This window comes from Aquirufa lenticrescens (genome assembly GCF_019916085.1).
Classification (GTDB): Bacteria; Bacteroidota; Bacteroidia; order Cytophagales; family Spirosomataceae; genus Aquirufa; species Aquirufa lenticrescens.
Window position 1 is genome coordinate 967,151 of the sequence record NZ_CP049834.1, and the last position, 55,882, is coordinate 1,023,032.

64 protein-coding genes (2 of these 64 cut by a window edge) are annotated in these 55,882 nt (G+C 42.6%); 18 read left to right on the forward strand and 46 right to left on the reverse strand.

The genetic code is table 11. From position 1 onward, the window contains the following. Positions 1-425, forward strand: partial view of an N-acetylglucosamine kinase gene (locus tag G9X62_RS04445; RefSeq protein ID WP_223131585.1) — the 3' portion only. 427 nt of this gene lie to the left of the window's left edge; only the last 425 of its 852 coding nucleotides appear in the window; its start codon lies off the left edge, out of view; the stop codon is at positions 423-425. A gap of 57 nt (positions 426-482) precedes the next feature. Next, the gene (locus G9X62_RS04450; RefSeq protein ID WP_223131586.1) at positions 483-1,892 is read left to right on the forward strand and encodes a TonB-dependent receptor; all 1,410 of its coding nucleotides are present in this window, start codon (positions 483-485) and stop codon (positions 1,890-1,892) included. A 31-nt stretch (positions 1,893-1,923) separates the two neighbouring features. On the opposite strand, the gene carA is transcribed toward G9X62_RS04450, so the two are convergent. The 30 genes from carA to rplC form a co-directional block, all read right to left on the reverse strand. Then, complete coding sequence (carA, locus tag G9X62_RS04455; RefSeq protein ID WP_223131587.1) at positions 1,924-3,024, reverse strand: glutamine-hydrolyzing carbamoyl-phosphate synthase small subunit; 1,101 nt, start codon at positions 3,022-3,024, stop codon at positions 1,924-1,926. A 96-nt stretch (positions 3,025-3,120) separates the two neighbouring features. Beyond that, entirely contained in the window at positions 3,121-3,702 is a 582-nt protein-coding gene (gene rplQ, locus G9X62_RS04460; protein ID WP_223131588.1) for a 50S ribosomal protein L17, read from the reverse strand. Positions 3,703-3,789: 87 nt separating this feature from the next. Next, complete coding sequence (locus G9X62_RS04465; RefSeq protein ID WP_223131589.1) at positions 3,790-4,779, reverse strand: DNA-directed RNA polymerase subunit alpha; 990 nt, start codon at positions 4,777-4,779, stop codon at positions 3,790-3,792. A gap of 74 nt (positions 4,780-4,853) precedes the next feature. After that, positions 4,854-5,459 (reverse strand): 30S ribosomal protein S4, encoded by a 606-nt coding sequence (gene rpsD / locus G9X62_RS04470; RefSeq protein WP_223131590.1) that lies wholly within the window; start codon positions 5,457-5,459, stop codon positions 4,854-4,856. Positions 5,460-5,560: 101 nt separating this feature from the next. Beyond that, the gene (rpsK, locus tag G9X62_RS04475) at positions 5,561-5,956 is read right to left on the reverse strand and encodes a 30S ribosomal protein S11 (RefSeq protein ID WP_130895422.1); all 396 of its coding nucleotides are present in this window, start codon (positions 5,954-5,956) and stop codon (positions 5,561-5,563) included. Between the two features lie 40 nt (positions 5,957-5,996). Then, the gene (rpsM, locus tag G9X62_RS04480; RefSeq protein WP_130895423.1) at positions 5,997-6,374 is read right to left on the reverse strand and encodes a 30S ribosomal protein S13; all 378 of its coding nucleotides are present in this window, start codon (positions 6,372-6,374) and stop codon (positions 5,997-5,999) included. A gap of 46 nt (positions 6,375-6,420) precedes the next feature. Next, on the reverse strand, positions 6,421-6,537 hold the full coding sequence (gene ykgO, locus G9X62_RS04485; protein WP_130895424.1) for a type B 50S ribosomal protein L36: 117 nt from the start codon (positions 6,535-6,537) through the stop codon (positions 6,421-6,423). Between the two features lie 31 nt (positions 6,538-6,568). After that, entirely contained in the window at positions 6,569-6,787 is a 219-nt protein-coding gene (infA, locus tag G9X62_RS04490) for a translation initiation factor IF-1 (protein ID WP_127803117.1), read from the reverse strand. Positions 6,788-6,797: 10 nt separating this feature from the next. Further along, on the reverse strand, positions 6,798-7,604 hold the full coding sequence (gene map / locus G9X62_RS04495; RefSeq protein WP_223131591.1) for a type I methionyl aminopeptidase: 807 nt from the start codon (positions 7,602-7,604) through the stop codon (positions 6,798-6,800). A gap of 1 nt (position 7,605) precedes the next feature. Next, complete coding sequence (gene secY, locus G9X62_RS04500) at positions 7,606-8,928, reverse strand: preprotein translocase subunit SecY (protein ID WP_223131592.1); 1,323 nt, start codon at positions 8,926-8,928, stop codon at positions 7,606-7,608. Positions 8,929-8,945: 17 nt separating this feature from the next. Continuing rightward, the gene (gene rplO / locus G9X62_RS04505) at positions 8,946-9,392 is read right to left on the reverse strand and encodes a 50S ribosomal protein L15 (RefSeq protein WP_223131593.1); all 447 of its coding nucleotides are present in this window, start codon (positions 9,390-9,392) and stop codon (positions 8,946-8,948) included. A gap of 46 nt (positions 9,393-9,438) precedes the next feature. Further along, a complete protein-coding gene (rpmD, locus tag G9X62_RS04510) occupies positions 9,439-9,618 on the reverse strand; it encodes a 50S ribosomal protein L30 (protein ID WP_223131594.1) in 180 nt (59 codons plus the stop codon). Positions 9,619-9,652: 34 nt separating this feature from the next. Then, a complete protein-coding gene (gene rpsE, locus G9X62_RS04515; protein ID WP_130895429.1) occupies positions 9,653-10,171 on the reverse strand; it encodes a 30S ribosomal protein S5 in 519 nt (172 codons plus the stop codon). A gap of 9 nt (positions 10,172-10,180) precedes the next feature. Then, positions 10,181-10,528 carry a 50S ribosomal protein L18 gene (gene rplR / locus G9X62_RS04520; RefSeq protein WP_130895430.1) on the reverse strand — a complete coding sequence of 116 codons (348 nt, stop codon included), beginning with the start codon at positions 10,526-10,528 and terminating at the stop codon, positions 10,181-10,183. A 42-nt stretch (positions 10,529-10,570) separates the two neighbouring features. Then, the gene (gene rplF / locus G9X62_RS04525; RefSeq protein ID WP_223131595.1) at positions 10,571-11,128 is read right to left on the reverse strand and encodes a 50S ribosomal protein L6; all 558 of its coding nucleotides are present in this window, start codon (positions 11,126-11,128) and stop codon (positions 10,571-10,573) included. 58 nt (positions 11,129-11,186) lie between these two features. Next, positions 11,187-11,582 carry a 30S ribosomal protein S8 gene (gene rpsH, locus G9X62_RS04530; RefSeq protein WP_130895432.1) on the reverse strand — a complete coding sequence of 132 codons (396 nt, stop codon included), beginning with the start codon at positions 11,580-11,582 and terminating at the stop codon, positions 11,187-11,189. Between the two features lie 76 nt (positions 11,583-11,658). Then, a complete protein-coding gene (rpsN, locus tag G9X62_RS04535) occupies positions 11,659-11,928 on the reverse strand; it encodes a 30S ribosomal protein S14 (RefSeq protein WP_130895433.1) in 270 nt (89 codons plus the stop codon). A gap of 43 nt (positions 11,929-11,971) precedes the next feature. Continuing rightward, positions 11,972-12,526 (reverse strand): 50S ribosomal protein L5, encoded by a 555-nt coding sequence (rplE, locus tag G9X62_RS04540; RefSeq protein ID WP_130895434.1) that lies wholly within the window; start codon positions 12,524-12,526, stop codon positions 11,972-11,974. A 43-nt stretch (positions 12,527-12,569) separates the two neighbouring features. After that, the gene (rplX, locus tag G9X62_RS04545) at positions 12,570-12,905 is read right to left on the reverse strand and encodes a 50S ribosomal protein L24 (protein WP_130895435.1); all 336 of its coding nucleotides are present in this window, start codon (positions 12,903-12,905) and stop codon (positions 12,570-12,572) included. A 41-nt stretch (positions 12,906-12,946) separates the two neighbouring features. Then, positions 12,947-13,315, reverse strand: a complete 369-nt coding sequence (gene rplN / locus G9X62_RS04550) for a 50S ribosomal protein L14 (RefSeq protein WP_223131596.1) — start codon at positions 13,313-13,315, stop codon at positions 12,947-12,949. Positions 13,316-13,359: 44 nt separating this feature from the next. Continuing rightward, complete coding sequence (gene rpsQ / locus G9X62_RS04555) at positions 13,360-13,617, reverse strand: 30S ribosomal protein S17 (RefSeq protein ID WP_223131597.1); 258 nt, start codon at positions 13,615-13,617, stop codon at positions 13,360-13,362. A gap of 68 nt (positions 13,618-13,685) precedes the next feature. Next, complete coding sequence (rpmC, locus tag G9X62_RS04560; RefSeq protein ID WP_130895438.1) at positions 13,686-13,877, reverse strand: 50S ribosomal protein L29; 192 nt, start codon at positions 13,875-13,877, stop codon at positions 13,686-13,688. Positions 13,878-13,918: 41 nt separating this feature from the next. Next, positions 13,919-14,338: a 50S ribosomal protein L16 gene (rplP, locus tag G9X62_RS04565; protein WP_130895439.1), complete on the reverse strand. Its 420-nt coding sequence runs from the start codon at positions 14,336-14,338 to the stop codon at positions 13,919-13,921. A 35-nt stretch (positions 14,339-14,373) separates the two neighbouring features. After that, entirely contained in the window at positions 14,374-15,192 is an 819-nt protein-coding gene (gene rpsC / locus G9X62_RS04570; RefSeq protein WP_130895440.1) for a 30S ribosomal protein S3, read from the reverse strand. A 23-nt stretch (positions 15,193-15,215) separates the two neighbouring features. Continuing rightward, positions 15,216-15,590 carry a 50S ribosomal protein L22 gene (gene rplV / locus G9X62_RS04575; RefSeq protein ID WP_130895441.1) on the reverse strand — a complete coding sequence of 125 codons (375 nt, stop codon included), beginning with the start codon at positions 15,588-15,590 and terminating at the stop codon, positions 15,216-15,218. Positions 15,591-15,625: 35 nt separating this feature from the next. Continuing rightward, positions 15,626-15,904, reverse strand: a complete 279-nt coding sequence (rpsS, locus tag G9X62_RS04580; RefSeq protein WP_130895442.1) for a 30S ribosomal protein S19 — start codon at positions 15,902-15,904, stop codon at positions 15,626-15,628. A 4-nt stretch (positions 15,905-15,908) separates the two neighbouring features. Beyond that, a complete protein-coding gene (rplB, locus tag G9X62_RS04585) occupies positions 15,909-16,736 on the reverse strand; it encodes a 50S ribosomal protein L2 (protein ID WP_223131598.1) in 828 nt (275 codons plus the stop codon). 45 nt (positions 16,737-16,781) lie between these two features. Then, the gene (gene rplW, locus G9X62_RS04590) at positions 16,782-17,069 is read right to left on the reverse strand and encodes a 50S ribosomal protein L23 (RefSeq protein ID WP_223131599.1); all 288 of its coding nucleotides are present in this window, start codon (positions 17,067-17,069) and stop codon (positions 16,782-16,784) included. 36 nt (positions 17,070-17,105) lie between these two features. After that, positions 17,106-17,735 carry a 50S ribosomal protein L4 gene (gene rplD / locus G9X62_RS04595; protein ID WP_130895445.1) on the reverse strand — a complete coding sequence of 210 codons (630 nt, stop codon included), beginning with the start codon at positions 17,733-17,735 and terminating at the stop codon, positions 17,106-17,108. Between the two features lie 37 nt (positions 17,736-17,772). Continuing rightward, a complete protein-coding gene (rplC, locus tag G9X62_RS04600; protein WP_223131600.1) occupies positions 17,773-18,390 on the reverse strand; it encodes a 50S ribosomal protein L3 in 618 nt (205 codons plus the stop codon). Positions 18,391-19,251: 861 nt separating this feature from the next. Here rplC and fbaA point away from each other — a divergent pair. The 4 genes from fbaA to G9X62_RS04620 all read left to right on the forward strand — a co-directional run bounded on the left by fbaA (position 19,252) and on the right by G9X62_RS04620 (position 23,270). After that, positions 19,252-20,334, forward strand: a complete 1,083-nt coding sequence (gene fbaA, locus G9X62_RS04605) for a class II fructose-bisphosphate aldolase (protein ID WP_130895450.1) — start codon at positions 19,252-19,254, stop codon at positions 20,332-20,334. A 167-nt stretch (positions 20,335-20,501) separates the two neighbouring features. Then, on the forward strand, positions 20,502-21,221 hold the full coding sequence (locus G9X62_RS04610) for a pirin family protein (RefSeq protein WP_223131601.1): 720 nt from the start codon (positions 20,502-20,504) through the stop codon (positions 21,219-21,221). 77 nt (positions 21,222-21,298) lie between these two features. After that, complete coding sequence (locus G9X62_RS04615; protein WP_223131602.1) at positions 21,299-22,099, forward strand: UDP-2,3-diacylglucosamine diphosphatase; 801 nt, start codon at positions 21,299-21,301, stop codon at positions 22,097-22,099. A gap of 1 nt (position 22,100) precedes the next feature. Further along, entirely contained in the window at positions 22,101-23,270 is a 1,170-nt protein-coding gene (locus G9X62_RS04620) for a glycosyltransferase family protein (protein WP_223131603.1), read from the forward strand. Positions 23,271-23,306: 36 nt separating this feature from the next. On the opposite strand, the gene G9X62_RS04625 is transcribed toward G9X62_RS04620, so the two are convergent. Next, positions 23,307-24,500, reverse strand: coding sequence for a porin (locus G9X62_RS04625; RefSeq protein WP_223131604.1), 1,194 nt, complete (start codon positions 24,498-24,500; stop codon positions 23,307-23,309). A gap of 59 nt (positions 24,501-24,559) precedes the next feature. Beyond that, positions 24,560-26,017, reverse strand: coding sequence for an inorganic phosphate transporter (locus G9X62_RS04630; RefSeq protein ID WP_223131605.1), 1,458 nt, complete (start codon positions 26,015-26,017; stop codon positions 24,560-24,562). Between the two features lie 213 nt (positions 26,018-26,230). Here G9X62_RS04630 and G9X62_RS04635 point away from each other — a divergent pair, with 213 nt between their 5' ends. Next, on the forward strand, positions 26,231-26,605 hold the full coding sequence (locus G9X62_RS04635; RefSeq protein WP_223131606.1) for a hypothetical protein: 375 nt from the start codon (positions 26,231-26,233) through the stop codon (positions 26,603-26,605). Positions 26,606-26,785: 180 nt separating this feature from the next. Next, a complete protein-coding gene (locus G9X62_RS04640; RefSeq protein ID WP_223131607.1) occupies positions 26,786-27,946 on the forward strand; it encodes a TIGR03364 family FAD-dependent oxidoreductase in 1,161 nt (386 codons plus the stop codon). 1 nt (position 27,947) lies between these two features. Here G9X62_RS04640 and G9X62_RS04645 read toward each other — a convergent pair whose 3' ends face one another. The 4 genes from G9X62_RS04645 to G9X62_RS04660 form a co-directional block, all read right to left on the reverse strand. Further along, positions 27,948-29,405 (reverse strand): inorganic phosphate transporter, encoded by a 1,458-nt coding sequence (locus G9X62_RS04645; protein ID WP_223131608.1) that lies wholly within the window; start codon positions 29,403-29,405, stop codon positions 27,948-27,950. A gap of 78 nt (positions 29,406-29,483) precedes the next feature. Next, entirely contained in the window at positions 29,484-30,542 is a 1,059-nt protein-coding gene (locus G9X62_RS04650) for an alkaline phosphatase family protein (protein WP_223131609.1), read from the reverse strand. 123 nt (positions 30,543-30,665) lie between these two features. Further along, positions 30,666-31,874 carry a T9SS C-terminal target domain-containing protein gene (locus tag G9X62_RS04655; protein ID WP_223131610.1) on the reverse strand — a complete coding sequence of 403 codons (1,209 nt, stop codon included), beginning with the start codon at positions 31,872-31,874 and terminating at the stop codon, positions 30,666-30,668. Between the two features lies 1 nt (position 31,875). Next, complete coding sequence (locus G9X62_RS04660; RefSeq protein WP_223131611.1) at positions 31,876-34,371, reverse strand: TonB-dependent receptor; 2,496 nt, start codon at positions 34,369-34,371, stop codon at positions 31,876-31,878. A gap of 340 nt (positions 34,372-34,711) precedes the next feature. On the opposite strand from G9X62_RS04660, the gene G9X62_RS04665 reads away from it, so the two are divergent. Further along, positions 34,712-35,050, forward strand: a complete 339-nt coding sequence (locus G9X62_RS04665) for a hypothetical protein (RefSeq protein ID WP_223131612.1) — start codon at positions 34,712-34,714, stop codon at positions 35,048-35,050. Between the two features lie 74 nt (positions 35,051-35,124). Here G9X62_RS04665 and G9X62_RS04670 read toward each other — a convergent pair whose 3' ends face one another. From G9X62_RS04670 to G9X62_RS04680, 3 genes are read right to left on the reverse strand one after another with little or no spacing between them, the layout of a single operon-like run. Beyond that, entirely contained in the window at positions 35,125-36,312 is a 1,188-nt protein-coding gene (locus G9X62_RS04670) for an MFS transporter (RefSeq protein WP_223131613.1), read from the reverse strand. Continuing rightward, entirely contained in the window at positions 36,309-37,277 is a 969-nt protein-coding gene (locus G9X62_RS04675; protein WP_223131614.1) for a zinc-dependent alcohol dehydrogenase, read from the reverse strand. The genes G9X62_RS04670 and G9X62_RS04675 overlap by 4 nt, the downstream gene beginning before the upstream one ends. Further along, entirely contained in the window at positions 37,277-37,690 is a 414-nt protein-coding gene (locus tag G9X62_RS04680; RefSeq protein WP_223131615.1) for a VOC family protein, read from the reverse strand. Before G9X62_RS04680 ends, G9X62_RS04675 begins: the two co-directional genes overlap by 1 nt. An 80-nt stretch (positions 37,691-37,770) precedes the next feature. Here G9X62_RS04680 and G9X62_RS04685 point away from each other — a divergent pair, with 80 nt between their 5' ends. Genes G9X62_RS04685 through G9X62_RS04705 form a run of 5 tightly spaced genes read left to right on the forward strand, consistent with a single transcriptional unit; the run spans position 37,771 to position 44,833 of the window. Next, on the forward strand, positions 37,771-38,388 hold the full coding sequence (locus G9X62_RS04685; protein ID WP_223131616.1) for a TetR/AcrR family transcriptional regulator: 618 nt from the start codon (positions 37,771-37,773) through the stop codon (positions 38,386-38,388). Between the two features lies 1 nt (position 38,389). Next, positions 38,390-39,712, forward strand: coding sequence for a TolC family protein (locus G9X62_RS04690; RefSeq protein WP_223131617.1), 1,323 nt, complete (start codon positions 38,390-38,392; stop codon positions 39,710-39,712). Continuing rightward, the gene (locus G9X62_RS04695) at positions 39,712-40,752 is read left to right on the forward strand and encodes an efflux RND transporter periplasmic adaptor subunit (protein WP_223131618.1); all 1,041 of its coding nucleotides are present in this window, start codon (positions 39,712-39,714) and stop codon (positions 40,750-40,752) included. Before G9X62_RS04690 ends, G9X62_RS04695 begins: the two co-directional genes overlap by 1 nt. Positions 40,753-40,754: 2 nt before the next feature. Further along, entirely contained in the window at positions 40,755-43,793 is a 3,039-nt protein-coding gene (locus tag G9X62_RS04700) for an efflux RND transporter permease subunit (protein WP_223131619.1), read from the forward strand. Further along, on the forward strand, positions 43,790-44,833 hold the full coding sequence (locus tag G9X62_RS04705; RefSeq protein WP_223131620.1) for a lactonase family protein: 1,044 nt from the start codon (positions 43,790-43,792) through the stop codon (positions 44,831-44,833). The genes G9X62_RS04700 and G9X62_RS04705 overlap by 4 nt, the downstream gene beginning before the upstream one ends. On the opposite strand, the gene G9X62_RS04710 is transcribed toward G9X62_RS04705, so the two are convergent. Next, a complete protein-coding gene (locus tag G9X62_RS04710) occupies positions 44,814-46,052 on the reverse strand; it encodes an aminotransferase class V-fold PLP-dependent enzyme (protein WP_223131621.1) in 1,239 nt (412 codons plus the stop codon). The two genes, G9X62_RS04705 and G9X62_RS04710, sit on opposite strands and share 20 nt — an antisense overlap. 113 nt (positions 46,053-46,165) lie before the next feature. Between G9X62_RS04710 and G9X62_RS04715 the strand changes: the two genes are divergently transcribed. Then, entirely contained in the window at positions 46,166-46,771 is a 606-nt protein-coding gene (locus tag G9X62_RS04715; RefSeq protein ID WP_261345552.1) for a gluconate 2-dehydrogenase subunit 3 family protein, read from the forward strand. Positions 46,772-46,789: 18 nt separating this feature from the next. Continuing rightward, positions 46,790-48,505, forward strand: a complete 1,716-nt coding sequence (locus tag G9X62_RS04720) for an FAD-dependent oxidoreductase (protein WP_223131622.1) — start codon at positions 46,790-46,792, stop codon at positions 48,503-48,505. A gap of 308 nt (positions 48,506-48,813) precedes the next feature. Here the strand turns inward: G9X62_RS04720 and madM are convergent, their stop codons facing one another. The 4 genes from madM to recF all read right to left on the reverse strand — a co-directional run bounded on the left by madM (position 48,814) and on the right by recF (position 52,860). After that, positions 48,814-49,575 carry a malonate transporter subunit MadM gene (madM, locus tag G9X62_RS04725; RefSeq protein ID WP_223131623.1) on the reverse strand — a complete coding sequence of 254 codons (762 nt, stop codon included), beginning with the start codon at positions 49,573-49,575 and terminating at the stop codon, positions 48,814-48,816. Beyond that, complete coding sequence (madL, locus tag G9X62_RS04730; protein WP_223131624.1) at positions 49,575-49,934, reverse strand: malonate transporter subunit MadL; 360 nt, start codon at positions 49,932-49,934, stop codon at positions 49,575-49,577. Before madL ends, madM begins: the two co-directional genes overlap by 1 nt. A gap of 1 nt (position 49,935) precedes the next feature. Next, positions 49,936-51,423 carry an acyl-CoA synthetase gene (locus tag G9X62_RS04735; RefSeq protein WP_223131625.1) on the reverse strand — a complete coding sequence of 496 codons (1,488 nt, stop codon included), beginning with the start codon at positions 51,421-51,423 and terminating at the stop codon, positions 49,936-49,938. A gap of 354 nt (positions 51,424-51,777) precedes the next feature. Beyond that, complete coding sequence (gene recF, locus G9X62_RS04740) at positions 51,778-52,860, reverse strand: DNA replication/repair protein RecF (protein WP_223131626.1); 1,083 nt, start codon at positions 52,858-52,860, stop codon at positions 51,778-51,780. Between the two features lie 113 nt (positions 52,861-52,973). Between recF and pdhA the strand changes: the two genes are divergently transcribed. After that, positions 52,974-53,984: a pyruvate dehydrogenase (acetyl-transferring) E1 component subunit alpha gene (gene pdhA, locus G9X62_RS04745; protein WP_223131627.1), complete on the forward strand. Its 1,011-nt coding sequence runs from the start codon at positions 52,974-52,976 to the stop codon at positions 53,982-53,984. A gap of 161 nt (positions 53,985-54,145) precedes the next feature. On the opposite strand, the gene G9X62_RS04750 is transcribed toward pdhA, so the two are convergent. Beyond that, positions 54,146-54,514, reverse strand: coding sequence for a four helix bundle protein (locus G9X62_RS04750; RefSeq protein WP_223131628.1), 369 nt, complete (start codon positions 54,512-54,514; stop codon positions 54,146-54,148). A 279-nt stretch (positions 54,515-54,793) separates the two neighbouring features. On the opposite strand from G9X62_RS04750, the gene G9X62_RS04755 reads away from it, so the two are divergent. Further along, a complete protein-coding gene (locus tag G9X62_RS04755; protein ID WP_223131629.1) occupies positions 54,794-55,453 on the forward strand; it encodes a 5-oxoprolinase subunit PxpA in 660 nt (219 codons plus the stop codon). A 20-nt stretch (positions 55,454-55,473) separates the two neighbouring features. On the opposite strand, the gene G9X62_RS04760 is transcribed toward G9X62_RS04755, so the two are convergent. Next, on the reverse strand, positions 55,474-55,882 hold the 3' portion of the coding sequence (locus tag G9X62_RS04760; RefSeq protein ID WP_223131630.1) for a TonB-dependent receptor. It continues 2,069 nt past the right edge of the window; only the last 409 of its 2,478 coding nucleotides appear in the window; its start codon lies beyond the right edge, outside the window — the gene reads right to left on this strand; it ends in the stop codon at positions 55,474-55,476.

Sequence of the window (55,882 nt, forward strand, 5' to 3'; positions counted from 1 at the left end):
AAGGCAGTGGTGGGCATTTAGGCAAATTATTGCTATTGAGTTATTTGCATGGCCAAATGCCCACTGAGATTCGGGCTGTTTTTGAGAAACGCTTTGGGGTAATGGATCGCTTGACCGTCTTAGATAAGGCCTACAAACAAGCCTTTCCTAATCGCTGGTTTGCCAGCTTTTCGAAATTCTTATTTGACCATCGACGAGATGCCTTTTGTTATGGTTTGATTGAGCAATCTTTTGATGCTTTTATTTCCCTCTATTTAAAACGTTATTCGGAAGCACCTGTTTTTCATTTCACCGGTTCTGTGGCATTTTACTATTCAGATATTTTAAAACAAGTGATGAAAAAAAATGGTTTACCTGTTGGACACATTAGTGAGGGACCGATGGCAGGTCTTTGCTTGTATCATAAGGGGGAATTTTGGCCATAATTTCGTAAATTGCGATATTAATAAAATGCCTAAGTCAACAAACCTAACACATTGCCTATGACATCGCACATTAAATCCATAGGGACTAAACAAAAAGCACTTCAAATCAATTTAGACCGCAGCATTTACGGTTCCTTCGCGGAAATCGGAGCAGGTCAAGATGTAGCGGCTAATTTCTTCAAAGCAGGCGGAGCATCAGGCACCATCGCTAAAACAATCTCCGCCTACGATATGGCTTTTTCGGATGCCATTTATGGCGAAGAAGCTTCCGGAAAATATGTGTGCGAGCCGCGTTTAATGAAAATGTTAAACCGCGAGTTCAAATTATTGAATGTGCGTTTAACGGAATCCGCTTCGGAGAAACGCTTCTTTGCTTTTGCAGACACGGTTTCAGCCTTAAATTTTCAAAAGACAAATGATGCCCACGGCTGGATCGGTTTACGTTTCCAATTAACACCGAACGGCGGGTTTAACGATGTCGTTATCCACGTGAATATGTTGGATAATGACAATATTTTGCAACAACAGGCATTAGGTGTAATCGGGGTAAATCTCTTGTTTGGCTGCTACCATTACCACGAAGATCCCGAGAAATTACTTTTATCTCTGTTAGACGATTTGTCCAAAGACCGGATCGAAATCGATATGATTCGCTTCGAGGGGCCGGACTTTAAAGAGGTAGACAATCGCCTAATGTCCTTGTATTTAGTGAAGCACGGGTATACGCAGGCGGCGGTTTTTGGACCGGATGGAAAGGTGATGCAGCCCTATGATGCTTTAGCAAAAAAACACATCGTAGCGGTACGTGGACGTTTCCGTCCTGTGACTAATATCTTCTCCGATATGTTGAAAAAAGGCGTCGCTCAGTTCGAGCAGGAGCCAGATGTGGATGATGATAAAATCTGTGTACTATCTGAATTAACGCTGAAAAGTTTAGAGAATGAGACCCACAAAATCGATGAGAAAGACTTCCTTGATCGGGTAGATATCTTGTGTTCTTTAGGCCAAACAGTATTGATCTCTAACTTCCACGAATACTTCAAATTAGTGGACTTCTTAAGTCAATTCTCTAAGTTAAAGATGGCTCTCGTAATGGGCATGCCTAATTTAGAATATATCTTTGAGGAGAAACATTACAAAGACGTTCCGGGTGGGATTATGAGTGCTTTTGGTTGTTTATTTGGCCAAAACATCAAATTATACCTATACCCTACCGTCGCTGAAAATGGGGCTATCGTTCAATTAAAGAACTTCGAGCCTGAGGCACATTTGAAAGGTTTGTTCCAATATCTACTGGACAATGAAAAGTTAGCCGAAATCAAAAATTACGATGAAAAGCTGATGAATATTCGTACAGATCAGGTACTTGACCTCATTCAAAGTGGAACGGATGAATGGGTTGATTATGTCCCTAAATCTGTCTCAAAATTAATTAAAGAGCATTCGCTCTTTGGCTACCAAGCCTAATAAAAAAAGCCCTGATTTCTCAGGGCTTTTTTTATTTCATTAAATCAATAAACTGATCAAATAAGTAACGAGAATCGTGTGGTCCTGGACTAGCCTCTGGGTGGTGTTGCACCGAGAATGCTTTGCGTTCTTTCACGCGTAAACCTTCGACTGTTTGGTCATTCAGGTTAATGTGCGTCAATTCTGCTTGATCAGATGCTTTCAACTCCTCCATCTTCACGGCGAAACCGTGGTTTTGAGAAGTGATTTCTGAAAGTCCCGTCACTAAGTTTTTCACTGGGTGATTCAAACCGCGGTGACCATTGTGCATTTTGTACGTAGATAAGCCTACTACTTGTGCTAAGATTTGGTGACCTAAACAAATCCCGAAAACAGGTTTGTCGCTATTCAAAAATTGCTTCACGGTATCAATCGCATAAGACATCACGGCTGGATCTCCTGGGCCATTCGAAACGAAATAACCATCTGGATTCCATGCAGCGATTTCCGCAAAGGTAGTCTTAGCAGGGAATACTTTTAAATAGCATCCGCGCTCCGCAATGTTTGATAAGATGCTTCTTTTCACTCCTAAATCTAACACCGCTACTTTGCGTTCCGCCTTCTCATCCCCTAAGAAATAGGCTTCTTGCGTACACACTTGAGATGATAATTCTAAGCCTTCCATCGATGGAATTTTATCCAAAGCGGCTTGTAAAGCTGCCTCATCAAAAATCTCCGATGAGATCAAGCAATTCATCACCCCCTTGGTACGAATGTGACGTACTAAAGCGCGCGTATCAATTCCTGAGATCCCAACAATTCCCGCATTAGCCAAATAGTCTTGCAACGAACCATCTGCCGTTTCACGCGAATGAACGCTAGCAAATTCGTTACACACCATACCGGCGATTTGGACCTTGTTCGATTCTGCCTCTTTCTCTTGCATCACACCGTAATTACCAATGTGAGCCGTCGTGTTAATAATAACCTGGCCCGCATAAGAGGGATCGGTATAAATTTCTTGATAACCCGTCATACCGGTGTTAAAACAGATCTCACCACCGTGAGTACCTATTTTTCCTAGTGCTTTCCCGTGGAATATAGTTCCGTCTTGTAATAATAAAACCGCTGGTGTGGACTCGGTAAATCTCATAAAATGCTGTTATAAAATAAGGGTCAAATGCTCATTACCTAAAAAAAGGGCTTCAACGGAAAGTTGAAGCCCTTTAAAAAAATGGAAAGAGAAAGATTAAGCGTCTTCTCCTTTTTCTTCTGTGGACTCCTCAGTTGCTGGTGCTTCTGGAGCAGCTTCTTCAGCTACTACCTCAGCTGCCGGAGCTTCTTCAACAACTTCTGCAGATGGTGCTTCAGCAGCCGCCACTGGAGCCGCAGCTTCAGTTGCTTTTGCAGCGCCACCACGACGGCTACGACGAGTTTTACCCGCTTTCTCCGCTGATGCAGCTAACATTGTTTCGTTGAAGTCAACTAATTCAATGAAGCAGATTTCTGCGTTATCACCTAAACGATTACCTAACTTGATAATACGTGTATATCCACCTGGACGATTCGCTACTTTCTCAGAAACGATAGAGAACAATTCTTTGATTGCTTCCTTATTTTGTAAATAAGAGAAAACAACACGACGATTGTTAGTACTATCTGTTTTTGACTTTGTGATCATTGGCTCTACGTATTTACGTAATTCCTTTGCCTTAGCTACAGTCGTTTGAATACGCTTGTGTAAGATCAAAGATGAAGCCATGTTTGATAACAACGCTGCTCTGTGAGAGGCTGTTCTTCCTAGGTGATTAAATTTTTTACCGTGTCTCATTGTGTTATTTCGTAAGTTAAAAGCTCTTGCGAGCTGCGGTTAGTTTACCTCGCGGCAAACCACCTATTACTTTGTTTAAATTATTAATTAATCTTCGTCTAAACGATATTTAGAAACATCCATTCCAAAGGTCAAACCTTTTTCCTCGATCAATTGCTCTAATTCAGTTAATGATTTCTTTCCGAAATTACGGAACTTCATCATATCAGAGATTTCTAATTTCGCTAATTCACCTAAAGTGCGAACGTCAGCTGATTTCAAGCAGTTGTAAGCACGAACAGATAAATCTAAGTCAGCTAATGAAGTCTTCAATAACTTGCGCATGTGAAGTAATTCCTCATCTACTACATTGTCTTCCTCTGCTTTAGGAGTTTCAAATGTCATTGTTTGATCAGAGAACAACATAAAGTGTTGGATCAAGATATACGCTGCACCTTTCAATGCATCTTCTGGGTGGATTGAACCATCCGTCTCGATATCTAAAACTAACTTCTCATAATCCGTTTTTTGCTCTACACGTGTGTTCTCAATGCTGAACTTCACATTTTTGATTGGAGTGTAGATGGCATCGATAGCGATGTGTCCGAATGGCAACTCGTTTGCGCGAGGCTCATCTGCGGCAACATAACCACGACCTTTTTCGATTACTAAATCAATTTCAACTTCTTTCGAAGAATCTAAATTGCAAATAACCAATTCAGGGTTTAAGATTTGAAAATACGGAGTAAACTTCGCGATATCACCTGCAGTGATAGCTGTTTGTCCTTTAATTTTCATAGAAACTTTGTTATCCAAAATTTCTTGTGTCTTCTTGAAACGAATTTTTTTCAAGTTCAAGATGATCTCAGATACATCTTCGTGAACGCCTTCAATGGCAGAAAATTCGTGTAACACACCAGAAATCTTAACGCTTGTTATAGCATATCCTTCTAATGAAGAAAGTAAGATTCTACGAAGTGCGTTACCAATGGTAACACCGTAACCTTTTTCGAGTGGCTTGAACTCAAATAACCCGTGGAAGTCTGTGGCTTTTTCCATCACAACTTTTTCGGGCATTTGGAATGCTAATATTGACATATTTCGTAGCTTAAAATGATACTGAAAAAACGTTATTGGTACTCTTAATAAACTCTAGTAATCTCGTTAGGAGATTACTTAGAGTATAATTCGACAATTGCTTGTTCGTTGAAGTTTTCAGGAATCTGATCTCTTTCTGGCATAGCAACAAATTTACCTACCAATTCAACACCATCCCACTCTAACCAGTTGAAGTTCTTAGGAGAACGAGCTGCTAAAGAGTTAGATACTACTTCTAGAGATTTTGATTTTGCACGAACACCTACTAATTGGCCTGGACGTAAAGAGTAAGATGGCACATTTACTACTTCGCCGTCTACAATGATGTGTTTGTGAATAACTAATTGACGCGCTGCACGACGTGTAGGAGCAATACCTAAACGATAAACCGTGTTGTCTAAACGTGCTTCACATAATTTGATCAAGTTTTCACCAGTGATCCCTGCTTTAACAGCAGCTTTGTGGAACAAGTTTTCGAATTGGCGTTCTAAAATACCGTATGTGTATTTTACTTTTTGCTTTTCTTTCAATTGCACTGCGTATTCAGAAACCTTAGAACGTTTTCCTTTACCGTGCATACCTGGTGCATAATTTTTACGAGCTAATGCTTTGCTCGGACCTAGAATTGCTTCACCGAAACGACGTGCAATCTTGGATTTGGGACCTGTGTATCTAGCCATTTTTTCTTAAAAGTCATTGGACCTCTTATGCCCAATGAAGTAATTAAATTGTGAATAAAAGCGGGGGAAAATAATTACTAATTACCCCTGCATAAAAATTATTAAACGCGACGACGTTTAGGAGGACGACATCCATTGTGAGGCATTGGCGTAATATCTTTGATGATAGAAACTTCAATTCCTGAGTTTTGGATAGTACGGATAGCAGACTCACGTCCAGCTCCTGGTCCTTTTACGAAAACCTCCGCTTTCTTCATTCCTGCTTCAACAGCTACCGCTGCGCAGTTAGATGCTGCCATCTGTGCTGCGTAAGGAGTGTTTTTCTTAGACCCACGGAAACCCATCTTTCCTGCTGATGCCCAAGAGATCACTTGACCTGCTGAGTTAGTAATGGAGATAATAATGTTGTTAAAGGAAGCTTTGATGTGTACTTGTCCGTTTTGTTCCACGACAACTACTCTCTTCTTCGCTTTATCTTTTCTTTTTGCTTGTGCCATAATTTGAAATGAAATACGAAGAGGTGTTACCCTCTAGTTATTATTTAGTTACTTTTTTCTTGTTAGCAACTGTTTTTCTACGACCCTTACGAGTACGTGAGTTGTTCTTAGTGCGTTGACCACGTAATGGAAGACCTTTACGGTGACGTAATCCACGGTAGCAACCGATGTCCATCAAACGTTTGATGTTCAATTGAACCTCAGATTTCAACTGACCTTCCGTTTTGAATTCAGCAGCGATGATCGCACGGATAGCGCTAGCCTCCGTATCGTTCCACTCACCAGCTTTCTTGTCAAACGAAACCGCAGCTTTCGTTAAAATTTTTTGAGCAGTGCTACGACCAATACCGAAAATATAAGTCAACGCAATTTCTCCTCTTTTTTTGTCGGGAATATCAACCCCTGCAATACGAGCCATATAGGTAATTAATTGTTGTTATTAATCAATTTAAAATTCTGTCGAATTATCCTTGTCTTTGTTTGAACTTAGGATTCTTCTTGTTGATTACGTAAAGCTTTCCGTGACGACGGATTACTTTGCAATCTGCACTACGTTTTTTGATAGATGCTTTAACTTTCATATTAACTGTATTTATAAAATCAAACCTTAAATTACTTGTATCTGTAAACAATTCTAGCCTTACTTAAATCATAAGGGGACATCTCTAACTTCACCTTATCTCCTGGTAAAATCTTGATGTAGTGCATCCGCATCTTGCCCGAAATGTGTGCAATGACTTGGTGCGTATTTTCCAATTCTACCCGAAACATCGCGTTCGAAAGAGCTTCCAAAATAATTCCGTCTACTTCTATCGAGGACTGTTTGGCCATAATTATTAATTTATATATTCAACAATACTGTTGATGTTTTAATCACTTCTTCAATCGGAGCGAAGGTCGTCAAAATAATGGGGCCTTCTTTCCCTACCGCAACCGTGTGTTCAAAGTGAGCACTTGGCTTGCGATCTTGTGTTCGGATAGTCCAACCATCCTTATCTACTGAGATTTGACGCTTTCCTAAGTTAATCATCGGTTCGATCGCAATGACCATTCCTTCTTTCAACTTAGCTCCTTCCCCGCGGCGGCCATAATTAGGTACCTCAGGGCTTTCGTGAAGCTTCTTACCTACTCCGTGACCCACAAGCTCTCTCACCACACCGTATCCAAAAGATTCCGTGTAAGATTGAACGGCGAAACCAATGTCGCCTACTCGTTTGCCAGGTGCGGCTTGATTCAAACCTAAATACAAGGACTCTTTCGTCCGTTGTAGCAATTGAACTACATCCTCAGCGACATTCCCTATTGCATAGGTATAAGCACTATCGGCATGGTAGCCATTTTTATAAACTCCTCCGTCTATCGAAATAATATCTCCCTCTTTCAGGATCAATTCCCCCGGTAAACCGTGAACCACAACATCGTTCACCGAAATACACAAAGAATACGCGTATTTTTGGCTTCCTACTTGGTAGTTCAAAAAGGATGGATGCGCGGCATTATCCTTAATGTATTCGTAAGCGATTTTATCAAGTGCCAAAGTACTAACTCCCGGCTGTATGGCCTTCGCAACTTCAGCGTGACATTTCCCTAGGATTTCGCCATTCTGTTGAATGATTGCTAATTCCGCGGGTGTCTTTAAATAAATCATCTTAACGATTAATCAACTCAGAGCGACCTTTCACTCGACCTGATTGCATTAAACCTTCGTACTTACGCATCAACAAATAACTTTCTATTTGTTGCAATGTATCTAATACCACACCTACCAAGATTAAAAGAGATGTTCCTCCAAAGAAAGAAGCAAATCCTCTCGTCACGCCAAACAAGTTAGCAACCGCAGGAAGAATCGCGATTAACGATAACATCACTGCACCTGGTAAAGTAATACGATCTAAAATCGTTGCAATAAATCCAGCTGTTTCTTCACCTGGTTTCACTCCTGGAACAAAACCTCCACCACGTTTCATATCATCAGAGATTTGAGTTGGGTTAATGGAGATCGCTGTGTAGAAGAATGTGAACACAATGATTAAGAACGCAAATAATAAATTGTATTGCCATGTCGTGAAATCACCGAAAGCAGAGGCAACCGAGGAAGCGAATTCTGATTTTTCAGCAAACGACTGAGCTACTAAACCTGGGATAAACATTAAAGCCTGAGCAAAGATGATAGGCATTACACCTGAAGCATTTAACTTCAAAGGAATGTACTGACGCTCACCACCTACCGCAGTTGCTTTGCTACCCACTACTTGTTTCGCATATTGAACTGGAATACGGCGAACTGCTTGAGTTACCATAATCGCACCCATTACAACGAAGAACAATGCAATAATTTCAATGATGAACATTAAAGCACCAGACATTCCACGTGAACCTGCTTCTTGTAAAATAGACGCTGGGAAACGAGAAACGATACCAATCATGATCAACATCGAGATACCGTTACCGATACCTTTATCTGTAATCTTCTCACCTAACCACATACACAACATCGTACCACCAATTAAGATAGCCACGCCATATAAGCGGAAGAACCAAGGATCTACCATAATCGCTTCAGATGGGATCGTTACTTGTAAATAAGTAAAGGCCTGAGCAGCTGTAACGAAGATCGTTAGGATACGCGTGATTTGGTTTAACTTCTTACGACCTGACTCACCGTCTTTCTGCATTTTTTGGAAATACGGAAGGGCAATGGTCAATAACTGAATCGCAATCGAAGCAGAGATGTAAGGCATGATACCCAAAGCAAACACCGAAGCATTACTTAAAGCACCGCCTGAAAAGATATTTAATAAACCGAAAAGTCCACCTTCTCCTGTTTGAGTCAACTTAGTCGCATCTACACCTGGTAAAGCGATATAAGAACCTAAACGGAAGAACGCAATGAAAAGAAGCGTATTAATAATACGGCTTCTTAACTCATCGATTGAGAAAATATGCTTGAAAGTTGTTATTAACTTGTTCATTCGATTAGAATAGAGGATTAACCAACAATTGCTTTACCACCAGCAGCTTCAATCGCAGCTTTAGCAGCACCTGAGAAACCTTTCACTGTCACTTCTAATGCTGAAGTTACTGATCCACGAGATAAGATTTTCACTAAGTCAGACTTAGATACTAAACCATTCGTATAAAGAGTTTCAAATGTAATCACCTTAGTTCCGATTGCATCAGCTAAAGCTTGCAATGTATCCAAGTTAATTGCTTTGTATTCCACACGGTTGTGGTTTTTAAAACCAAACTTAGGAACACGACGTTGTAATGGCATTTGACCACCTTCAAAACCTCTCTTACGAGAATAACCTGAACGTGATTGAGCACCTTTGTGACCACGAGCAGAAGTTCCGCCTAAACCAGAACCTTGACCACGACCAACTCTTTTTCTAACTTTTACTGAGCCTTCTGCAGGCTTTAATGACGATAATTTCATTCTAATTGGGGCTTAGCGCTGCTGTTTCCAGCAACTCGCATGTTAATTAAATATTTTCAACTACAATTAAGTGGTTTACGGCACGAATCATACCTGCAATGGCTGGATTCAATTCAACCTCAACACTCTTACGGATTTTACCTAATCCTAAAGCTGCGATCGTACGTTTTTGTACTTCTGGGCGCTTAATTGCACTTTTAACTTGAGTAATTTTAACTTTAGACATTGTATGTTCTATTAGAGAGGCTTACGCGCTCTGATTATCCATTAAATACTTTAGCAACAGAGATTCCACGTTGGAAAGCTACTGAGTGTGGAGCTCTCATCTTAACTAATGCATCGATGGTTGCCTTCACTACGTTGTGTGGGTTAGATGAACCTTTAGACTTAGCTAAGACATCATGCACACCTACTGATTCTAACACAGCACGCATCGCACCACCGGCGATCAATCCTGTACCTGGAGCAGCTGGCTTGATTAAAACGAAACCACCAGAGAATTTACCTAATTGCTCGTGAGGAACAGTGTTCTTCAACAAAGGAATTTGGAATAAGTTTTTCTTAGCGTCTTCGATACCTTTAGTGATAGCGTCCGTTACTTCGTTTGCTTTTCCTAAACCGTATCCTACGATACCAGCACCGTCACCTACGACAACGATTGCTGAGAAACTAAAACGACGACCACCTTTAACTACTTTTGCAACACGGTTGATGGCTACTACTTTCTCCTTCAACTCACCTTCGTTAACCTTTATTGGTTTTGCTTGTAAATGCGACATATCTATTTCTTAAAATTGTAAGCCACCCTCGCGAGCACCTTCAGCTAATGATTTAATTCTTCCGTGATACAAATAACCGTTACGGTCAAAAACTACCTTCTCGATTCCAGCCGCTTTCGCTTTTGCAGCGATTGCTAAACCTACTGTCTTAGCAGCTTCAATGTTGTTGTTCACTTTATCTTTTGTGTAAGATGTAGCTGAGAATAAAGTCTTACCAGCTAAATCATCTACTAATTGTGCATACAATGCAGAATTAGAACGATATACAGTTAAACGCGGACGCTCCGCTGTTCCTGCGATTTTAGCACGAATCGCACGTTTAATGCGGGTTCTGCGTAAATTTTTGGTTGTTGCCATTTGTTAACTTGTTTGTGTGGATTTCCGGCCCACGCTTATGATTTATTTTTTACCGCCCGCTTTACCAGCTTTGCGACGTACTTGCTCTCCTAAGAAACGAACACCTTTACCTTTGTATGGTTCAACTGGACGTAACGACTTGATTTTCGCAGCTACTTGACCGATTAATTGCTTATCAATCGATTTTAACGTAACCATTGGGTTCTTACCTTTCTCCATGGCAGTTGCAATAGATACTTCAGCAGGAATAGCCATGAAAATCGCGTGAGAGTAACCCAAGCTTAATTCTAAAATATTTCCTTGATTTGTGGCCTTGTAACCAACCCCGATGATTTCCAAATCTTTTTGGTAACCTTCACTCACACCCACGACCATGTTATTGATCAAAGAACGATATAAACCATGCATCGCTTTGTGACGTTTTTGTTCTGTCGGACGAGCCACAGTTAAAATACCTTCTTCGATAGTAATGATCATATCTTGATCAACTTGTTGTGACAAAGTTCCTTTAGGACCTTTCACTGTCACTAAATTACCAGCGCTCACGTCTACAGTAACTCCTGCAGGGATAGTGATAATCTTCTTTCCAATTCTTGACATTAGACTTTAATTATAGCTTAAATTCCGAGATTGCTCTCCTTTCAGCGTGAAACAATTATTAATATACGTAACAAAGTACTTCTCCACCTACGTGTAAAGTACGAGCTTCTTTATCTGTGATTACTCCCTTAGAAGTAGACAAGATAGCGATACCCAATCCGTTCAATACACGTGGTAACTCTTCAGCACCATTGTATTTACGAAGACCTGGCTTAGAGATACGAGTCAAGTTAACGATAGCAGGTTGCTTCGTAACTGAGTTGTATTTCAACGCAATTTTGATGGTTCCCTGTACGGATGAATCATCGAATTTATAGTTTGAAATGTATCCTTTATCAAAAAGTACTTTCGTAATTTCCTTTTTAATGTTGGAAGCAGGAATTTCAACTACCCTATGGCGTGCCTTCAAGGCATTTCTCAATCGGGTTAAATAATCTGCTATTGGATCTGTCATTGTTTTTAAATTTGCCGCAGGTCTTTTAAAATGGGCCTGCAAAATTACAAAAATGAATTTAATTAATCAAATATTATTACCAGCTTGATTTAGTTACACCTGGAATCAAACCATTGGATGCCATTTCACGGAACGTAACACGGCTAATACCGAACTTACGCATATATCCACGAGGACGTCCTGTTAATTTACAACGGTTGTGTAAACGTACAGGAGATGCATTTTTTGGAAGTTTATCCAATCCAACGTAATCTCCAGCTGCTTTTAAAGCTGCGCGCTTCACTGCATATTTTGCAACTGCTGCTTCGCGTTTTCTTTCTCTTGCTTTTACTGACTCTTTAGCCATTTTGTAAAAATTTAAAGGTTTTTATGAAAGCCTAAAGGGCTATTTATTTTTTTTGATTTGCAAAAGGCATTCCAACCGCTGCTAATAAAGCATAAGCTTCTTCATCTGTTCCGGCAGTCGTCACAAACGTGATGTCCATACCAGAGATTTTGCTTACTTTATCGATTGAAATTTCAGGGAAGATAATTTGCTCTTTCACCCCTAAAGTATAATTTCCACGACCATCAAATCCTTTTTCAGAGATTCCTTTAAAGTCACGAACACGTGCTAAAGAAACTGTTGTTAAACGATCTAAGAATTCGTACATCTTATCTCCACGTAACGTTACTTTCACACCGATAGGCATATCTTCACGTAACTTAAAGTTCGAGATAGCTTTCTTAGAGATCGTAGCTACCGCCTTTTGACCAGCGATTTGTGTAATTTCTTCGATAGCGATATCAATTAATTTCTTGTCCGACACCGCGGCTCCTACACCCTTATTGATTACGATTTTAGTAATCTTAGGCACTTGCATGATAGACTTGTACTGAAACTTTTCTTTTAAGCTTGGTACAACCTCCTTAACAAAACGTTCTTTTAATCTAGGTACTGCCATTGTAGTATATTTTGTGGATTTCCGACCCACGGTTAAGTTCTAATTATGCGATAAATTTACCTGTCGCTTTTGAATAGCGTTGTAATTTACCTTTCTCGTTCAATTTACGACCTGTACGTACAGGCTTTCCATTTTCTACTACCATTAGGTTAGAGATGTGGATTGAACCCTCACGCTTTTCGATTCCTCCTTGAGGATTAGCTGCAGATGGCTTAACGTGCTTTGTCTGCAAGTTAGCTCCTTCTACGATTGCACGAGATTTTTCAACGATCACTTGAGTGATAACACCTGTTTTGCCTTTCGCATTACCTGCGATCACTTGAACAGTATCTCCTTTTTTAACGTGCAATTTTGCTGGTTTACTTGTATTTTTTTCCATTGTATGATTATTAAATTGGGTTCACCCAATATCTCATCTAATTATAAAACTTCAGGGGCTAGGGAAACAATTTTCATGAATCCTGCATCACGCAACTCACGCGCAACTGGCCCGAAAATACGAGTTCCTCTCGGCTCATCATTTGCGTTTAATAAAACGGCTGCGTTATCTTCGAAACGAATATATGAACCATCTTTACGACGAATTTCTTTCTTCACACGAACAACTACTGCTCTTGAAACGGTTCCTTTCTTCATATTAGAAGAAGAAAGAGCTGACTTCACAGAAACGACAATTTTATCTCCAATAGAAGCGTATCTTTTGCCAGTACCGCCTAAAACGCGAATGACTAAAACTTCTTTTGCTCCAGAATTATCCGCTACACCCAATCTTGATTCTTGCTGTAACATTATATTTGATCTTTAAATTTTAAATTTTGTATAACAATATAGAATTACTTCGCTTTAGCGACTACTTCTATTAATCTCCAACACTTGTTTTTAGAAAGAGGACGAGTTTCCATCACTTTCACTGTGTCACCGATTCCGCACTCGTTGTTCTCATCGTGTGCCATCAATTTTGTTGTTTTCTGTACGAACTTTCCGTACAATGGGTGCTTAACCTTACGGTCAACGGTAATGGTGATAGATTTATCCATCTTGTTACTCACCACTTTCCCAATTCTTACTTTTCTCAGGTTTCTTTCTTCCATGGTTGTTGGATTACTTGTTAAACAATTGGTCGATAGCGTATTTGAACCGACCTATTAAAAATTAATAATTAAGCTTTTGTTGCCGCGCTTAGAGCAGTTTCTAATTTCGCGATCAATTTACGGTTTTGACGAATGCGCATTGGATTCTCAATCGGTGAAATAGCGTGAGCTAATTTCAAACGAGAGATGTTCTCTTGCTCAGCAGCGATCTGCTTCTTTAATTCTTCAACTCCTAATTTTTGTATTTCTGCGTTTTTCATAACAATGTTATTTGGATGTATTAAACTGTGGGTTTAATATCCTATTCTGAATAATCTCTACGAACAACAAACTTCGTACGCATTGGCAACTTTTGTGCTGCTAAGCGTAAAGCCTCTTGAGCAACCGCCAAAGGTACACCTGACGATTCAAACAAGATAGTTCCTGGGCGAACATTAGCTACCCAATACTCAGGAGCACCTTTACCCTTACCCATACGAACCTCTGCAGGCTTCTTAGTGATAGGTTTGTCAGGGAAAACACGGATCCAAACTTGTCCTTCACGTTTCATAGCACGGGTTACCGAGATACGAGCTGCTTCAATTTGACGAGCGGTGATACGACCTGGCTCTAAAGATTTAATAGCGAATGATCCAAAATCAATCTCGTGGCCACGGGTTGCAACACCTCTAACGCGACCTTTTTGTTGCTTACGAAATTTCGTTCTTTTTGGTTGTAACATCTTCTTATAAGTCTAATATCTAATTCAAATATATTTTATCGCTTTCCACCACGGCCACGGTTCGCACCGCCAGCACCTGGTTTGTTACGGTCTCCACCTTGATCTGCTCCTTCTGGACGACGGCCACGACCACGGTCATCACCACGTCCACGAGGTCCACGATCACCACCGCGAGAATCCGCTGCAGTTGATTGTAATCCCATGTTTGCATTAGGAGATAAATCTGGCTTACCAAAAACTTCACCACGGAATACCCATACCTTAATACCGATCTTTCCGTAAACTGTTAAAGCTTCAGAGATAGCGTAATCAACATCCGCACGAAGTGTGTGAAGAGGAATACGACCTTCTTTGTATCCTTCAGAACGCGCCATTTCAGCACCACCTAAACGACCTGATAATTTTAATTTAATTCCTTGCGCACCTACACGCATCGCTGACGCGATAGCTTGCTTCATCGCACGACGGAAAGAAATACGAGCTTGTAATTGTTGAGCGATAGCTTCACCGATTAATTTCGCATCGATTTCTGGACGCTTAATCTCAAAGATGTTGATTTGAACATCTTTACCCGTGATTTTCTTTAACTCTTCTTTTACTTTATCTACCTCAGCACCTTGCTTTCCGATAACCACACCAGCACGAGCCGTGTTGATTGTCAAAGTGATGCGCTTTAAGGTACGCTCAATAATAACTTTTGAGATAGATCCTTTTGGAATACGAGCGGCTACGTACTTTCTGATTTTCTCGTCTTCGACAAGCTTATCAGCGAAAGTTTTACCTCCGTACCAATTAGAATCCCAACCTCTCACGATACCTAATCTTAATCCAATAGGGTTAATTTTTTGTCCCATTTCTTGTTTTATCTAATAGTCTATTATTCTGCTGAACTGGTTACTAAAGCAGGAGCCTCTGAAGAAGCCACTACAATAGTGATGTGATTTGAACGCTTCAAGATGCGGTGACCTCTTCCTTGCGGAGCAGGACGTAAACGCTTAATCGAAGCACCTCCGTCTACGAAAATCGTCTTGATAAACAAGTCAGCTTCCTCAATTTTAGCATCGACATGCTTGTTTTGCCAGTTAGAAACCGCAGAGAGTAATAATTTCTCTATCGATTTAGCACCAACTTTGGGCTCAAATTTTAAGATACCCAACGCTTTGGATACTTTCTGTCCACGTACCATGTCTGCGACAATACGCATCTTCTGCGGCGACGTAGGAACATTTCTTAATTTAGCAATTGCTTCCATTTTCAATATTGATTAAGACCCGAGAGTCTATCTATTTACCTTTTACCTTTGTCTTTTTTCGCCACGTGACCACGGAAGTTACGTGTTGGAGAGAACTCACCTAATTTGTGACCTACCATATTTTCAGTTGCAAAAACAGGGATAAATTTATTCCCGTTGTGTACTGCGAATGTGTGACCTACGAAATCTGGAGAGATCATTGAACGTCTAGACCATGTTTTAATCACGGATTTCTTTCCGGATTCGTTCATAGCCTGAACCTTGTTATCAAGGCGGTAATCAATGTAAGGACCTTTTTTTAGTGAACGTGCCATCTAACTATTTTTTTCTTCTACTGATGATAAGACGATTAGTGTTTTTCTTTGGACTACGAGTTTTCTTACCCTTAGCCAATAAACCGTTACGAGAACGTGGGTGACCTCCTGAAGAGCGACCCTCACCACCACCCATAGGGTGATCAACTGGGTTCATTACAACACCACGAACACGTGGACGACGACCTAACCAACGGTGACGTCCTGCTTTACCTAAGTTCACGTTCATGTGATCCGAGTTAGATACTGTACCGATTGTCGCAAGACAACGAGCAAGTACCATACGCATCTCACCTGAAGGCAATTTCAAGGTTGCATATTTTCCATCACGTGCTAACAATTGAGCGTACGTACCAGCAGAACGAGCCATTTCAGCTCCTTTACCAGGTTGTAATTCGATTGCGTGCACTAATGTACCTAATGGGATGTTTGCCAAAGGCAATGCATTTCCCACCTCTGGAGCTACTTTCTCTCCTGAGATAACTGTTTGACCCACCTGGATACCAGCTGGTGCCAAAATATAAGATTTCTGACCGTCTGTATACTCAATAAGAGCGATACGAGAAGTACGGTTAGGATCGTATTCTACTGTTAATACCGTTGCAGGAACGTCAAATTTCAAACGAGCGAAATCAATCACACGGTAACGACGCTTGTGACCACCACCGATGTAACGCATCGAGCGACGACCATCTGCATTTCTACCACCCGTTCTTTTGATCGGTTCTAGTAAAGGCTTGTACGGTTTGTCCGTAGTAATCTCCTCGAACGTCGGCGCGATGCGGTGACGTTGTCCTGGAGTTGTTGGTTTAATTTTTTTAATTGCTGCCATTTAATTAGTTCAATTTATCGGGATGAACCCCCTTAGTTTTTTTAATTAGATTCCTTGGTAGAAGTCAATTACTTCACCTGGAGCTACTGTTACAATTGCTTTCTTGATCGTAGAAGTACGTCCAGAAGTGACTTTGGTACGTGTAGACTTGGATTTTACTTTTCCAATCTGACGCATTGTTCTCACATCTTGAACATCAACACCGTACATCTTCTTCACCTCTTTGGCAATCTCAATCTTATTTGCTGTCAACTCAACAACAAACGTGTATTGGCCTTTCTCTTGCATGGCTTGCGACTTTTCAGTCAAGGCCGGACGTTTAATAATGCCCATTTTTATTTTCGTTTATAACAGAAAATCTTCTGTCAATTAGTTACTGAATGATGACTCAATTTTTTCAATCGCTGCAGTCGTGATTAACAATTTACCTGCATTCACTAAATCGTATGTGTTCACATCTCCGGCAGTTGTTACTTTCGTTTTTGGAACGTTACGACCAGATAATACGACATTCTTATCAACTTCTGGAGTGATCAATAATGTTTTTGTGTTATCTAATTGAAGCGCTTTTAACATTGCTAAATACGCTTTAGTTTGTGGCGTTGCGAAAGAAACTGAATCCAAGATCGCGATATCTCCACTCTGAGCCTTAGCAGCCAAAGCTGATTGGCGAGCCAATGCTTTCACTTTCTTGTTCAATTTGAAGTGATAATCACGTGGGCGTGGTCCGAAGATACGTCCACCACCTTTCATCAAAGGTGATTTCATTGAACCTGCACGCGCACCACCCGTACCTTTTTGTTTCTTAATCTTGCGAGTCGAGCGAGAAACCTCTGCACGCTCTTTCGCTTTGTGAGTTCCTTGACGTTGGTTAGCTAAATATTGCTTCACATCTAAGTAAACCACATGCTCGTTAGGAACGATACCAAAGATTTCGTCAGAAAGAGTAATTTTCTTTCCGGTATCTTTTCCTGCTATGTTATATACTGATAATTCCATGTTTCAGAATGTCTATTGTTTAGGCTAGGCCCAATTTTTAATTTTCAATGATTACGTATGAGTTCTTAGCTCCAGGTACTGATCCAGAAACTACTACTAAGTTTTTCTCTGGATAGATTCTCAAAACTTGTAAGTTTTGAACCTTTACACGATTACCACCTGTACGACCCGCCATGCGTAAGCCTTTGAATACACGAGATGGGAATGAACACGCACCAATTGAACCTGGGTGACGACCGCGGTTATGCTGACCGTGAGTTTGACCACCCACACCGGCAAATCCGTGACGCTTAACAACACCTTGGAAACCTTTACCTTTAGAAGTACCCACTACGTCAACGTAAGTGTCTAGCTCTAGCATTTCAACCGTTAAAACATCCCCTAATGCAAGAGGCTGCTCAAACGTGCGAAATTCTACCAACTTTTTCTTAGGAGTAGTATTTGCTTTCTTGAAGTGACCCAACAAAGATTTTGTTGTGTGCTTTTCTTTTTTCTCACCGTAGCCGATTTGAACAGCGTTATAGCCTTCTTTCTCTACAGTTTTCACTTGTGTAACCACACAAGGACCGGCTTCAATTAGCGTACATGGAACAGCTTTACCGTCTTCCATGTATAGGCTAGTCATACCGACTTTTTTACCAATAATTCCTGACATAATATGTTAATATTTAAAATATAAATATGCTTACAAGGCTAACGTGGCTTGTTGTAAGACTTTTATTCAAAATCATCGTTCAACTGAACGTGATATAGGAATCTAAACAATAAAAAAAGCAGAATTGGTATAAGGCGACAAGATGGACCCACTGTGGATAACAGTGAAAAAACACCTTGTGTAGCTTAATATTTAATTAATGGGCTGGGCATTCAACGGTCATTAATCAATACCAGTTCTAACACAAAAATCAAGCTTTCCTCGATTTAAGACCTGTTTGACATGCATTTTATGTGTTTTAAATAAATTCGGGAAGTTCTGCCAACCTCTCTCTGAATAAAAAACTGCGTTTGTCGAACGGGAGTGCAAAGGTAGGAAAAAAAATAATACAAACAAGAGGGTGAGTAAAAATATTTTGAGAATCAAGCAATTAGTAGTCAGTATCCAGTAGTCAGTAGTCAGGGGACAGGGAATGGTGAATGGTAAATGGTAAATGGTGAATGATCCTCCGGACTCCTTTAAAGTATAGATTATAGAGTAGAGTGTATAGATGGTAAAATCCTCCAGACTCCTTTAGAGTATAGATAATAGAGTAGAGAGTAAAGATGGTGAATAGTGCATAGAGAATTCCCTGCGGCCTGCCTACTGTCCACTGCCCACTGACTACTGTCTACTGGATACTGACTACTGTCTACTGGATACTGACTACTGTCTACTGGATACTGACTACTGCCGCCTGCGGCCCTAAAATTGGATTTTTCTCATATTCCCCCTCGAAAAATCAATAATTGTTTGTATTTTTGGGCTTTAGTTGCTGAAAATCAGGCAGTTTTTATTTATTTCCCAAGAAAAAAAAGCATTATGTCAAGTTTATCCAATCAAACAGGAGTGTTGCACGGAGATGCGGTTCAAGAGTTATTTGAAATCGCTAAGAAAAATCAATTCGCTTTACCAGCGGTTAACGTAACAGGTACAGATACTGTGAATGCAGTATTAGAAGCAGCGAAAGCGGTGAATTCTCCGGTAATCATCCAATTTTCTAACGGTGGTGGTATTTTCTACGCTGGAAAGACGCTTTCTAACGAGAATCAAGCAGCGGCAATCGCTGGTTCGATCTCTGGCGCTTACCACGTTCACCAAATGGCGAAAGCATACGGTGTTCAAGTAGTTTTACACACAGACCACTGCGCGAAAAAATTATTGCCTTGGATCGACGGTTTATTAGATGCTGGTGAGAAATTCTTCGCTGAGACTGGACAACCTTTGTTCTCTTCTCATATGATTGATTTGTCTGAGGAGCCTTTGGAAGAAAACTTAGAAATCTGCGCTAAATATTTAGAGCGTATGTCTAAAATGGGCATGACGTTAGAAATCGAATTAGGGGTTACTGGTGGTGAAGAAGATGGTGTAGATAACTCTGACGTAGATTCATCTAAATTATATACACAACCAGAAGAGGTGGCTTATGCTTATGAAGTATTGTCCAAAATCTCACACCGTTTCACGATCGCTGCGGCATTCGGTAACGTACACGGAGTTTACAAGCCGGGTAACGTGAAGTTGCAACCAGTGATTTTGAAGAACTCACAAGAATTCATCAAAGAAAAATATAGCTTAACTGCTGAGAAACCTATCAACTTCGTATTCCATGGTGGTTCTGGTTCATCTCGCGAAGAAATCCGTGAGGCATTATCTTATGGTGCGATCAAAATGAATATCGATACAGATACGCAATGGGCATTCTGGGAAGGTATCTTAGGATTCTACAAAGCAAATGAGGCTTATTTACAAGGCCAAATCGGTAACCCAACAGGTGACGATTCTCCGAACAAGAAATACTATGACCCACGTGTTTGGTTACGTAAGGGCGAAGAGACTTTGGTAGCTCGTTTAAAAACAGCTTTCGAAGACTTGAACGCAACGAACGCGAATCAATATCTATAGTCAGTTGACAGTAGTCAGTGGACAGTGGTCAGTAAAAAGCCGGAACAATGTTCCGGCTTTTTTGGTTTTAATAGATTATAGAGTAGATAGTATAGAGAAAAGATAATAAATCTCGAACTTTACACCCGTCTACTGACTACTGGATACTGATTACTGACTACTGTTTTATGAAAACCGAACTACACCCTGCCTCCTCCCGCGGAACAGCCGATCACGGCTGGTTGAAAACCGCCTTTAGTTTTAGCTTTGCTGGATATTATAATCCGGCAAGAATCCATTTTGGTGCGTTGCGCGTACTGAATGATGATTTTATTGCGGCGGGGATGGGTTTTGGCAAACATCCGCATGATAATATGGAGATCGTGACCATTCCGATGAAGGGTGCGGTGGCGCATGAGGATTCGATGGGAACGAATGGGATTATTAATGCGGGGGATGTGCAGATTATGTCTGCGGGCTCTGGGATTTACCATTCGGAGTTTAATGCGAGTCAAACAGAGGGTTTGGAACTCTTCCAAATCTGGGTCATGCCTAAGCTGAAAAATATCACACCGCGCTACGATCAGCGTACCTATAATCCGGCGGATTTTAAGGGGCAATGGAAGACGGTGGTTTCTCCACTAGGAACGGACATTGATTCATTACAAGTAAATCAAGATACCTATTTTAATATCACTGAAATAATGGAAGACGAGAGTCTGAGCTATGCACTACATGGAGCACAGCAAGGGGCTTTTGTGTTTGTGATTGAAGGAGGAATCGAAGTGGCTGGCGAAAAGCTGGGGCGCAGAGATGCGATCGGGATTTCGCAGACAGATTCCATCGAGGTAAAAGCTTCAACAGGTGGCACGAAGGTGTTGTTGATTGAGGTACCTATGGTTTGGTAGATTTAACAATAGAGTAATAAATACATAATAAGGAGGTTAAAGTGATGGTCTATTTTTGGTAAACCAAATAGGCAAACATGGGCCATCATTCACAACCCACCTACAAAACGATCGTTATCTCAGACTTGCATTTAGGTAGCAAGGGAACTAAAGCAGCAGAGGTAAACGAATTCTTACGCGCACATTCGTGCCACCAACTCATCTTAAACGGCGATATCATCGACGGCTGGCAACTGAAAAAAGGAGGCAGCTGGAAGAAGAAGCACACGGCTTTTTTCCGTTGTGTGTTAAAGATGATGGACAAGTGGGATACCGAGGTGATTTATTTGCGCGGGAATCATGATGATTTCTTGGAGCAAGTACTTCCGTTGAAAATTGGGAAGCAGTTTTCGATTCGCCAGGACTACATGTTGAAGAGTTTTGGCAAGAAATACTTCATCACACACGGCGATATTTTCGACAGCATTACCAGCCAAATGAAATGGCTAGCCTATTTAGGCGATATCGGCTACACGTTCTTGTTGTGGTTGAATAAATGGTATAATCAATACCGCAGCTGGCAAGGAAAACCATACTACTCTCTATCACAGGTGATTAAGCAGAAAGTGAAGGCGGCGGTGAACTTCATCTCGGATTTTGAAGAGAAATTAGCGGAGTTAGCGAAGGCCAAAGGCGCGGATGGGATCATCTGTGGCCACATTCACAAGGCTGAAATCAAAATGATCGGCGGAATCGCGTATATGAATTCAGGCGATTGGGTTGAATCATTGACAGCCTTAGTAGAAACGCATCAAGGGGAATGGCAAATCATCGAATTCCCATTATACAATTTAAAAGCAGAGTTAACCGAAATTTTAGGCGAGGCAATCGCAGTATAAGATGGGCAAATTCATATTTACCGTACAAGGCGAGGGTCGCGGACATTTAACGCAAGCCATCTCATTTACACAAATCGCACGCGAGGCGGGTCACGAAGTGATCGGTTATGCCGTGGGTTCTTTTCAGGGTCGTAAAATTCCGTCCTTCTTTTTAGATTTCATTGGCGACACTCCCCTATTACAATACAATAGCCCTTCCATTATTTTTGGGAATGGGAAATCGGTCCAACTTTTCAAAACTGCGGCACAGGCTTTCACGAATTTCAAGACTTTTTGGAAAAGCGCCACGCAATTAGAAGAGTTCATTGATGAATTGCATCCGGACGGAATCGTAAACTTCTACGAGTCTATCACGGGTTTATATAAGCTAAAATCGGGGTCCAAAATCCCTACGATGTCCGTGGGACATCAATACTTGTTACTGAACAAAAACTTCGAGAGTATTTCAGAGAAGAAGATCGACCGAGTTCTTTTGAATATGAATACGCTGATCACGTCGATTGGTTCTAAGAAGTTATTGGGCTTGTCTTTCCGCCCAATTGATAACGACGCGAAGATTGAGGTGGTTCCTCCCCTTTTGCGTCAGCAAGTAAAAAGCATTGTCCCTCAAGCGGGCGAGCGTTGGTTAGCGTATTTAACGCACTTCCGTTTATCAGAAGATATCATGGCGTGGTCAAATGCGAATCCGGAGGTAAAGTTGGATTGCTTTTGGGATAATCCAGCACGTAAAGAGACGTATCACTATTCTGACTCTTTGACTTTCCATCCGATAGATGCAGAGAATTATTTAGCGAAAATGACGGAATGTGCTGGCTTGATTTCTACTGCCGGTTTTGAATCCGTTGCTGAGGCGATGTACTTAGGGAAGCCAGCGATGATGGTTCCAGTGCCTAACCACATCGAACAGATGATTAACGCTTTCGATGGCGAAATGTCGGGAGCAGGAATCGGTGCTTCTTCTTTCGATCTAAGCATTTTCAAGAACTACCTTCCTTCTCACGTTTCTGTAAAGGATCAATACCAGGATTGGGTAGCTAAGTCACAGAGCTTGATGGCTGGACATTTAACTGATCTGATCGCACAGCCGGTTTATGTGGCGAACTTTGGCCAAAACCAAGGAACAGGTTTGTCTGGCATGTTAGGCAGACGGAGATTCCGCTGGTCAAGATGAAAGAAAAAGGCCAGCGAAATCGCTGGCCTCCCTCTATTAGAAATTAACCTGTGCTTGTAAACGAAGCATATTTCCGGATTGCAAGTTTTCCTGTAATTTGAAATCCTCCGCTCTTCTAGTGGCCATTGTATACATGGCAACTAGCTCGAAATTTTTGTTTGGTTGCCATTCTATACCTAGTTCTGTTTCATCCACTCGGTAACTGCGCGCATCCAATTCGTGTTTTTTCCCTCCTTCATAATGCTGAACACGTACGAATGGAATAATCACCTGTTTTTTCCAGTCTATTTTATAGGATGCGGTCACGTAGCCTCCTGATAATTTCTGATTTTCAATCGCATCGGATGATTTGTTAAATTCTGGACCCGTTCCTACGTTGTATTCTGCTTGAATTCCAAAAGGCTTAGGATATAATACAAAACTCGCAGCATAGCGCTCATCTAAATACGCCTTATCAACAGTTGCTTTTACACCAGCACTTAATTGATCTGATGCCATTACCCATTGACCTGAATATCCTTGAATACCCGCTTCAATGATTTGATTTTTAATCTGAATTGGATAAGTAAGTCGTGCTACAATATGAGGGGCATCGTTTAATTCAGGCTTATTAGCAGTTTGGCCATTATAAGCACCTAATCCAAAAACACCATAATCTCCTGATCCTTTTAAACCATCCGCTACTAATGAAGAATATAGTTTACGAACAGATGCTGGTGCCCAGTAAAAGAATACTCCTAAATCACGTTCATTTGATACGGCACTATTCAAGGCATCATTACGGTCTAATGGCAAACGATTTTGAGAGGATTGCATGTTTTCAAATCCAAAAGGGACCTTACTTTGTCCTACTCTAAATCGAAATTCATTTTTAGCATCTAAGCCAAGATCAAAATAAGCATCTCTTAACTGACCAAAGTGGAGAGAGGTAGAGGACGCGCTACTGGCAAAATCAGGTTGCACATAAAAATAAACGCGATCATTAATTTGGCCGCTGAAAATGATCCGCATACGACGAATAAAAAAGCCCCCATTATCTCCTATGCTTCGATCACCTTGCTCAGATTTCAAATTAGGATTAGTTTCAAAAAGTCGATTGTAGCGAACTTGTGCATACCCGCGAATGGAGAAAGAATCGTACCATTTTTTAGGCGCTGGAGCTGTTTGTGCCTGCGCAAAAATGAGGCAAAGGCAAGCCAAGACTCCTGTTAGGAGAAGATTTTTTTTCATGATATATTGGTGTTTGGAAAAAGGAGGGGGATTCTATTCGAATCCCCCCTGAAAGTTTATTATGCGGCTATCCAGCGGAATAAAACGAATAAGGTAGCAGATAAAATAATCGTAACTGGCAAGGTTAAAACCCAAGCTAAAACAATGCTCTTAACGGTACCTCCTTGTAAGTTTTTGATACCTTTCGAAGCTACCATTGTACCAGCAATACCAGATGATAAAACGTGCGTCGTAGAAACTGGCCACTTGTAAGCAGTTGCTAAACCAATCGTTAGAGATGCGATTAATTCTGCTGATGCACCTTGCGCATAGGTTAAATGATTTTTACCGATTTTCTCACCGATTGTCACAACAATTCGCTTCCAGCCCACCATTGTTCCTAAACCTAGTGATAAGGCAACCATCCACATTACCCAAGCTGGTGCGAAATCCGTTACTCCAGCAATTCCAGAGGAAGAGGAATTTCCGTAACTAAAGAATGGAGCTTTGTCTCCTTGTGTAGCTTTTTTTAATGCTTTCTTATCTCCAGAAGATAAAGCCACTGATTCGCTTTCAAGTAATTTCTTTGATTGCTTGTTGATTGTCAAAGCTGCATTACGAATGTCGAACTTTTGAGTTGTTGTTAACGTTTTGGGTGTTACTCCCGTAGCGATAATAGCACTCAAAGCAGTGGAAGACTTGACTAATTTGTGGTAGCTCTCCCGTTCTTTTTCAGACAAAGGAATGGTATCAATTTTAGCTGTAATAGTTTGCACTGTGGTTAAGCTTTCTTTCACTTGTACTAAGTCAAGGTTTGTATTAACAGCAAAATAGCCTGGTAAGAAAGCAATTAAGATAACCATAACCAGACCGATCCCTTTTTGGCCATCATTACGACCATGAAAGAACGAAACTAACGTACAGGTCGTAATTAAGATAGCACGAATCCACATGGGTGGAGGTGATTTCTTCTTAGGCTCTTTGAAGATCTCTTTGTTTTTAACAGTTTTCTTTAAGATATACATCAAAATGATAGCCGCGGCAAAACCGAATAATGGCGACAAAAGTAGTGCTTGTCCAATTTCAATAGCCTTGTCCCAGTTAATAGACGATATTCCTTTATTTGAAGCTTCTGGCAATAAGGCATGTCCTACTCCGATACCAATAATTGAACCGATAAGCGTGTGTGAGCTTGAAGCAGGTATACCAAAATACCAAGTTCCCACGTTCCAAAGAATCGCAGAAAGCAACAACGCTAATGCCATGGCCATGGAATGGTATACATCAGCGTCCATGAGAAGTTCGGTGGGCAATAGCCCAATAATACTCATGGTCACTCCTACCCCTCCCGTTAGAAGACCTAAGAAGTTCATGAAACCAGACCAAACTACGGCTTGAGTAGGTTGCAAAGAATGCGTGTAAATAACAGTGGCTACTGCATTTGCTGTATCGTGGAATCCGTTTACGAATTCAAAGGCACAGGCCGCAAAAAGGCAGAAAAACAGTAGAAATACGAGCGTTGGGTCTAATCCGAACATGTTTAAAGGTTTATATTGGTGCTAATTGCAATGCAAAAATAAGGAACCCTATTTAATCCAATGTTAAGGAATTGTTAATTGAATGTTACGTAATTATTAATCATACCCAAAAGCCAATATTAAATTTTCTGTATTTGATTAAAACTTAATGCATTAAAGTTTCTTTTCCTGAAATCTTTACATAAGTTTGACGACAACTATAATCCCAATAAAATGAGTGAGGATAATAAAAAATTAACCGACCAACTAGTTCAAGCCATTCTTCCAAAACTGAAAGGTTTAACTGAAAAAAACGCCAAAAAAGTCCTTAATGAGACTGAAAAGTCCATTACTTCGGTGGTCAAAAAATACAGTAAACTGATCGCAGAACAAGAGAAAGAAAAGGCTAAAGCGAAACACAAAGCGGAGAAAGACGCTAAAAAGAAAGCGGAGAAAGCAGCTAAAAAGAAAGAAAAGGAGGCTAAAAAACTAGCAAAGGCAAAATTACTTGCTGCACTTATTGCGAAAGAGAGCCCAGCAAAAGCTTCAACACCAGCTACAGCAACAAAGGCTAAGCCCAGAGCACGTATTGCTAAAGCTAAAAAATAAATAAAACAGCATTAAAAGTTTAAAAGGCAGGATTCCCTGCCTTTTTTCGTTTGGTCTCATCCCGGAAATTCATAATAATTTGATTAATTAGGCTTAACATCTAGTTAATATGTAGATACTATTTTTGATACAAAGGAAGCAGCCTTATTGTACGCATAAGGATGCCTGAAATGCGCTAAAATGATCAAAAATAGAAAATACGATTTAGTTGTAGTTGGCGGAGGAATTATAGGTACTTTTTGTGCCTACCATGCTTTAAAAAAGGGCAAATCCGTTCTTTTATTAGAAAAAGACAGTCAGCCACATGAAGCGAGCATACGCAACTTTGGCCAAATTATTCCCTCCGGACAATCCCTAGATACCTGGTTTCAAATAGGGAGAAAATCACTTAAAATTTACAAAGAACTACAAGAGGAATCCGCTATTTCATTGACCAAAAATGGCTCTTGGTATATCGCGTCAGATGAGCAAGAAATGGCTGTTTTAGAAGAAATGGCTAGTCAATTCCAATCACTTGAGTATGCCTCTACCGTATTTTCAGCTCAAGCCACTCTAGAAAAAAACCCTGCCTTAAACAAAGACCATACGAAAGGAGGATTGTTCCTACCCGAAGAGGCATCCATCAACCCCGTGTTATTAGTACATCAATTGAGAGAATTTTTAATTAAGCACTTCGGGCTTCACTACCATCACTCTTGCCCCGTTATTTCAGTAGAAAAAAAGCGGGGAATCGCGATGATTAGTACCTCAAAAAAACAAACGTTTTGGGGAGACCATGTGATTTTAGCCAATGGACATGACACCCAATTTTTATTACCGGAACATTATCCTACGACAGATTTAAAAATCTGTAAACTGCAGATGATGCGTTTAGTCCCACAAAGAATTCAATTCAGCGCTAATTTATTGTCAGGCCTTTCTATCAGACGATATGAAAGTTTCAAATCCTGTCCTTCCTATGCTACATTGAAGACCTCTGATGAACAAAAAGTGCTTCAATCCAAGGGAATCCACATTTTATTAAAACAAGCAGAAGATGGATCTATTATCCTCGGGGATTCTCACGAATACGTTTCAGCTAGCGATGAGTCACCATTAGGCTTTGAAATTAGTGCTGAAATCAATGAGTTAATATTGAGCGAAGCGAAGAAAATAGTTACACTAGACTCTTGGGAATTAGACTCTAACTGGATTGGCCACTACTTAGAGGCTAAACAGGCAGAGGTTTATACCAAAACGATAGACCAAGTCATACATATTGTAAATGGTATAGGCGGGAAAGGCGTTACCACCTCTCCCGGATTTACCTATGAGTACATTCAACAGTTATACTCGATTTAATCTATCCCGTTATCCAACGGAAGAATAAGAATAACAAGGCCGAAAGTATAATGGTTACGGGCAAGGTTAAAACCCAAGCCAATACGATACTTTTCACTGTTCCTCCTTGAAGATTTTTGATACCTCTTTGTGCTACCATTGTTCCCGCGATACCTGAACTTAATACGTGAGTAGTACTTACTGGCCACTTATAGGCGGTTGCTAAACCAATCGTCAATGATGCAATCAATTCAGCTGAAGCCCCTTGTGCATACGTCAAGTGATCTTTACCAATTTTCTCCCCAATCGTTACGACGATACGTTTCCAACCGATCATAGTCCCAAGACCTAGTGACAAAGCTACCATCCACATTACCCAATTAGGGGCAAAATCAGTCACTCCTGCCATACCAGTACTCGAGGACGCCCCTAAGGTAAAAAATGGCGCCTTAGAACCAGCCGTTGCCTTTTTCCATGCTGCTTTGTCATTTTCGGATAATGCAACCGATTCACTTTCAATCAACTTCTTGGAGAATTTATTAATGGTTAAAGCCGCTTTACGAATCGCAAATTTTTGATCAGTAGAAAGCGTAGATGGATTTAGATTTTGAGCCGTTATAATCGATAAATCTGCTGACGATTTCTTTAATTGGGCTAAGCCATCACGTTCTTTTTCAGACAACGGAATGGTATCAATTTTGGCAGATATCGATTGTACCGTTGCAAGACTAGACTTCACCATTTGCATATCTAAAGTCGTATTGATGGCAAAATAACCTGGCAAGAAAGCGATCAAGATAACCATCACTAAACCGATTCCCTTTTGACCATCATTACGACCATGAAAGAATGAGACTAGAGTACACGTTGCGATTAACAAGGAGCGAATCCACATAGGTGGCGGGGACTTCTTTTTAGGTTCTTTGAAGATCTCTTTATTCGTAATCGTCTTTTTTAAGATGTACATCAAGATAATCGCTAAAGCAAAACCAAACAAAGGAGAAAGCAATAATGCCTGCCCAATTTCAATGACTTTATCCCAATTCAAAGCGGCAATCCCTTTGTTCGAATCTTCAGGTAAGAGCGCATGTCCTACTCCGATACCGATAATCGAACCTATCAAGGTGTGCGAACTAGAGGCAGGGATGCCTAAATACCAAGTTCCTAGGTTCCATAAAATCGCAGAAATCAACAAAGAAAGAGCCATAGCCATCGAATGGTAGACATTCGTATCCACGAGTAATTCCGTGGGGAGCAGTCCGATAATACTCATCGTTACCCCTACGCCACCGGTTAATAGACCTAGGAAGTTCATGAATCCTGACCACACCACAGCTTGGGTAGGGCGCAAGGAATGGGTATAAATGACTGTGGCAACGGCATTAGCCGTATCATGAAAACCATTCACAAATTCAAATGCACAGGCTGCGATTAAGCAAAAGCAAAGCAGGAAAAACAAAGTAGGATCTAATCCGAACATAGCCAATTGATGGTAAAAATATGATTACTCTAAGGTAAGGTACAATTAAAAAACACGTGTTAAGGAATTGTTAAATCCCTATTTCACTTCACTCTTAAACGAGACACCGATAGCCTTTGCAGCCTTATGAATTAAGTCTTTTTGATAAACCTGTTCTTTCGATTTCACTTCGCCTAAAGCAGGGACATTCGCCCCTATCATTGCATACCAAATCTGGTAGCAATCCTTTACACTATCGCCGTGGGATGTCCATTGCGTTTTAATCGCATCTCCGCGACCGTGGTCTGTCGTGATCAATAAGGTTGTTTTTCCTTTGTATTCCGGATCTGAATTTACAAAATCCCAAATCTCCCCTACCCAAGCATCAAACTGGTGTGCAGCATCCAGGTAGTGATTGTAAGCACCCTCGTGTGCAAACTCATCTGTTTCACCATAAGAAATATAGAGTGCTTTAGGCTTGTTCTTTTTCAAATAATGCATCGCCTTGAAATGCGTAAATGCGTCTAGCGATTCTGCCATACCAAAAGGCTTAAACGATTCTTTTAACATCTTAGCCAACATCGTAATCTCTGGATCTTTCTCTAACTCAGGATACGAATCGAACGCATTCACCACAGGAAAACCAGCTCTTTTCTCATTTAAAATACGATCAAAAGCATCCCAAGCTCCGAATGCGGCTACCTTTCCTTTATAAGCTGGTAAGGAGTTCAAGTATTCAAAAAAGTTCGTATTCGGATTAGGTTTGTAGTCATTTGAATTCACCAAAGTATCCACCTGACCCGTTAAAATCTCACTATATCCGGGATATGAAAACCAATAGGGATTCGCATTGTCTACTTGGCTTCCAGCAGCTCTATTGCCGTGAATTTGGCCTGAAGCAGCTAATTTGCTCCAGAAAAAAGGCATTAGTTTTGTGCGTCTTTCTGCCAAAGTAGGTGCATAATATTGCTGAATTAAACGAGCAGAATCACCGTGGTGAAAACGCTTCATTTTGACAATCGAAGTATCGATACCGTTAAATAATTCTTGCCAACGATATCCATCTGTCGTGATGACAATGACACGCGCATCAGAATTGGCTTGTTGGGCAAAAATACAGGGAGAGCAAAGAAGGAAAAAAAGGACTAGTCGTTTCATCGTTTGGTTTAAAAGGCAAGGCTAAGTTAGACAAATAATTAGAATTTCATTCTTATACCATTTAAACAAGAAATGCCGAGGAGAACCCCCTCGGCATTTTCTGTATTACACCAATATATTATCTTATTGACCTTTTACTGGGAAACGAGTCCAACCTGTAGTCCAGCTTGGTTTTTCCAATTTCAAGATCTCTGCATCAGTCGATTCAATTTCTGAATTTCCATCTGCTAAAGCTTTTGTCTTTACATCAGCAGAGCTAATGACAGCTGACTTACTGATGAAATTTAATGCCGTATTAGGCGTATAGGTGCCAATCTTGTTGTTCTTGAAAGTAGAAACTCCATCCTTATAGGCTTGTGCTGTTTCGTTACTTTCTAAACTGAATCCACCTTTCATATATCCAATGAATGTTGAATTGCTTACTTCGAATTGAGTAGCACGTCTCCAACGCATAGCTAAGTTATGATTAGAAAGAGCCGCTGCATTATTTGGCCCAATTAAGGTCATATTGTCTAAAACTGGACGCGTAAATGGTGTTGCAACTGAACCAGTTCCATCATTATCACATTCAATTCCGTTACCTGCATCTCCTGTATCTACGAAGGCTGGATCGCGTCTTGATATAGAGAAAGATACTTTGCCAGTATAACCAAAGTCAAAGTCAAAATCATCATCCGCTGTTGCGTAAGCATATAAATATTTTGGAGAAACCGTTCCTCCGAAGAATTCAAAGGCATCATCATTTGCATAGATTGTCTGCACGTTCTCGATAATAGTTTTGCTACCTACAGCACCGAAAGTCAAGGCATTGATCTCAGAGTTAGGCAATGCCGCGATACCAGCGTATTCAATACGTACATATTTCATCACGCCGCTGTTATCTTCGTTATCTGTTCCACCATACGCACGACCAATACCACCCTCAATCGTAGGCTCAGATGTACGGTTCGTCTTAGCTCTTCCTAAGATGACGATTCCACCCCAATCTCCTGGAGCACGCTCGCCTGCTGCCTTACCTGAAGTAAAGACGATAGGCTTAGCAGCCGTTCCTTCAGCTTGAATTTTTGCACCTCTTTCGATACATAAAGCACCTTTTTCTGAGATATCACTTTTGATAACAGTACCTGGTTGAATAATAAGGGTAGCTCCATCGGTTACATAAACGTATCCTTTTAATGTCCATTCCTTATCCGCAGTTAAGGTCGTAGTTGCCGTAATGTTTCCACTTAAAGTCGTAGTAGAGGGTACGTTAATAGGTGCTACATCGCCACCTAAATCCTTTGAACAGCCAAATGTTGCTAAAGCTGCTACGATAACTAGTAATTTTTTCATGTTAGAAATTGTAATTAACGGTGAGTGAAACAGATGTTTCGTTGTTTGTTTTAATTAAATCACGTGAAGGCTTTTGGTAGAAAGTAGTAGGCTGAGCTAGGATGTCGCTCACCGCCAATTTAATTTCTCCTTTATTGAATTTTCTTAAGAAAACGATATCAATAACGTCTCTTGAATTTTCAAAAATGTCTGGATAACCTTGGAAACCTACAGAAGCGATGCGATCGCCTACTCGGTTATAGGTTAGGTTTATTGTGTTATCTCCTTTGTGGAAGTTCAAACCTCCATTCAATGCATAATTAGATTGGCCTTGAAGCTGGCGTTTTACCCCTTGAACTTCTACCTCCGATTGAATCAACGCCATGTTAGAGTATAAATCTAACCAAGAGTTAATCGCTTTTCTAAATTCCATTTCCAAGCCATAGACTAGCGCCGATGGAGGATTCGTATACGTTAAAGCTAGATTAGAAGGAACAGAACCATCTGCTACAATTTGCTCGATAGGCTTAATGAATTTCTTGCCAAAAACACCCACTGAGAAGATTTCACCCGCTTTTGGATATAATTCCCACTTGAAATCAATGTTATAGATATCCGATTTTTCCAAATCCTTATTTCCTAATAACTGCGCATTACGAACAAAGTCATAGTAGGCAAAATTCGCTACCTCACGGAACTCTGGTCTCGCTAAGGTTTTGCTAAGCGATGTTCTCCATTTTGTTTTTTCTGTAGCAGAGTAAGTTAAGTTTAAGGATGGCAAAAGATCTAAGTATTCTCTTTCCACATTCACTTTTTGACCACTAAAGTCAGCCGTTGCGATATTAAAGAGGTTATACTCTGTACGAAGACCTGTATTTAACTTGAATAATCCGATCTCTTTTTCATACATCACAAATCCATTCGCTAAGTCGAAATCAGCCGTATAACGATCCGTATTATTCGTTACCTCACCTAACATATCAATGGTTTCGTAACGGAATACACGTGCTTTGAAGTTTCTGTATTTCTTTAAGTAACCTGCACCTACTTTAATATCACCAAATGACTTATTAATCGCTGCATTTCCCGCATTTTCATCCATCACACTCCAGAAACGGTAAGTGTCTCTCCAAGCAGTCAAATAAGGATTGCCTGAGTTTAAATACGAAGCAGTAGGATTAACTCGGTAATCAGGTTGATCACGAAGCATTAAATTATATCCGATGTTAAAATCCCAAGTCTTGATTTTTGCATCAAACTGGGTATTAACAACCATTTTACGGATGGCATTAGATGAATTACTGTAGATGTTCTGTACGTTATCGTAATTTTCACCCGTTCTATTCAAGAAATAATCTTCTGTTTGGTAGTTAGCTAGAGTCTTCCAGCTGTAACGGTTTTGGCCTAAATAAACTACATTCAATAAGCCACTCAAGGACTTCGTTTGCGAGAAATTGATATCCTTGTATTTATAAGCTAAGTCAGTGGAAGATAAGTAATCAATACGCTCTGTCGTAGAGGAAGAAAACGTGTTTCTCGCGGTAGAGCTAAATAATACGTTCCAGTTATTTCTTTTTACACCAAAAGCCACACTTCCATTGAAGTTAGGAAGGCTAGAAGACTCTGTAATACCAGGAGTCGCAATCAACTTCGTATATGCTCGCTTATCACCATTTCCACTAATTCTGAAAGCGTTTGTGGAAGGGAAAGTAGAAGGGAACTCTACAGATTGAATTAATTTGAAATCCTTGAAAGTAGAAAGAGAACCGTAACTTACTCCTAGAGAAGCGGAAGCAAAATCTCCTGAAACTTCTTTGGTAGTAATTTGAACTAATCCACCGGCAAAATCACCTGGTAAGTTTGCTGCTGCTCCTTTATTAATGATAATGTTATCAATTAAAGAAGTAGGGATAATATCGAATGAGAAGGCACGACGATCTGGCTCTGTGGAAGGCAATTGAGTCTTATTTAATAAAGCAGAGTTATAACGATCGGCTAAACCACGTACTAATACGAATTTATCGTTTTGGATAGTTACACCACTCACACGCTTCAACGCATCACTCACATTTCTATCAGGTGTTTTCTTAATCGACTCGATGGATAAACCATCGGCTACTATGAAACTAGATTTCAAGGTGTTTATCAGGGCAGTAGCCGTTTCTTTTTTGGCAACGGTCTTAACCACTACATCTGCTAATAATTTACTGTCTTCTTCTAACTCTATCGTAACGATAACAGGTTCTGATCCAACCTTAAAAGCTGGATTGCTGTATTCCTTAAAACCTACATAACTAGAACTTAAAGAATAGGTTCCAGGAGCCACATTCGCAAAGGTAAACTTACCATCGATATCTGTGGATGCTCCTTGATTTTTACCTGTTGATGGATTTTTTAACCAAACGGTTACACCTACTAAGGTTTCTTTGGAAGACTTAACAACTCCAGAAACTTGAACCTGCGCAAAAGAGAAAAGAGGGAATAATAAAAGGATGAATTGGTGCTTAAATGAATTCATGATAGAATTGGTGTGAAATAATAGTTGACGTGATTTAATCATGCAACAAAATTAGATTTCACCCAATCCGAATTGGTTAAGCCATTGTTAGGCTTTTGTTATCTACTTGTTAAATAGAAGTTGTTTTCTTAATAATTCGATAACATTGAGATTTTTCACAGAAAATTTCACTTTTCTACACTGTTTTATAGTACAATTTCAAGTTTTTGCATTTTCTATAGAAGAACTTTCTTAGAAAAGTGAAAATTAACACGGATTTAATTTGCGGGTAATGTGAAAGGACTAGTTTTGGGTCAACAAACGGAAATCATTCCGCCTAAGTTTATTAAAATCAAGCATTATGAAAAAGTACACATTTGCTGCCTTATTATTCGCAGCCAGCCTGTTTGTCGTTTCTGCCGCTAATGGAGCAGAATTAACTCTTCCCGTGAACATTGAATCTGTAGGTAAATTGAAATATAAGGTATCTGCCAAAGCAGGAGCCACAGTCGTTATCTACGATGAAGAAAATAACGAGATTCACAAGGAAGGAATCGCGTCGCAAAAATTGTTCAATTTGGCGGGATTATCAGATGGAAACTACCGAATGGTAGTCTTAGATGACCACAAAAACGTGTTGACTTCTAAGTCGTTTACGATCAAAACGGAAGTGAAACGCGATATTGTCGCTATGAACTAATTTACCCAACATCAACGAATTATAGTGAAAGATTAAGGGGTAAAAAGGCGGACCAGTGGTTCGCCTTTTTCTATTTAGCTGAGTTCCTTGCTCTTGATTTTATGCAATAAAAACACAGCCACCAAAATAGGAAGCGAGAAAATCAGAAAGCGACCTGCCACGGACATCCCACTATCAGTCAGTAGGCCAAAGACGGTGGGTCCCAATATCGCCCCAAAACGGCCCGCTCCCATCGCTAAACCCACGCCTGTCGAACGGATTGCCGCAGGATAAATACGCGTCGCTGCCGGATAGAAACTATTAAACCCACCTTGGACTAAAAAGCCGATGAAGAAGACTAAGGTGAGGTTTACTACATAATCGAGTTTTACATTACCGTAGAAGTTCATCAAGATAAAGGCCACGATAAAAAAGAGTGTCATCGTTTTCTTGATGCCTATTTTACTAATCGCTAACCCCATCACAAATACGCCCGTGAAAGCCCCAAAATTTAAGGTCATTCCCACGTAGGTGGCGAGTTCGAAGGGCATGCCGGATTGTTTAGCGAGCGTAGGTACCCAGCTGATCAAAGTATACAAAGTTAAAAATCCGAAGAAAATGGCCGTCCAAAGTAAGAGCGTGGCGGTTCTGTATTCTGGAGTAAAGAGTTCTTTTATCTTCGTCTTACTGTGTTTCGATTCCGGCACGAATCCTGGGGATTCTGGCAAAAAGAAATAGACTAAGAGTAAAAGCGCAAACGAGAAAGCACTCGCGATCAAAAAGGTCGCGCGCCATCCTAAAAGCGGAAACACCCAGGCCACCACAAAACCGGTCAAAATCGCTCCCAAAGGCCAACCTCCTTGCACAATCCCCACATTGAAATCGCGGGTTTTATCCGTGGAAAATTCGGAGGCAACCGTCGCTAAATTAGGGAGAATTCCTCCGATGCCTAAACCAGTAATGAATCTGAAAATCAGTAATGCATTTAATGATGGAGCAAAATAAACGAATAACATGCCCAGACTGATTAAGAACAAGGAGCCTAAAAACACCTTGCGCCTTCCCCATTGATCACCCAAGGGTGCAATTAGGAAACAGCCCGCCGTCATCCCCGCTAATCCTGCCGAAAAAACGTAACCTAATTCTGCGTTATTCAATCCCCACTCTTTCATGATGTGCTCACCTGCAAAGGAAACGAGCAAAACATCGATTCCGTCGTTGAAATTGAGCAAAAAGCAGAGGGAGACTACGCCTATTTGGAGCCAAGACATCGAGTTTTTCATACGATTTGAACGACTATTTTTCCCGGATGTCCGTCAGTAGCCGCTTGTAAACCGGCCTGAACTTCCGCTAAAGGAATGTATTTTGAAATGATTTTATGCGGTTGAATTTTTCCGTCTTTAATCAGTTGGATAACTTCTTGAAAATCGGATGGATGATCGTAAATCAAAGATCCTTGGATCGAAATACCGCGGCGAACTAAATCCAAGGGGGTAAAGCTAGCCTGCTTTTCAGATAAGCCTAGTAGAATCACATTGGCACCGCGCGGAGCATCAGCAATAAGCTGTGTAGTAGCAGCCGCAGAACCGGTGCATTCGAAAATCACGCGGATGTCTTGGGATTTCCAATCATCTTTTAGTGCCCCGAATTCATACGCTTTCTCCTGCAAAACAGGATTCAAATCAGTCGCATAAACTTTCAAGCCATGTTCCACCGCAAGGTGCGTAATTAACATTCCGATGGCTCCGAGGCCTAGGACGTAGATGGCATCGCCTTTGGTTAGTGATGCCTTTTTTAATGCGTTGTAAGCAACAGCCGTGGGTTCGATGGTAACGGCATCCTGTGCGGAAATGGAATCCGGGAGTTTATGGGCGAAATCAGCCGGAATCAGCACGTATTCCGCGAAACAACCAGGGGCGTTAAGGCCTATGGTGCGTTTATTCGGGCAAACTGTGGCTTGACCACGCGCACAATAAGTACAATTTCCGCACGGGGCATTGGGATCTACCACCACTCTTTCACCTGGTTCGCGATTCACTCCTTCACCTAGGGCGTCGATATAGCCCCAGCCCTCATGGCCGATGATGGTGGGTTCAGGCAACGGACGATGGCCACCAAAATAATGCACATCAGATCCGCAAATACCCACTTCCTGCAAGCGAATACGCAACTGGCCGGGACCTGGATTTGGGATAGGATGATCGCCTAGTTCGATTTGCAAAGGTTTTACGAGAACGGCCGCTTTCATTACAGTATCTGATTGAATTCGATGATCTCGCCGTTCGGGCCTTTGACATTAAAGAAACGTGTTCCGTTTTTCCAAAAAGCCAAAAACGTAGGTTCCTTTTCTAAAATCTCAAATCCAGCCTGCTTTAAGGCTTCGAAGGCATAATCCACATCCTCCACGTCGATCGCAAAATGGTCGATGTGACCGACTTTGCGCTGTTTGATTTCGGCTAATTGCTTTTCCGGCATTTGGTATAACTCCACGATGACCTCGTGATTTTTCATCATTACGCAAGTCCCAAAACCGCCGTCAAACTCAAAGGGCGATTCCATCACGTTCTCGAAACCAAGACGTTCATAGAAAGGAATCGAGACTTCCATGTTATGTACGGGAATCCCGATGTGTTGGATTTTATGGATAAAGTTGATTTTCATAGCTCTTTGGATTTGATGCAATTTAAAACTTTTTGAAAACTTAACACTGTTAATTAAATTTACGGTGTAATTTTACACTAATGGGAATAGTCGCAAGAAAAGAGAAACAAAAACAGGAGATTCGATCCTTGATTCTAGAGGAATCGATGAAATTGTTCGTGGAAGAGGGCTTCAGTAAGGTATCCGTCCGGAAGATTGCTGAACGCATACAATATAGCCCCACGACGCTTTACCTGTATTTTAAAGATAAAAACGAGATCTTGTTTTATTGCTGTGAGTCAGGATTTAAGAAGATGGTGGAGCAGAATATCGCTTTAGGTTTGATCAGCGATCCTATCGAACGCTTGCACCAGATGGGCGTGAATTATCTGAATTTTGGCCTAGAATACCCAGAATATTATGATTTAATGTTCATTCAAGAGGCTCCTATGTCCGCCTTAATCGATATGGGCGCAGGCTGGTCAAGCGGCGATCAGGCGCTTGAGGCCTTGAAAATGATCGTGCAAGATGCGATGGACAAAGGATTAATTGTCCCTGCCAAAGTGGAAACGGTGGCGATGGCGGTTTGGAGCATGGTGCACGGCCTGGTTTCCCTCGCGATTCGCCAGCGATTAGACAAATTAGTAGCGGCGGAAGAAGTCGAAAATACGATGCATGAGTCGCTGGATTGGTTATTGAAAACGATGAAAAAAGCCTAACATGAAATATTTATTACTCCTTTTTGCGTTGCCGTTATTCGGCCAAAAGTCCGTCCTCGACGAATACGTCGCCACGGCTTTTCAACAAAACATCATGCTGCAACAGAAATCCATCCAGGTGGAAAAGGCGATGATTGCTTTGAAAACGGCGCAAAGCCTCTACCAACCGAGCGTCGCTTTCCAAGGCGGTTACCAAAGTGGCGAGGGTGGTCGAAGCATCGCTTTCCCGGTGGGCGATTTATTGAATCCGGTCTATTCGACGCTGAATGCATTAACGAAAAGCACCGCTTTTCCGCAGATTGCAAACGTGGAAACGAATTTCTTCCCACGCGACTTCTACGACGTGAAAGTGCAAACTACGATGCCACTGTATAACAAAGACATCAGCTATAACAAGCAAATCCAAGAGCAAACGGTCAGCCTACAACGCGAAGATGTTTCCCTATACAAGCGTGAATTAGTCAAGCAAATTAAGACGGCTTATTATAATTATTTGCTCAGCTTAGGTTTAGTAAAAGTCTATGAAAACAGCCTAAATTTAGCGTTAGAGGGCAAAAAGGTAAACGAAAAGCTGTTAGCAAACGGCAAAGGATTACCCGCCTATCTATTGCGATCAGATAGTGAAATCGCCACCATCCAAGCACAAATCGCGGATGCGGTGAAGCAAGAACAGGCGGCTCAATACTATTTCAATTTCTTGTTGAACCGAGAATTACGCGCTGAAATACGCATTGATTTCGAGGTTGAGAAAGCGGTGGCAGGTGTTTACTCGGTGGTGCCCGGCGTTCGTGAGGAATTATCGCTTCTTTCGAAATCAATCAACATTCAGGAGACCGTTTTGAAAATGAACGAGTCCTTTTACCTACCTAAGTTAAATGGTTTTGTGAATCTAGGATCTCAGTCAACGTTAAATAACATTAGCTCAAAGAGTGGCTATTATTTCTTTGGCCTACAAATGGACATTCCGATCTTCTCCGGGAAACGTAACTTGTACAAGGTGAAACAGACGCAATTAGATATCGCCTCCGCGAAAAATGCGTTGGATCTGAGTACGAAACAGTTTAATATGGCGACCGAAATCGCTCAGAAGAACGTACAATCTTCGATCGTTAGCTTTCAGGCCTCCACGAAATCCTACGAGGCGGCCGCCGCTTATTTACGCCTCATCGAAAAGGGCTATAAAGAGGGCGTGAGCACGTATTTAGAAACAGTGGACGCCAGAAATCAATGGATGAACGCCCAAATCAACTACCAATTAAAACAATTCAACGTATTAATCGCCGCTGCCGCTTACGAGCGCGAAGCCGCTAGCTACCCACTCTAATGAAAAAGATCTGCCTACTTATTTCCCTTATCACGGTATTTTCCGCTTGCTCTTCGAAGAAGAAAGAAGTGGCTGTGGTGACCAACGATGTCATTCCAGTTTCCGTGATTTCCTTGCAACAAGAATCTATCACCCGCCCCATCCAGGCTTCTGGCGTCTTCACGACGGAAGATGAGACCTATTTAGGTTTCAAAATAGGCGGCGTGATTCAGCACGTGTTTGTCAAAGAAGGCGATGCTGTAAAAGCGGGTCAACTAATCGCCAGCCTAAACCTGACCGAAATCAAGGCGCAGGTGCAGCAAGCCCAAATCATGCTCGAAAAAGCGCAACGCGATCACGCGAGAGCGAAGAACTTGTACCGCGATAGCGTGGCGACTTTGGAGCAATTCCAAAATGCCAAAACGGGCCTCGAAATCGCACAACAAGCCTATAATGCGGGTGCGTTTAACCAGAGTTATGCCGAAATCAGAGCCGTAAAATCGGGTTTTGTGTTGAAGAAATTAGCGAATGATGGCCAGGTCGTGGGACCCGGAACACCAGTCGTTTTATTGAACGGAGCAAACAAGGGTAATTGGGTGTTGAAAGTGGGTTTGAGCGACCGCGACTGGGCGGCGACGCAGGCGGGAGATCCGGCGGAGATTACGCTGGATGCGGCTGAAGGAAAGACTTTTAACGCGTCTGTTTTAGCCAAATCCGAGGGAGTGGATCCGGTGACGGGGACGCTTTGGGTTAGTTTACGCATCAGTGGTGCGCCGACAGCGCAGCTGGCGGCGGGGCTTTTTGGGAAAGCGAAAATTCGTCCGCGGAAACAGATTAAATCCTGGGTGATTCCATACGATGCGATTTTGGATGGAAATGCGACGGAGGGTTATGTGTTCATCACGAAAGACGGTAAAACCGCAGAGAAAGTGAAGATCCAGATCTCGAGTATTGACCACGGGAAGGTATTTGTTTCTGCAGGTTTGGAAGATGCAAAATCACTCATCACGAGCGGAAATGCCTATTTAGACGCAGGTTCAGCCATTAAAATCGTCCGCTAATTATGAAGATAGCTAACTACGCGGTAAAGAATTACCAATTTACGCTCACGATGTTTTTGATGGTCGTGGTCGTGGGGATTGTCACGATTATGACGATGCCCCGGGCAGAAGATCCGGATATGAATGCCCCTCAATTCCCTATTATCGCTGTTTACCCGGGAACGAGTCCGGACGATATGGAGGAGCTGGTGGTGAAGCCGGTCGAGAAAAGATTATACGAACTGGAAAATGTACGCAAGATCAACACGACGATTAGTGATGGCCTAGCGGTTTTCGCGGTCTATTATAAATACGGCGTGAACGTGGACGAGAAATACTCCGAGGTTGTTCGCGAATTGAACAGTATCAAGGGGGAATTACCTAAAGAGGTCATCAAACTCGAGGCTCAAAAAGCCACTCCATCGGGCACGAACGTGTTGCAGATGGCGCTGATTTCGAACAATGCGTCTCTGGACCAACTGAAAATCACGGCTGAACGTCTTCAAGAGGATCTGGAGAAAGTCACTGCCTTGAAGAAAGTGACGATTTCTGGCTTGCCAGAATCACAAGTGAAGATCGATTTGAACATCGAAAAGATGGCCCAAATGCAGGTCTCGCCAGAACGTGTTTTACAAGCAATCCAAAGCGAAATCGCGAACATTCCCGGCGGAAGTATCGTGGAAAATTCGAAGTCCTTTAATATCCTCACGTCCGGTAATTACCAGAACATTGAGGAGATTAAAAACACGATTGTGTTCTCGTATCAAGGGAAAAACGTGCTGTTAACGGATGTGGCCAAAGTCTATTTTGACTACGCCCCCGAAAATCACATCACCCGCTTGAACCAAAATCGCTGCCTATTCGTGACGGCCGCCCAAAAATCCGGCGAAAACATCGCGAAAACCCAGGCCGCTTACGAACCGGTGATCGCCCAATTCAAGAAAACCTTACCGAAGAACATCGACTTAGTCGTGAATTTCGACCAAGCCGAAAACGTCAACACCCGCCTCAGTGGCCTATTGAAAGACTTTATTATCGCCATTTTATTAGTGGCATTAACATTATTGCCGCTCGGTTTACGCGCCGCTTCCATCGTGATGATTTCGATCCCGCTATCCTTAGCGATCGGAATTATCCTCTTGAACATCATGGGCTACAGCCTGAACCAGCTGAGTATTGTGGGTTTAGTCGTTGCACTGGGACTTCTAGTGGATGACAGCATCGTGGTGGTGGAGAATATTGAGCGCTGGATGCGCGAGGGACACAGCCGATTAGACGCAACTTTAAAGGCAACGAATCAGATAGGAATGGCGGTTTTGGGTTGCACGGTGACCTTGATTATTGCCTTTTTACCTTTGGTATTTTTACCGGAAGCGTCTGGCGAATTCATCCGCAGTCTTCCGATGGCGGTGATTTTCTGTATCGTTGCTTCATTGGTCGTTTCGTTGACGGTAGTTCCGTTTTTATCGAGCCGCATTCTGAAATCCCATCAGGGAAATCCAGAAGGAAATTTATTCATGCGGGTGTTGAAAAAGCTGATTTCGGGGTCTTATTCTCGTTTGCTAGATTGGGCAATTATTCGTCCTAAAACGACTTTGCTGATCGCCCTTGTCATCTTTGTGGCTTCGTTGCGACTCTTCCCAGTCGTAGGATTTAGCCTTTTCCCGGCGTCGGAAAAACCACAGTTTATGGTCAATATTTTCAGCCCCTTGCAGTCGAATATGGCCTACACGGATTCGGTTTCCAAACTGATCGAAAGCGATCTGCGCAAGCTGCCCGAGGTAAAATATGTCTCTGCAAACGTGGGCAAAGGAAATCCACGTATCTATTATAATGCGATTCCTTTGAATGACAGAACCGATTACGGAAACTTGTTCGTCCAACTGCAGGATGACTTAGGTGCTGACGAGAAAATCAACCTAATCGAGAAATTACGCACGAAATACACGAACTATCCTGCCGCGACCATCGAGGTGAAAAACTTCGAGCAAGGGCCGCCGGTTGTGGCCCCTGTGGAGGTCCGTATTTTAGGGGATAACGTAGATACGTTGCGCCAAATCGCCAGCCGCGTCGAAACAATGCTAAAGAATACGAAAGGCACGATATACGTGAAAAACCCGTTGAAAAACCTGAAATCGGACATCAAATTCGATATCAACAAGGAAAAAGCCAGCATGCTAGGGATTCCTACGGTGAGCATCGACCGGATGATTCGCTTGGTGGTGGCCGGTTTTGATTTGGGCAAAATGACGGACAAAGAGGGTAAGGAATATGCGATTGTGGTTTCGAAGCCGCATCCAAAACACCCGAGTCTGGAGGTATTCGATAACCTGTATGTGAATAATGTGCAGGGAACGGCAATTCCGCTAAGTCAGGTGGCTTCGGTCAGATTGCAAACTTCCCCCGTCAGCATTAGTCACTTGAATAAGAATCGTTTGGTGTCTGTGAGTTCATTTGTGGAGAAAGGATTTTTGAACAACGAGGTGATCGCGGAGACTGAAAAGAGTCTCGCGAAGATCGCCTTGCCTGCTGGATACCACTTCGAAATGGGTGGTGAAGTGGAGAGTAAAAACGAGAGTTTCAGTGGTTTTGGGACGATCATATTAGTGACGATCTTCTTCTTTGTCGCAGTGTTAATTCTCGAGTTTGGAACGTTCAAGAGTACCTTGATTGTACTTTCTGTGATTCCATTAGGAATCGTGGGAGCCCTTTTAGCGCTGTGGTTTACGGGAACCCCGCTTTCCTTTGTGGCGACGGTGGGACTAATTGCTCTCGCCGGTATTGAGGTGAAAAATACCATCTTGTTGGTGGATTTCACGAACCAGCTACGCGCAGAAGGTATGCCGATGGAACAAGCCATCCGCGAGGCCGGCGAAGTGCGTTTCTTACCGATTATTTTAACTACGTTAACGGCGATCGGCGGTCTAATTCCCATCGCCATTTCCACGAATCCCCTTATTTCACCACTCGCGATCGTGATGATCGGTGGACTGATTAGCTCCACCCTCCTCTCCCGCATCGTGACCCCGGTAGTTTACAAATTAATCCCTCCAGCGATATGACTTTGAGCACGATTTTGCTGCTTCCGCAACTGATTATAGGTTCGTATACGTCCAAAGGTAATCCCGGCATCGAGGTGTTCAATTGGGATGCGAAGACAGGAGCAGCCACAAAATCCTATTCCCTAACCGTACCTCAGGCTTCCTACCAAGCCATTTCGGGGGATTACCTTTTTTCTGTCTCAGAAGAGGGCGACGGCAAGGCGAGCGTTTCCTCTTTCCAAATGCGCAACGGAAAATACGAGGCCATCAATACCGAATTTAGTCTGAAGGGCGACCACCCCTGCCATCTGACCTACCGGGAAAAATCGAAGACGATTTACACAGCGAACTATACAGGCGGAAGTGTGAGCGTGTTTCAAACGGCAAATGGCAGACTGAAGCCATTAGCCCAATACATCGCTTACACAGGTTCCAGCGTTAATAAGGACCGCCAAAACAGCGCCCACGCCCACATGGTCGCTCTTTCTCCTGATCAAAATACGTTATTTGTGACGGATTTGGGCTCGGATAAGATCTATGCGCATGCGATTTTAGCGGATGGACGCCTCGCGGAGGGTCGCGCAGAAATCGCCCTCACCTCCGGCAACGGACCTCGCCACATTCGTTTCAATGCGAAAGGCGATCGTGCTTATTTATTGAACGAGTTGAGTTCGGATGTGGATGTGTTTGCCGTGAAAGGCTCGCAATTGAATAAAATCCAAAGCATTCCCGCTGACACATCGGCCACAAAAGTGAAAGGCTCCGCAGACATCCATATTTCGCCGAACGGCAAATGGCTGATGTCCTCTAACCGAATCTCAAGCAATCAAGTCGTGGTATTTAAGATTGAAGCAGACGGACAATTAACACGTGTATTTCACCAAAACGTAGCCAAAATCCCCCGCAATTTCACCTTCGATCCATCAGGCAATTTTGTGTTAGTAGCGAGTCAAGAGGAAGACCGCGTGCAGGTGTTTCACTTCGACGACAAAACTGGATCACTAAAAGACAGCCACCAAGATATTTTGGCCAAATCCCCCGTTAGCTTGCTAATTCGCTAATTGCCTTCACTAATATGTCGAGTTCCTTCAATGTCGTAAAGACATTGGGGGTGATTCTGCAACCATGAATATTGCCTCCATCGATGGCAACGGTGAATATCTTGTATTCTTTCATCAAGCGCTCCGCTAATATCGATGGTTTGATGCCCTCAATTCCCACATTCGCAATGGCACAGGATTTCGTGGGATCCGCCGGATGGTGCAATCTAACGCGTGGAATCGGGCGGACCTTCGTGGTCCAGTAATTTTGTAAATACCGCAAGCGTTCTTCCTTTCTAGCTGGTCCCAATTTTTCGTAGAAATCGATGGCGTCATCGACCGCTAAATCTGTATAAACGGGAATCGTCCCTACGTGATTTAGGTGTGCTATATCGGTCACAGGAACGCCTTCTTCAGCCAGCAAAGGCCAGATTTGAGGAATCTTTTCTTTTCGCACGTGCAAAATGCCTACACCCAAAGGCACCGCCAGCCACTTGTGCAAACTCGCCCCATAATAGTCGCAATTCAGGTCTGAAATTTTGAATTGAATTTGCGCCACGGCGTGTGCCCCATCGACCATCACTTCGACTCCTCGGGCGTGGGCCATATCGCAGATTTGGCGAATCGGATTGATTTGACCCGTCACATTCACCAGGTGACATACCATGATGAGCTTGGTTTTATCGGTGATGGCTTTGGCATATAAATCCACAATTTCCTGATCTGAGGCCGGGTTAATGGGTAGTGAAATTATCTTCAAGACAATTCCCTGGCGTCTCGCCACCTGCTTAAACATGTCTTGCATCGCCCCATAATCCTGGATCGCAAAGATCGCCTCATCGCCTGCTTTCCAAGGAAAACCGCTGATGATCGTGTCAAGAGATTCGGTAGTGTTTCGGGTTAACACTAGAGTGTCTTCCGGGCAGCCTACAAGTCGAGCAACGCGTGCGGCGATGCGTTTTTTATTGTCGAATTGTACCGTCCGCATGTAATAGGCTCCTTGGGCGTTGACTTTGCGAATGTACTGAAAGTATTTCTCCAAAGTAGCCTCCGGAGTAATGTTATAATAACCACTTTCCAGGTTAATGAAGTCTGGACTCAGCTTATATCCTCCGCGGATTCCCTCCCAAAAATCTTCGTCTGAAGCGAGTGATTCGACTGTTTGGGTTTTGGCATACGAAAACCAAGGCGCCGAAGCCCCCAAAAGTGTGCAGGCTTTAAGGAAAGTGCGTTTATTCATGGTAGAAAATTAGCAAAAAAATCACATTTTGCCCTTGAATAATGAAGAATGTGATTAAATTTGTTTTCCGCCTCATATTAGGCGATTACCTAGAACAATTTAACATAAAACTCATGATGAAAAGAAGAGATGCCATCTCTCAAATCGCCTTGTTGTTAGGGGGTGCTTTCACAGCTCCTACTTTAATGGCTATGGATGTGAGAAAAGGCAATACCTCCATCGTTGCAGCAGATTTTAGCCTAACAGATGCGCAACGTCAAATCGTCTCAGCTGTCGCTGAACATATTATTCCAAGAACGTCTACGCCAGGTGCTATCGATGCAGGTGTTCCCGCTTTCATCGAAATGATGTTAAAAGATTGCTACAAAAAACCAGAACACAACAGCTTCCTAAAAGGGGTGAGCGACTTAGCGAAAGCTAATTTCTTAGCACAACCTGCTGCTGGCCAAGTGGCGATGTTGACTTTATTAGAGGCGAACACAAAAGATTTAATGAAGAGCTATTCTCAGAAGCGAATCAAAGTGGGCGATAACGTAGATAAAGACACTTTAGAAGGCGCTAATGGCGTTCCTTTCTGGAGATTGATGAAAGAATTAACGCTTTTAGGATACTACACATCTGAAAAAGGCATTCAAGCTTCTTTCATCTACGAGCCAGTTCCAGGCAAATTTGAGTTGATTACGGATATGAAGCCGACTCAAAAATCTTTCGTGTATTAATCTGAAAAATTAGAAAAAATGAATCTGAATATAGATGCAATTAAAGGCCAAACGTTTGACGCAATCGTCATCGGATCCGGTATCTCCGGAGGTTGGGCTGCCAAAGAATTAACAGAAAAAGGCTTAAAAGTAGCAGTTTTAGAGCGTGGTCGCGAGATCAAGCACATCGAAGGCTACGAAACGGCGATGAAAAACCCTTGGGAATTTGATCACCGTGGTCGTCCTACGAATATGGCTGCTGAAGAATATTGGGCAGGTATGCGTACAGGCTACACACCCGCTGAAGAACACCGCTATTTATTCGAAAACGATAAGCAAAATCCTTACATCGAGAAAAAAGGGGGATTCGACTGGATTCGTGCATATCACACGGGAGGTAAATCTCTTTTGTGGGGTCGCCAAACATATCGTTGGAACCGCGAAGACTTCTTAGCGAACGAAAAAGAAGGTGTCGGTACTCCGTGGCCTATCGGCTATGATGATTTAGCTCCTTGGTATTCATATGTAGAGAAATTTGCAGGTATTTCAGGTCAAGCGGAAGGCTTAGACGTGTTACCGGATTCAGATTTCTTACCAGCGATGCAAATGACTGCTCCTGAAGTTCACTTCAAAAATGCAGTCAATAAGAAATTAGGCCGTCCAGTAACGGTAGGTCGTGTGGCTCACTTAACAAAGCCAGGCAAACAACATACAGACTTAGGTCGTTCTTCTTGTAACTACCGTAACAAGTGTATGCGCGGTTGCCCTTACGGCGCTTACTTCTCGTCATTATCAGCAACTTTACCTGCTGCGATGCGTACAGGTCGTTTAACGATGATTCACAATGCAATTGCTGCGGAGATCATTTATGATGAGTCTACGCAAAAGGCCAAAGGTGTTCGCGTAATCGATCAAAACACAATGGAGTCGAAAGAATATTTCGCAAAAATCATCTTCGTGAACGCGGGTGCAATCGGTTCTACATCGATTTTAATGAACTCGAAGTCGAATCGTTACCAAAACGGTTTAGGAAACGATTCAGATCAATTAGGTCGTAACATCATGGACCACCACTTAGGTGCGGGTGCAAGTGCAACAATCGAAGGTTTTGAGAAAGATTACATGTTCGGAAATCGTCCGAACGGTTTATATATTCCTCGTTTCCAAAACTGGGGCAAAGACAAGCGTTCTTATTCACGTGGTTTCGGATACCAAGGTGGCGCGAGCCGCGAAGGTTGGGGCCGTGGCGTAGGAGCAGATGGCTTCGGCGCTGAGTTCAAAGAGAGCTTAACACACCCGGGACAATGGACCGTAGGTTTTGGAGGTTTTGGAGAAATTCTTCCAAACCCAGAGAACCGTTTCGTTCTAGGTGCACAAAAAGATAAGTGGGGTTTACCGATCTTGGAATTCTCGGCAAGCTTTGGCCAAAACGAATTACAAATGCGTGAAGATATGATGAACGAGGCGGCAACTATGTTAGAGGCGGCTGGTTTCAAAAACATCAACGCATACAACAAGCAAGACACACACATTGGTTTAGGTATTCACGAAATGGGTACGGCTCGTATGGGTACATCCGTGAAGAACTCAATCGTTAACAAGCACAACCAAGTACACGAGGTTAAAAACGTGTTCATGACGGATGGTGCAGTGATGGCGTCTGCTTCTTGCGTGAATCCTTCCTTAACCTACATGGCGATGACTGCTCGTGCAGCTGACTTCGCGGTGAATGAGTTGAAGAAGAGAAATTTATAGTTCGCTTTGCGAACAGTAGACAGTGGTCAGTGGCCAGTTGTCAGTGATTTAAATAGGGTGGCAGATTCTGTCACCCTATTTTTATGGAATGTGGGTTTGCGGTACCTGAAGGCTGTATGGTGTAAAAATAAGCGCGAGGTATTGAGAGGGGTTTTCAGGTATTGACAGAAAGTGTCAATTCTCAGTAGACAGTGGTCAGTAGACAGTAGACAGTAGACAGTAGACAGTAGACAAAAAAGGTAGATTAGAAATTATCTACTCTGCAATTTCCTCATCCCTGGCTACTGACCACTGGCTACTGGTTACTACTAATTAAGAATAATCCTCATTGCAAAATAAAGCACCGACGGACACATCAAACAACCCAATCCGGTATAGAAAGTAGCAGTCATCGCGCCATAAGGAACCAGTTTAGGATCTGTTGCAGCTAGACCGGCAGCGGTTCCGCTGGTAGTTCCCATGAGTCCGCCAAAAATCATCGCCGATTGTGGTGTTTTCAAACCAATGTAAGGGGCGATTAGAGGGGTTCCAATGGTCACTAAAATCGATTTCACTACTCCTGCCGCGATACTGATGGCGATGATATCAGAACTTGCTCCTAAGGCAGTTCCGGTCACAGGACCTACGACGAAAGTACAGGCACCGGCACCGATAGTGGTAAGGCTTTCGGCGTCTGTGATTCCCATGGCATAGGCGATGATTACGCCGGCTGCGAAAGAGATGATGACGCCCAAAAACAAGGAAAGGACTCCGATGAGGCCGGTCTTTTTGATGATGGCGAAGCTGGCGCCCATCGCGGTAGAGACGATGGCGAAATCGCGGAACATAGGGCCACCTAGTAGATCAAAGCCGGAGAAACCGGGGATATCGGCAATCCCTTTTTTGCCCAAGGTTTCAAGGCCAGCGAAATAGGCCAAAACTAAACCCATGAAGATGGAAATAGCAGAGCCGGGGATTTTGCCGCGGGTGAGGGTTTTGGAGATTCCCTCCGAAAAATACATGATGAGGCCTGTTACGAGAAATGCGAAGACTAGGCCGTTTTTGTCGAGGAAGGTGATGATATATTCCATTAGTCTTTGGGCGCTAGTTTAGATAAAAAAGGCATTAAGGCGAGGCAAGCGATGACGGGAATGATACCTACCAAAAGAGCGAGTAGGCCGTTAGAGAAGGCGACACGGACGTTTTGGACGGAAGACATGGCCACGATGATGGGGATGTACATTTTGGACCAAAAGTTAACGCCCTCACCCATTTCGAGGTGGAAGAGGCCGCGTTTTTCGAGCTCGTTTTGAGATAAAATCAGGAAAAGCATCGCAAATCCGACGCCACCTACATTGGCTTGGATTCCCAAAAGACGACCGAGGGTTTCTCCCAGGATTTGGCCTGAAACGAAACAGGCAGCTAATAAGGCAACTCCGCGTAATAGCATATTAGTTTTTGATTAGGTTAACGACGTCTTTTTTCGTGACTTTACCCATCGCGTTGCGAGGCAATTCTGGCAAACGGTGGTAGGCCCGAGGGGTTTTATAAGCGGGCATTTGCTCACGCATCCAGGCATTTAAGGCTTTCGTGTCGAGGTCTTCTTTGCAGACGATGGCAGCGCTTACGAGCTCTCCCCATTCGTCATTTTCGACGCCTACGACGCAGCAATCATCGATTCCGGGGTAGGTTCGGAGGACTTCTTCGATTTCCAAAGCCGAAATTTTGTAGCCTCCTGACTTGATGATGTCGACGGAGTTTCGGCCCAAAATCCGGTAGCCTCCCAGCTCGTCCATCGTTGCGATGTCCCCAGTTTTGAAGAAACCATCCTTGGTAAATGATTCAGCTGTGGATTCTGGTTTTTGCCAGTATTCGTTGAAGACATTTGGCCCTTTGACCTGAATCTCTCCTATCTCCGTACCCGGAATAACGTTATCCTCTTCATCCGCTAAACGCACCTGAACGCCCGGAAGTGGATATCCCACGTGACCTGGAACGCGCGGACCGTCGTATGGATTACTCAAGGCCATCCCGATTTCGGTCATGCCATAACGCTCCAAGAGACTATGTTCGCTAATCGTCTTCCAGCGTTCCATCACAGAGACAGGCAGCGCCGCAGATCCCGAGATCATGAGTCTGAATTTGGACATAATGCGGGTCATCTCTTTTTGGTCCACCTCAGACAACGATTCCCAATGCGTAATCAACTTATAATAAATCGTGGGAACGGCCATGAAGACGTTCAACTGACCTTTTTTGAAAATATCGAACAGCGCTTCCGCCGAAAAACTAGGCAAAAACTGGCAAGTCGCCCCTGCCCAAAGCGAGCAAGAAACGATATTAATCACCCCGTGAATGTGGTGCAGCGGCAAAATACAGATCGAATAATCCGAGGAACTCCAACGCCAAGCATCGATCAAAGTCGAAATTTGGGCATTCAAATTCGCGTGCGTGGACACCACTCCTTTAGGCAAATTCGTCGTACCAGAGGTATAGAGCATCATGGCACGGCGGGAGTCAGGGAAAGTGGGCAGTAGACAGTGGTCAGTAGCCAGTGGACAGTCGTCAGTAGTCAGTAAGCGTAATCCTAGCTCTTCGCAGAGTGGATTTAGTAGTTCCTTGTATTCTGGACTCACGACCACAATGCTCGAGCCAGAATTCTCAATCGTATAGCGCAAAGAGGGCAACGGATAGGTCAAACAAAGCGGAACAGCGACGCCGCCAGCGCGCCAAATCCCCCACTGCACTCGCACATAATCAAAACCAGGGTTCACCATATAGGCAACTCGGGCTTCATTTAGGTCCGTATTTTTATCTAATAAGGTAGAAGCGAAGGCTTTCGAGGCATCTAAAAGCTGGGAATAGGTATAATTTGTACCATCCGAAATAATGGCTGTCTTCTCCAGGTGCTTCTCAGCTTGGGCAAAAATGGATATCATAGGGTTGAATAGGTTTGTTCAAAGATAGGAAATAAGTCGCGACTTTGTCGCTTAGTCGTCATGCGGACTTGGTCACGACTTTGTCGTTTAGTCAATGCTTCGCATTTTAGTCGTCACTGCGTGACTTAGTCGACTTCGTCTTAGTCGTCCTGCGGACTTGGTCAAAGGGTCGTCGCTATGTGACTAAGCCGCGAAGCGGCGACTAAACGACGCAGTCGTGACTAAATCGCGAAGCGATGACTAAGCCGCAAAGCGGCGACTAAACCTCGTAGAGGTGACTAAGCCGCGAAGCGGCGACTAAACGACGCAGTCGTGACTAAATCGCGAAGCGATGACTAAGCCGCAAAGCGGCGACTAAAGTGTGATATAATGAATATTCCCCTTCAAATCCTTCAGCAATTTCTTCGTCCTTTCTGGTCTGGCGTCGGTGATGAAGACTTGGCCAAAGTGCTCTTCTGCCATCATTTGGACCAAACGCTGGATGCGGCGGTCATCGAGTTTGTCGAAGATGTCGTCGAGGAGCAAGAGGGGTTTGCGAGGTTTGGCGGCTACGAGGGAGTCGAATTGTGCCAGTTTTAGCGCGACGACGAAGGATTTTTGCTGACCTTGGGAGCCAAATTTGCGCAAGGAGTAGCCATTGATTTTAAAATCAAATTCATCTCGATGAATTCCGATGGATGTTCGCTGCGCGGACAAATCCAGCGGTTCCGCGGCGCGCAGCGCCGCGTCAAAGCCCCCAGCTTCGAAAGTAGATTCGAGCTGAATGTCGACCTCCTCCCGGTCGTCAGAAAGTTTGGAATAATGAAATTTAAAACTAGGTAAAAAGACCTCGAGGAATTCCTTTCGGGCTTTTGCAAGCGATTCCCCTAGTTCTACTAAGGGCGCGTGGTAACTATCTAAATGGAGGCGATCGACCTGGCCGCGCTCAGCGAATTGCTTTAATAATACATTGCGTTGCTGGACGATGCGGTTGTAACGTAATAATTGATCCAGAAAGTTGCGGTCGAGCTGAGACATCATCCCGTCAAAGAAACGGCGACGTTCTTCACTTCCCTCACGGACTAAATCGGTGTCGTGTGGATCCATTAAAACCACTGGGAAGTGGCCGATGTGGTCCGCTAAGCGTGGATAGGGTTTGTCATCGCGGAGGAATTGCTTTTTGGCCCCCTTCTGAAAAACACAGGTAATCTGGGTTTCGCGATCCTGAGTATCGACAAAATCTCCCTGTACCCGAAAAAAATCCTGCGTATGTTTGATGCAAAGCTGATCCGAAATCCCCCGCGCACTTTTCGTCATCGAAAGGAAATGGATGGCGTCCAACAGATTCGTTTTCCCAATCCCATTCTCCCCTACAATGCAATTAATCTCCGAAATAAAGCTAAATCTAGCCTCCTCATAGGATTTAAACTGATTTACCTGAAGAGATTTGAGATGCATGGATGTAGGAATGCGATTAAAAGCGTGTAAAAATAAAGATTTTGTACTAATTTTGCAGGGATTAGCGCCGGAATTAACCCGGCATACCGCTTTAAAAATATTCTATCAAGAAGATGGCAAAGAAAAACGCAGACGCGCCCAAGTATTCTAAAGAGACTTACAAGTATTGGTACGAATCCATGCAATTACAACGCAAATTCGAAGAGAAATGCGGTCAGTTGTACGGAATGCAGAAAATTAAAGGCTTCTGTCACTTATATATTGGACAAGAGGCTTGTTCTTCTGGTTCAAAATCTGCCCTACAAGAAGGCGATAAATATATCACAGCGTATCGTGACCACGGTATCCCTTTGGCATTAGGAACCTCTCCTAACGCAATTATGGCTGAATTATACGGTAAAATCACTGGTGCTTCAAAAGGAAAAGGTGGCTCCATGCACATCTTCGACAAAGAGGTAGGTTTCGTAGGGGGCCATGGTATCGTAGGGGCTCAAATCCCTTTAGGTGCTGGTCTTGCCTTCGCAGAGAAATACAATAAAACGGGTAATGTTTCGATCACCTATTTTGGTGATGGTGCAGTTCGTCAAGGTGCTTTACACGAGGCATTTAACATGGCGATGACTTGGAAATTACCTGCAATTTTCGTCGTAGAAAATAACGGTTACGCGATGGGAACATCCGTAGCTCGTACCTCTAACGTAACGGAACTCTACAAAATCGGAGAAGCATACGATATGCCATCTGAGCCAGTGGATGCCATGAATGTGGAAGCGGTTCACGAGGCAGTATCTCGTGCAGCAGCTAGAGCTCGTGCCGGAGAAGGTCCTACGTTCTTAGAATTCAGAACCTATCGTTACAGAGGTCACTCGATGTCTGATCCACAAAAATACCGTTCTAAAGAAGAGGTAGAGGCTTACAAAGACCGTGACCCAATCGAACAGGTGAAGTATACGATCTTAGAGCACAATATCTTAACGCAAGCAGAATTAGACGAGATCGATGCTAAAATCAAGGTTCAAGTTCAAGAATCTGTTGATTTTGCAGAAGCATCTCCATTCCCAGATAAATCAGAGGCTTACAAAGATGTGTATGTCGAAGAGAATTATCCTTTTATAGAAGAGTAGTCGCTGCTTCGCAGCTTAGTCAAAAAATCGCTGCATCGCAGCTTAGTCAAAAAGTCGCTGCTTCGCAGCTAAGTCGACTTCGTCTTAGTCATCGCTTCGCGATTTAGTCATTAAGTCAAAAGCTCATTCGCAAAGTCGGATGAGCTTTTTTTGATACAATATCAATTCAATCGATAGCCACTTTTATCAAGAATTCGAATGAAACCTTTAATCAGTAGAGAAATTTCAACCAGATCTTTTTGCAATTGATTAGCCTGTTCATATGTTATATAGTTTAACTGGCAAGCAATATAAAGCATCGATTTTACCTCACTAGATGACCCTAATGCAATAAACAAAAAGCGTCGAAAATCCGCATCTGAACCTCTTTCAAAACCCTCCGCTATATTATTAGAAATGGAGATTGCAGCTCGCTGGATTTGGTTTTTAAATCCGTAATCTACATTTAACTGAAGTACTTTATAAATCTCAACTGCGACGATTTGAGACTTTTTCCAAGCCTCAATTTCTTCAAAATGGTATATTCTCATAGTTCATCAAGATTACACGATTTTTAATTATTATTGTAACAGTAACTTGATAAACGACTAAGTCCAAAGGCGACTAAATCGCGAAGCGATGACTAAGCTGCGAAGCAGCGACTCTTTGACTAAGTGACGAAGTCACGACTCTTTGACTAAGCTGCGAAGCAGCGACTCTTTGACTAAGTGACGAAGTCACGACTCTTTGACTAAGCTGCGAAGCAGCGACTCTTTGACTAAGTGACGAAGTCACGACTCTTTGACTAAGCCACGAAGTGGCGACTAAATATGACTCTAAACTGCGACCTTGGCGAAGGCATTGGAAATGATGCCGCACTCATGCCCTACATCGACGAAGCAAATATTGCCTGCGGATTTCATGCCGGAGATTCGTTTACCATGCGCGAAACAGTAGCTTTGTGTATACGTCATGGCGTAAAAATGGGAGCACATCCGTCCTATTTAGATCGCGAGAATTTTGGAAGAAAAGAGATTGAACTGAGCCCAGAGGAAATCTATTTACTGGTTAAAAAGCAGATTGAAATACTAAATCAAATCGTAAAAACTGCAGGTGGAACGCTAAATCACGTGAAGCCACACGGTGCCTTATATAATACTTCGGCAAAAAATCCTGACGTCGCAAAGGCCATTGCGAAAGCGGTAATGGAGGTGAATGGAGACCTAATTTTATTCGGACTGAAAGGCAGCCAGTCGATCGAAGTTGCACAGGCAATGGGCCTACAAACAGCAGAAGAGGCTTTTGCCGATCGTCGCTATGAAAGTGATGGATCCTTAACTCCGCGCAGTCAGCCTGGAGCTTGCTTTACAGACGTTCATGATGTGCTAGATCAGGTGGAAAAAATAAAGGCCGACACCTGGTGTATCCATGGTGACGGCCCTCATGCGTTAGAGTTCGCGAAAGCACTGAAAGCGAAGCTCCATAGCTAAAGGCGAAGCGCTAAACTGCCTTAAAACTCCACAATAAATCCTATCGTAGGCGTTACTTGCGCCTTGTCATTTAAGAATTGGGTAGGAATGGCGTTGCTACCGTCTTTTGCAATAGGTAAACCATTCGTCGTCGCAAAGGCTGAATTATCCTCTAAACGCTTAAACGTGTAGGTGGGAATTCCAGGATTCACGGCGATGTACCAATTGGTCACGTCTAGGAACAAATCAATGGTCGTTTTCTTCAAATTGTATTTCTTATCGATACGGACGTCACTCGAATGGAAGTTCGGTAGACGTTGTGTGTTCAGACGCGAATAATCAAAGGTTCCTTGGCCTAAAGTCAGGTAACTTGACTTGGACGTAGTTTCATCATAAGGTGTATAGGGTGCGCCTCCTTGGTAACGGAAACGAAGGCCTAACTCCCAGTTG

What these genes read in the sequence shown, in the direction of transcription:
- G9X62_RS04450 (WP_223131586.1), top strand. Translation starts at nt 483, where the DNA reads ATGACATCGCACATTAAATCCATAGGGACTAAACAAAAAGCACTTCAA.
- carA (WP_223131587.1), bottom strand. Translation starts at nt 3,024, where the DNA reads ATGAGATTTACCGAGTCCACACCAGCGGTTTTATTATTACAAGACGGA.
- rplQ (WP_223131588.1), bottom strand. Translation starts at nt 3,702, where the DNA reads ATGAGACACGGTAAAAAATTTAATCACCTAGGAAGAACAGCCTCTCAC.
- G9X62_RS04465 (WP_223131589.1), bottom strand. Translation starts at nt 4,779, where the DNA reads ATGTCAATATTAGCATTCCAAATGCCCGAAAAAGTTGTGATGGAAAAA.
- rpsD (WP_223131590.1), bottom strand. Translation starts at nt 5,459, where the DNA reads ATGGCTAGATACACAGGTCCCAAATCCAAGATTGCACGTCGTTTCGGT.
- rpsK (WP_130895422.1), bottom strand. Translation starts at nt 5,956, where the DNA reads ATGGCACAAGCAAAAAGAAAAGATAAAGCGAAGAAGAGAGTAGTTGTC.
- rpsM (WP_130895423.1), bottom strand. Translation starts at nt 6,374, where the DNA reads ATGGCTCGTATTGCAGGGGTTGATATTCCCGACAAAAAAAGAGGAGAA.
- ykgO (WP_130895424.1), bottom strand. Translation starts at nt 6,537, where the DNA reads ATGAAAGTTAAAGCATCTATCAAAAAACGTAGTGCAGATTGCAAAGTA.
- infA (WP_127803117.1), bottom strand. Translation starts at nt 6,787, where the DNA reads ATGGCCAAACAGTCCTCGATAGAAGTAGACGGAATTATTTTGGAAGCT.
- map (WP_223131591.1), bottom strand. Translation starts at nt 7,604, where the DNA reads ATGATTTATTTAAAGACACCCGCGGAATTAGCAATCATTCAACAGAAT.
- secY (WP_223131592.1), bottom strand. Translation starts at nt 8,928, where the DNA reads ATGAACAAGTTAATAACAACTTTCAAGCATATTTTCTCAATCGATGAG.
- rplO (WP_223131593.1), bottom strand. Translation starts at nt 9,392, where the DNA reads ATGAAATTATCGTCATTAAAGCCTGCAGAAGGCTCAGTAAAAGTTAGA.
- rpmD (WP_223131594.1), bottom strand. Translation starts at nt 9,618, where the DNA reads ATGTCTAAAGTTAAAATTACTCAAGTTAAAAGTGCAATTAAGCGCCCA.
- rpsE (WP_130895429.1), bottom strand. Translation starts at nt 10,171, where the DNA reads ATGTCGCATTTACAAGCAAAACCAATAAAGGTTAACGAAGGTGAGTTG.
- rplR (WP_130895430.1), bottom strand. Translation starts at nt 10,528, where the DNA reads ATGGCAACAACCAAAAATTTACGCAGAACCCGCATTAAACGTGCGATT.
- rplF (WP_223131595.1), bottom strand. Translation starts at nt 11,128, where the DNA reads ATGTCAAGAATTGGAAAGAAGATTATCACTATCCCTGCAGGAGTTACT.
- rpsH (WP_130895432.1), bottom strand. Translation starts at nt 11,582, where the DNA reads ATGACAGATCCAATAGCAGATTATTTAACCCGATTGAGAAATGCCTTG.
- rpsN (WP_130895433.1), bottom strand. Translation starts at nt 11,928, where the DNA reads ATGGCTAAAGAGTCAGTAAAAGCAAGAGAAAGAAAACGCGAAGCAGCA.
- rplE (WP_130895434.1), bottom strand. Translation starts at nt 12,526, where the DNA reads ATGGCAGTACCTAGATTAAAAGAACGTTTTGTTAAGGAGGTTGTACCA.
- rplX (WP_130895435.1), bottom strand. Translation starts at nt 12,905, where the DNA reads ATGGAAAAAAATACAAGTAAACCAGCAAAATTGCACGTTAAAAAAGGA.
- rplN (WP_223131596.1), bottom strand. Translation starts at nt 13,315, where the DNA reads ATGTTACAGCAAGAATCAAGATTGGGTGTAGCGGATAATTCTGGAGCA.
- rpsQ (WP_223131597.1), bottom strand. Translation starts at nt 13,617, where the DNA reads ATGGAAGAAAGAAACCTGAGAAAAGTAAGAATTGGGAAAGTGGTGAGT.
- rpmC (WP_130895438.1), bottom strand. Translation starts at nt 13,877, where the DNA reads ATGAAAAACGCAGAAATACAAAAATTAGGAGTTGAAGAATTAAAGAAG.
- rplP (WP_130895439.1), bottom strand. Translation starts at nt 14,338, where the DNA reads ATGTTACAACCAAAAAGAACGAAATTTCGTAAGCAACAAAAAGGTCGC.
- rpsC (WP_130895440.1), bottom strand. Translation starts at nt 15,192, where the DNA reads ATGGGACAAAAAATTAACCCTATTGGATTAAGATTAGGTATCGTGAGA.
- rplV (WP_130895441.1), bottom strand. Translation starts at nt 15,590, where the DNA reads ATGGAAGCAATTGCTAAATTAAGAAATGTTCCTACGTCGCCGCAGAAG.
- rpsS (WP_130895442.1), bottom strand. Translation starts at nt 15,904, where the DNA reads ATGGCACGTTCACTAAAAAAAGGTCCTTACATTGATTACCGCCTTGAT.
- rplB (WP_223131598.1), bottom strand. Translation starts at nt 16,736, where the DNA reads ATGGCAGCAATTAAAAAAATTAAACCAACAACTCCAGGACAACGTCAC.
- rplW (WP_223131599.1), bottom strand. Translation starts at nt 17,069, where the DNA reads ATGGGCATTATTAAACGTCCGGCCTTGACTGAAAAGTCGCAAGCCATG.
- rplD (WP_130895445.1), bottom strand. Translation starts at nt 17,735, where the DNA reads ATGGAATTATCAGTATATAACATAGCAGGAAAAGATACCGGAAAGAAA.
- rplC (WP_223131600.1), bottom strand. Translation starts at nt 18,390, where the DNA reads ATGTCAGGAATTATTGGTAAAAAAGTCGGTATGACTAGCCTATACATG.
- fbaA (WP_130895450.1), top strand. Translation starts at nt 19,252, where the DNA reads ATGTCAAGTTTATCCAATCAAACAGGAGTGTTGCACGGAGATGCGGTT.
- G9X62_RS04610 (WP_223131601.1), top strand. Translation starts at nt 20,502, where the DNA reads ATGAAAACCGAACTACACCCTGCCTCCTCCCGCGGAACAGCCGATCAC.
- G9X62_RS04615 (WP_223131602.1), top strand. Translation starts at nt 21,299, where the DNA reads ATGGGCCATCATTCACAACCCACCTACAAAACGATCGTTATCTCAGAC.
- G9X62_RS04620 (WP_223131603.1), top strand. Translation starts at nt 22,101, where the DNA reads ATGGGCAAATTCATATTTACCGTACAAGGCGAGGGTCGCGGACATTTA.
- G9X62_RS04625 (WP_223131604.1), bottom strand. Translation starts at nt 24,500, where the DNA reads ATGAAAAAAAATCTTCTCCTAACAGGAGTCTTGGCTTGCCTTTGCCTC.
- G9X62_RS04630 (WP_223131605.1), bottom strand. Translation starts at nt 26,017, where the DNA reads ATGTTCGGATTAGACCCAACGCTCGTATTTCTACTGTTTTTCTGCCTT.
- G9X62_RS04635 (WP_223131606.1), top strand. Translation starts at nt 26,231, where the DNA reads ATGAGTGAGGATAATAAAAAATTAACCGACCAACTAGTTCAAGCCATT.
- G9X62_RS04640 (WP_223131607.1), top strand. Translation starts at nt 26,786, where the DNA reads ATGATCAAAAATAGAAAATACGATTTAGTTGTAGTTGGCGGAGGAATT.
- G9X62_RS04645 (WP_223131608.1), bottom strand. Translation starts at nt 29,405, where the DNA reads ATGTTCGGATTAGATCCTACTTTGTTTTTCCTGCTTTGCTTTTGCTTA.
- G9X62_RS04650 (WP_223131609.1), bottom strand. Translation starts at nt 30,542, where the DNA reads ATGAAACGACTAGTCCTTTTTTTCCTTCTTTGCTCTCCCTGTATTTTT.
- G9X62_RS04655 (WP_223131610.1), bottom strand. Translation starts at nt 31,874, where the DNA reads ATGAAAAAATTACTAGTTATCGTAGCAGCTTTAGCAACATTTGGCTGT.
- G9X62_RS04660 (WP_223131611.1), bottom strand. Translation starts at nt 34,371, where the DNA reads ATGAATTCATTTAAGCACCAATTCATCCTTTTATTATTCCCTCTTTTC.
- G9X62_RS04665 (WP_223131612.1), top strand. Translation starts at nt 34,712, where the DNA reads ATGAAAAAGTACACATTTGCTGCCTTATTATTCGCAGCCAGCCTGTTT.
- G9X62_RS04670 (WP_223131613.1), bottom strand. Translation starts at nt 36,312, where the DNA reads ATGAAAAACTCGATGTCTTGGCTCCAAATAGGCGTAGTCTCCCTCTGC.
- G9X62_RS04675 (WP_223131614.1), bottom strand. Translation starts at nt 37,277, where the DNA reads ATGAAAGCGGCCGTTCTCGTAAAACCTTTGCAAATCGAACTAGGCGAT.
- G9X62_RS04680 (WP_223131615.1), bottom strand. Translation starts at nt 37,690, where the DNA reads ATGAAAATCAACTTTATCCATAAAATCCAACACATCGGGATTCCCGTA.
- G9X62_RS04685 (WP_223131616.1), top strand. Translation starts at nt 37,771, where the DNA reads ATGGGAATAGTCGCAAGAAAAGAGAAACAAAAACAGGAGATTCGATCC.
- G9X62_RS04690 (WP_223131617.1), top strand. Translation starts at nt 38,390, where the DNA reads ATGAAATATTTATTACTCCTTTTTGCGTTGCCGTTATTCGGCCAAAAG.
- G9X62_RS04695 (WP_223131618.1), top strand. Translation starts at nt 39,712, where the DNA reads ATGAAAAAGATCTGCCTACTTATTTCCCTTATCACGGTATTTTCCGCT.
- G9X62_RS04700 (WP_223131619.1), top strand. Translation starts at nt 40,755, where the DNA reads ATGAAGATAGCTAACTACGCGGTAAAGAATTACCAATTTACGCTCACG.
- G9X62_RS04705 (WP_223131620.1), top strand. Translation starts at nt 43,790, where the DNA reads ATGACTTTGAGCACGATTTTGCTGCTTCCGCAACTGATTATAGGTTCG.
- G9X62_RS04710 (WP_223131621.1), bottom strand. Translation starts at nt 46,052, where the DNA reads ATGAATAAACGCACTTTCCTTAAAGCCTGCACACTTTTGGGGGCTTCG.
- G9X62_RS04715 (WP_261345552.1), top strand. Translation starts at nt 46,166, where the DNA reads ATGATGAAAAGAAGAGATGCCATCTCTCAAATCGCCTTGTTGTTAGGG.
- G9X62_RS04720 (WP_223131622.1), top strand. Translation starts at nt 46,790, where the DNA reads ATGAATCTGAATATAGATGCAATTAAAGGCCAAACGTTTGACGCAATC.
- madM (WP_223131623.1), bottom strand. Translation starts at nt 49,575, where the DNA reads ATGGAATATATCATCACCTTCCTCGACAAAAACGGCCTAGTCTTCGCA.
- madL (WP_223131624.1), bottom strand. Translation starts at nt 49,934, where the DNA reads ATGCTATTACGCGGAGTTGCCTTATTAGCTGCCTGTTTCGTTTCAGGC.
- G9X62_RS04735 (WP_223131625.1), bottom strand. Translation starts at nt 51,423, where the DNA reads ATGATATCCATTTTTGCCCAAGCTGAGAAGCACCTGGAGAAGACAGCC.
- recF (WP_223131626.1), bottom strand. Translation starts at nt 52,860, where the DNA reads ATGCATCTCAAATCTCTTCAGGTAAATCAGTTTAAATCCTATGAGGAG.
- pdhA (WP_223131627.1), top strand. Translation starts at nt 52,974, where the DNA reads ATGGCAAAGAAAAACGCAGACGCGCCCAAGTATTCTAAAGAGACTTAC.
- G9X62_RS04750 (WP_223131628.1), bottom strand. Translation starts at nt 54,514, where the DNA reads ATGAGAATATACCATTTTGAAGAAATTGAGGCTTGGAAAAAGTCTCAA.
- G9X62_RS04755 (WP_223131629.1), top strand. Translation starts at nt 54,794, where the DNA reads ATGACTCTAAACTGCGACCTTGGCGAAGGCATTGGAAATGATGCCGCA.